Genomic DNA, 55,223 nt, shown 5'->3' with positions numbered 1-55,223 from the left:
GGATGCCGATGGTCAGTGAGTGCGTGTCCTTCCACCCGCCGTCGCACACCGGCATGCACATGACGCAGGGCCCGTGGTTCTTCGAGCGGTTCGCCGGCGGCTGGCGGTTCAAGCCTGCGGACGACGGCGGCACGCTCGTGAGCTGGCGCTACAGCTTCGCGTGCCGGCCGGCCTGGCTGGCGCCGCTCGCGGAGTGGATCGGCACCAAGGTCCTGCAGCGGGAGATCAGGGCCCGCCTGGACGGCTTCGCCGCCGGCTGCGCCGATCCGGCCGTCCTCGACGCGGTCCGGAGCGGCCGGCGGTCCTAGGTCCAGCGAGAGCGCCGGGCCCTGATCCGGTGTGTGCGGACTTCAGCCCTGCTGCCGCGCCGCGGCGAGCTTGCCCGCCTGCGAGACGCCCCAGGTCGTGCAGACCAGGAACGCCATCGTGGTCAGCAGCGGCACCAGGAGCGCGAGCTGCCAACTGCCGGCGCTGACGTGGACCGAGCCGATCACGCTGGGGGCGATCCCGGCGAAGATGTAGCCGATGCCCTGCACCAGGGCGGAGATCCGGGCCGTCTGGGCCTGCGTGGAACCGGCCTTGATGATCGCGGAGAGCACCAGCGTGAAGCCGCCGCCCTGCGCGGCGCCGCCGGTGAACGCCCAGAGCCACCACAGCTGCGGGGCCAGCAGCAGCCCGAGGGGAACCGTGACCCAGAGGGATCCGACGATGAGCGTCCCGGCGATCCCGCCGAGCCGCCGCACCAGGAGCGGCGTGCCGAGCGCGCCGACGATGCCCATGACCTGGAAGATCGAGGACCCGGCGCCGGCCTCCGTGGGGGCGAGCCCGATGGTGTCGTGCAGGTAGCTCGGGAGCCACGCGGTGATGCCGAAGTAGCTCGACGACTGCCCCGCGAAGCCGATCACCAGCGCGATGGTCACCCAGAGCGTGGTTCCCTGCAGCCGCGCCGCGGCCTTCCGTGCCGCCTTGCCCGCGGCTTTCTCCTCGGCGGCGCTCAGCCCTTCCTGTCCTGATCCCGGTCCGGTGATCGCCGCGGGCCGGAGGGCGACGGCCGGGCTCATGGTCCAGATCCAGAAGCCGAGAACCACCAGCGCCACGACGCCGGAGAGCCCCAGCGCCCCCTGCCATCCGAGCCACTGGGCCAGCGGCGCGGTGCCCACCGAGGCGAGGAACGCGCTGAAGTTGAGGGTTCCGGAGTAGACGCCCATGGTGAGGCTCTGCCGCTCCACGGGGAAGTCCCGCCGGACGATCAGCGGCATCACGATGTTGCCGATCGTGATGGCCGCGCCGATCACCGCCGTGCCCGCGAAAAGCGCCCACTCGGGCCCGATCGACCGGATCGCCGCACCCACGACCACTCCGGCCACCGTCAGGGACACCGCCATCTCGGCGCCCACTTTGCGGCCCAGCCAGGAGGCGGCCGGCGAGAAGAACGCGAAGCACAGGACCGGGATGCCGGTCAGGATGCCGAACTGGACTTCAGTGAGTCCCACCTCGTTCCGGAAGACCGGGGCCAGCGGCGCGACCCCGATGAACGGGCCGCGCATGGTCAGCGCGATGCCGATGATCGCCAGGAGCAGGAGCCAGGCAGGCTGTCCGTGCGTGGTGGAATGCGCCGTTCCGGCAGGCTTGGTGGTGGGGGTGCGTGTCATGCTTCCGCTCTATCCGGGCGGTCTCATCGCCCTGTCTCGACCATACCTTTATGGTATACCATTCTGATTCCGAAGCCCCGGCTCCGGCCGCCCGGGGAATAACGGCCCACTCCCCGGGGTTGCACTCTCACGTGAAGATTGAGATCTGGTCCGACGTCGCGTGCCCCTGGTGCTTCATTGGAAAGCGCCGTTTCGAAAAAGCCCTGGAGGCGTTCCCCCACCGTGACGAGGTGGACGTCCACTGGCGAAGCTACCAGCTGGATCCCAGCATTCCCGAACACTACGACGGTACCGAACTCAGCTACCTCAGTGAGCGCAAGGGCATGGCACCCGAACAGGTTCGCACGATGTTCGGTCACGTGACGGAGCAGGCCGCGGGCGAGGGTCTCGCCTACGACTTCGACACCGTGGTGGTGGCCAACAGCTTCACCGCACACCGCCTGATCCACCTGGCCGCGCAGTCCGGGAAGGCTGACGAGGCCAAGGAACGCCTGCTCAGCGACCACTTCGAGCACGGCAAGGACATCGGGAGCCCCGAGTATCTGCGCAGCCTGGGCGCCGAGCTCGGCCTGCCCTCCCAGGACGTGGAGGAGCTCTTCACCACCGACAAGTACTCCGACGCGGTCCGCGAGGACATCGCGGAGGCCCGCGCGATCGGCGTGAGCGGCGTTCCGTTCTTCGTCTTCGACCGGAAGTACGGCGTCTCCGGCGCACAGTCCAGCGAGACCTTCACCCAGGTGCTCGACGAGGTCTGGCAGGAGAGCCACCCGCTGCTGACCCCGGCCGCGGTGGGCGGTGCGACGGTCGGCCGGGCGACGGCGGACGACGCCGAGCTCAACGGTCAGGCCTGCGGCCCCGACGGCTGCTGAGCCGCAGGCCGGGCCGCCTGGGAGAAGGCGTGCTGGAACACACAGTCTTCTCCCAGGCGAAGGCCTCCCTTTTGATGACACAATCCGGTAAAGTGTCTCTATGCCCAAAATCTCCGCGGCCAACAATGTGGCCCAGCGCGCCGAGACCCAGCGGAAGATCCTCACCGCATTCGGCGAACTCCTCTTCACCCAGGGCCTGCCCGGGCTGACCATGACGGATGTGGCGCGTCATGCGGGTATCGGACGCACCGCCGTCTACAACTATTACGCGGACATGGAAGAGCTGCTGATCTCCTACGCGCTCACCGAAACCGAGAAGTTCGTGGCTGAGCTCAAGGCCGGACTGGACTCCCTCGACAACCCGGTCGATCAGCTCGCCCTGTACATCCGGGCCCAGGTCGAGGATCTCACCCGTCGTCACCTGCCCCCGGGACCGGCCATGGCGGCCGTCCTCTCCCCCAAGTCCTTCGCCCGCCTGGCCGATCACGTCGGCGAACTCAACGGGCTGCTCCAGCAGATCCTCCGGCACGGCATGGAGCAGGGCTTCCTGCCGCGCGGCGACGCCGAGTCCCTGGCCCGCCTCATCCTCGGCACCCTCTCCTCCACGGCCTCCCGCGCCAAGTCCCATCAGCCCGGTTCGCCTGAGCTGGAACTGCAGATCGCGGCCACGGTGCGCTTCATCGCCAGTGGCGCCGGAGCGGAGTTCGACGACGCCGGCCGGCCTGTCGTGGTCTCGCCCGCGCTGACCCCGCTGGGCTGACTCTGCTCGGCTGAGCCGGCTGAGCTGAAGCCGCCAGGCTCTCATTCCCCTGGGCCTGAACCCAGGCCGGGCTGGGCCTGACTCAGCTCACTTCGCCGGAGTGCCCGTCGCCGCCGGTTCCCGGGGACAGAGCAGCGGACCCGCGGTCAGGGACACCTTCGCCACGGGCGTCACGTCCGTGAAGCCCTGGAACAGGATGACATCCACCGTCCCGTCGGTGCGGCCGTCCTGGTAGTAATCCGAACCGTGGAACTGACGCTGAACGGACAGCGCCGCGGCATGGCCGTCCTTCCCGGAGACCACCGCCACCGGCGTGTTGAGGGAGAGATCCCGGTTGGTCACCGCGCCCACCACGAATTTCCGGGCCCTGAGCTGCGCGGCCACATTGCCCGCCAGACCCCGCCGGTCCGTGGCATTGAAGACGCTGACCTTCACGGCCGAGTACTTGAGCGGAGTGAACGTCCCCTCCGGACAGACCGAGGTCCGCTGAGGAGTGGACTCCGCCTGCGGGATGCTCAGATAGCCCTTCTGGAGGGCGAACGCCGCCCCCACCGCGGCGGCCAGCAGGAGGAGCAGCACTCCCAGGACCACGCCGTGACGCAAGCGCAGGCGGAAGCGGCGCGAATCGCCGTCGTCGTCCGGATCGCCGGAGAAGGCCGCCTCGAGCTCCTGGCGGGAGACCACATGGCTCCCGTGCAGGCGCTCAGGATCCCGCGCCACCCTGCATCACTCCTCGATGACCAGGACGCGGGCGTGGATGGCGGTCCGCTGGTGCAGGGCGGTGCGCACCGCCCGGTGCAACCCGTCCTCCAGGTACTTCACGCCCTTGTACTCGACCACATGAGGAAACAGGTCACCGAAGAAGGTGGAGTCCTCCGCCAGGAGAGCCTCCAGGTCCAGGGTCCGCTTGGTGGTGACCAGTTCGTCCAGCCGCACGGGACGTGGCGGGAGCGCGGCCCAGTCCTTGGGCGTGTTGTGCCCGTGTTCCGGGTACGGACGTCCTTCACCGACAGCTTTGAAGATCACCCTGCAAGCCTAGGCAAGAATGAGGTTCCGGGGAATCGGCGCGCCGCCTCCGCCGCGAGTCGTAGTGGAACGGTGACCATTTGATGGGTCAGGAACCCGGGTGTTGAATGGTGGGCATGACTGACAGCAGTGCCCCGGCCACTCCCCAGACCCTTTCGCAGGACGGGGCCACCGGTTCCGCGCCGCGGGCGCCCCGCCAGGCGACCATCCCGGTGGAGCCGGGCGACGGGTCCCAGCCTCCGCTGGCACTGCTGCTGGATGTCGACGGGCCCATCGCGAGCCCCGTCACCCGTTCGGTGCCGGACGAGGTGATCGCGGAGCTGCTCTGGCTCGCCTCCGCGGGGGTCCCGGTCATCTTCAACACCGGCCGTTCCGCGGATTTCATCATCCAGCAGGTGGTGCAGCCGATGCTCGCCGCAGGCATCCCGGACGGCCTCGAATTCCTGGCCGTCTGTGAGAAGGGCGCCACCTGGTTCACGTTCGACCGCTCCGGAGCCGGTGAGGTCCAGGTGGACGAGCAGTACAAGGTTCCCGCGAGCTACGCCGCCGCGATCCGCGATCTGGTCCAGCGCAAGTACTCCGACTGGATGTTCTTCGACGAGACCAAACTCGCGATGGTCTCCGTGGAGCAGCACGTGGAGACCCCCAGCGGGGACTACCTCGCCCAGCAGCCCCTCTTCGACGCCGACGCCCTCTCCCTCATGCCCGCACACGCCATGCGCGGCCTCATCCGCTCCACCGCGCCCGAGCAGGCGAACGGCATCAAGGACTCCTCGGCGAGCCATTTCCTGGTGGACCCCACGATCATCTCGACGGACATCGAGCACGCCCGCCTGGGCAAGGACCTGGGCGCCTGGCGCGCGCTCACCTGGCTTCAGGAGCGCGGGCTGGATCCGGAACAGTGGCGCACGGTGGGCGATTCCGGCACGGATTACGCCATGGCCGACTGGCTCCAGGCCCAGGGTCACGCCGTGGCCCATGTGGACGTCCGGCCCGCGGCCGAGCTCCCGGAGAAGCCCTATCACGTGCTGACCTCGGTCCACGTGGGGCTCGGCTCGGACGTGATCAATGACGAGGCCGGCCTGGCCTTCCTCCGCGCCTGGCACGAGCGCCTGGACGGCTGACCTCTCGGTCGGATCAGTCGGACGCCGTCCACGCGGCGGCCACGGTCACTCGCCGAGCGGCGTCATTCCGTGGCGGGTGCCGGTGCCGCGAGCGCAGCCTCGACGGCGGCGATCAGGTCGGCGTCCTCCGGCTCGGTCCGGAAGCCGAAGCGCTCGAGGATCTCGCCGTCGCGGCCGATCAGGAACTTCTCGAAGTTCCACTTGATGAGGCCCGGCAGCAAGGGATGCTTGAAGCGGGTCAGCTCCTGATAGAGCGGGTGCTGTTCCTTGCCGCGCACCTTCGCCTTGGCCGTCAGAGGGAAGCTCACGCCGAAGTTGAGCCGGCAGAATTCGGCGATCTCGGCGTCGTCGCCCGGCTCCTGCCCGGCGAACTGATTGCACGGCACCCCGAGGATCTCCAGGCCCTGGTCCCGGAAGCGTTCGTACAGCCGCTGCAGGCCGTCGTACTGCGGGGTGTAGCCGCACTTGGACGCCACGTTGACCACCAGGACCGCTTTGCCGCGGAACCGTCCGAAGCTCGATTCGGCGCCGTCGTTCATGGTCAGGTCGATGTCATAGAGAGAACTCACCCGCACGAGCCTACGCCGCTCCGGCCGACCTCGCCCACGCCGAGGACGCCGTCACCCTCCCAGGAGGGGCAGGCAGATCGTGATGCCCAGGATGTTGACGACGCACCCAGAATTCTCCGGGGGTTTCGGCGCCGGGGGGATCGGCTGGGGCGCAGGAGGTTTGGGGGCAGGAGGCGGGGCGACCGGCGGAACGGTCGGGGCCGGCGTCGACGGGTTCGCGGGAGTTGACGGCTGAGGCTGCCCGGGCACGACAGGCGCCGGCGACCCGGCACCGCCGTCACCGGGCTGACCACCGGACGGCGTTCCATTCTCACCGGAACCGGGAGCTGGCGCCGTCGGATCGGCGACGCCGGGCTGACCGGTCACCGGAGCGCCGCCACCGGAGGCCCCTTCGCCGGAGGCCCCTTCGCCGGAGATCCCTGCGCCGGACGACTGCGCCGTCAGGTGACCCTGCCCGACGCCGGCACCTGCCGGTCCGTCCACCGGGCGAATCGCCCCGGCACGGGATGCGTCGTTCGCCGGGGCGGACTTCGCCGTCGGCCGGGAGGGGCTTGGCGCCGTGGGGGCCGTGCTGCTCCGGTCGGAGGGCCGGGACAGCGCGACGCCGGGAGCACCGGATGCCGGCGCCTTGCTCTCCGCGCGCGGGACGGCGCTGCTCCCCGCCGCGAGCTGGGGCTGCGGGGTTCCGCCGGACACCAGGGCGGTCGAGACGAGCAGAACGGCACTCAGCGTGGCGAGGGAGACGGCCTGCCGGCTGGCGGGCGTGGCCACGCCCCACGCGGCGAGAGCACCGCTGTCGGCACGGCGTGCTCCGCGGCTCCGGCTCCGGCTCCTGCCCCGCGCCGTGCGGGCCGGCGGCGGAGCGACGCGACGGCCGCTCACCGTCGCCCTTCCCGGGCAGCGTCTGGCTGTGCGGCGACGGCGCCGGAAGCCCAGAACTCAGTCATCACGTGCGAATCCCCCTTGCGCGGCCCTCCCCTGAAAGCCGTCGTCACCGATTCTCTCCCAGTGACACGGGCCACGCCAACCTTGACAGGGTTGTTGCAGGGACAGGGTTGTTGCAGGCGACGGGCCCGGACGGCCGGCCGTGCGATGGTCCCCGGACCGCGCCCGGCCCGGGGCACGGCCAAGGACCGTCCGGATCCCGAGCCGCCGCTCACCGCCTCACAGCGTCTGGATCACGGCCCGTTTCGCGGCCAGGTTCACGGCCCGGTCAGCAGCCCCAGCACTCCCGGAAGCAGCGAGGGGCTCAGCAGGGAGGTGGGGCCCGGCGTTCCGGTCTCCGTCGCTCCCCCGTCCTCCGGGGCAGTCGCGGAACCGCCCTCCGCCGGGGCGCCACTCGGCGAGCCGCCCGAGGGACCCGTGACCGGCGGAACCGTGGGCGCCGGGGTGCCCGTGCCGCTCGGGGTGGGTGCCGGCGTCGTGGGAACCGTCGGCGTCGGAGTGGGCTCGGTGGGAGTCGGGGTGGGGGTCGGCGAACCGCTCGGGCCGGGCGTGGGGTGCGTGGTGGGTCCGGGCGTCGGAGTGCCGGGGTGCGTGGGTTCCGGTCGGGCCGGAGGTGTCTTGGTGCCCGGAGGGATCTTGCCGCCGTCCTTCTCCGCTTCCGGCGTGATGATGCCCTCGGTCCCCGAGGAGCCGCCGGGAAGAGTCCAGGCCGACTTGGCGCCGGACCTCGAGTAGTCGGTGAACGCGATGCGGTCCAGCCGGTCCACCTGCTTGATGGGGTCGAGAGTCCATTGCAGCGGGTTGACGTACTTCCCGTTCTTGATGGTCTCGAAGTGCAGATGGCAGCCCGTGGAGGACCCCGTGGTGCCGACCTTCGCGATCACCTGTCCCACCTCGATGCTCTCGCCCTTGTTGACGGCGATCCCGGACAGGTGGTTGTACGTGGTGACCAGGCCGTTGCCGTGATCGATCTCCACCCGGTTACCGCCACCGTACGGTGACCAGCCAACGTTCCGCACCCGGCCGGCGTCGGCGGCGTACACCAGGGTGCCGCACGCCGCGCCGTAGTCCTGGCCCCAGTGGATCTCACCCACCTCACCGGTGAGCGGATTGATCCTCGGCCCGAACGGCGAGGTGGGGATCAGGACCTCCAGCGGCGAGGACAGATGCCCGGCGGCGGGACGGTGGCGTCCGGACTCGGCCACATTCAGTCGTTCCCGCGCGCCCTTGGGGCGGCTCTGCAGGGTGGTCCGTTCAAAGGAGATGAAGGCCGCGGCTTCCGCCGTCACCGCACCGGCGGCGGGGTGCGCCCCCACCTGGTCGGTCGCCGCCGACGGGACCTGTGGTGCGTCGGAAGCGGTGAACTGCGCTGCTCCGGGAGGCGTCCCCAGAGCCAGCGACAGGAGGACCGCGCCGGCCACGGCCAGGCTCGCCCTCATCGATGTTCCCAACGGCCCCCGGCCGCGATGACGCGGCACGTGGTGGCCCCTCACAGTGCTTCCATCCCCAAGACCTGCACAGCGCTGAACATCCCCTGTTTCGTCTGTGACGACCACCCGACCGGGCGATCACTTCTCAGTGTGCCTCCGCCGCCGTCGCGAATTCAAGGGATTCCCGCGCCCCGTTTCAGCGGCCCTGCGAAAGGAGGGCGCACTCGCCCCTCACGACGGCGAGCCGGTCGCCTCTGAGCACGGAAGACGCTGTGGGGCGCCCCCGGAATCAGGGGGCGCCCCACAGCGTCTGGTCGTCTCATGAGTTCATGTGCATCACGCCCGGCGCAGTGCCGGAGCGCGTCCGAACAGCAGGCCCAGAGCGAGCATGGCGGCGCCGAGTGCGAAGTGGAGGATGTTGTCCGCCATGTTCACGGGGACGAAGTTCCCCGCCGACTCCTCGCCGAAGAAGAGTCCGTAGACGAACAGCACCAGATAGATCACGCCGCCCCACACCAGGAAGTTCCTGGCCCCGGCCGCGCTGCGACCGAGAATCAGCCCGGCGACGCCGAACAGCAGGTGAACCACATTGTGCAGAACGGAGACCTGGAAGATCCCCAGGAGCATGGCGTGCGAATGGTGGCCCGCCGCCTCCATGCCGCCCGTGGTGATCCCCGGGACGAACCCCAGGATCCCCACCAGCAGGAAGACCGCTCCCACCAGGGTCGCGGTCAGACGTACCGGGCTCTTGCCCTGGATGACATTGCTGGACATTTCGTGCTCCTCACCTCGTGCTCCACGGCGCCCGATGCGCCGTCCGGTGACCACGGCCCCCGGCGCGGACTTCCCGCATGATGGATTCGGAGCGGCAGGCCGGGCGGATTGGAAAAGCCCGGGAGAATTTCTCCCGGGCTTTTCTCAGGTGATCTCAGGTGATCGATTCCACGAGGATCGGTTTGGTGGTGGGCTGGGGGGAGCCGCCTTCCGGTTCGAGCGTGACCCCCAGGAAGGAGGCCGAGCCGATCCCTCCGGGCAGCTCGTTCCACGTGGACGCCCCGCCGCCGCTGTTCAGCAGGCCCGCCGGTTTCGCCGCACCCGCCTGGTCGATGAGCCAGAGCTCGTAACTCTTGCCCTGAGGCGCGGCCGCCATCCCGAGGGTCATGACGCCTCCGCGGCCTTCCTTCTCCGAGTGCATGACCAGCATGGTCGCACCCCCGGGGACCGCGAACTGCTTCAGTTTGGCGTCCGGCGCGGCGATGATCCGGTTCATCGCCTCCGCCGGGGAGTCCTGCGCGGCAGCAAGCCGCCGCTCCGCTTCCTCCCGCTGCGACTGCGCCTGGAAGGCCCAGCCTGCCGTTCCCGCGGTGGCCACGGCGAGCACGGTCGCCACGGCGGCCAGCCATCGGGTGGACGACGACGCGCGGCGGGCCGGGAGCGGCACGACCTCCGCGTCGGTGGAGCGGGTGACGGGCGGGGCGATGCGCGCGGAGCCGGCGCCGGCTTCCTCCGCGGCGCGATCGGCGCCGTGGCTCGGAGGAGGCTGCGCCGTCGTCGTATCTTCGGACGCCGACGCCGAGGCCGGCGCCGGGACGGTCCCGGCCGGTTCCTGCACGGCGTCTTCCTGTCCGGCCGGTCCCGTGGCCGCCTCGAACTGGGGCGTGACGGCGATCTGCGCCATGAGCCGGGCCTTCAGGTCCGCGGGCGGCGCCACCGGCGTCGTCCCGGCGGCCAGCAGGGCGGCCACCTGGCTCAGCTCGCGCGCCTCCTCCGCGACCGGGTGGCCAGGGGTGAGTGACTTCTCGAAGTGACGGCGTTCGTCCTCGTCCAGGGCATTGAGCGCGTAGGCGCCGGTCAGCAGATGCAGGTGGTCATCCATGGCCAACTCCTAACGTGTCTCTCAGACGGATCATGCCGTCACGAATTCTGGTTTTCACGGTGCCCAGGGGCAGGTCGAGCGCCTGGGCCACTTCTCCGTAGCTGTACCCGCCGTAGTAGGCGAGTTTGATGGCCTGCCGCTGCACTTCGGTCAGCGACTCCATCGCCTTGTGGACCCGCTCGCTCTCCAGGGCCACCTGGACACGGTGTTCCACGTCGTCGTAACTCTCGCGGTACTCCTTGATGCCCTCCCGCAGGTCCCGCTCCTGGGAGGCCTGCGCGGCCCGGACCCGGTCGACTGCCCGGCGGTGCGCCATCACGGTGATCCACGCCCGCGCCCGTCCACGGTCCGCGTCGAAGCGCTTGGCCTGCTGCCAGACCTCCAGGAAGACCTCCTGGGTCACTTCCTCGCTCTGGGCCGGGTCCCGCAGCACCCGCAGCACCAGGCCGTGGACGTGCGGTGCGAGCGCGTCGTAGAGGCTGCCGAACGCCGACTGGTCGCCTTGCGCCACCAGGGCCATCAGCTCGTCGACGTCGGCGGACGCGGAAGGTCCCGTTCCAGGGGGATGCATGTACATCACTGTCTCATGTCCGCTCATGTTCGACCGCCACCTGCTCGCCGGGACTGGAAGAGCGGCGGGCCTGCCGGCCCGCCGCCCGGGTCTCACCTGGGATCCTGCTGCTCCGGGCTACTTGGCCGGGGGCACGAGGACCGAGTCCACCAGGTAGACGGTCGCGTTGGCCGTCCGGACACCGCCACAGATCACGGAGGCGCCGTTGACCTTCAGATTGTCACCGGAGCCGGAGACGGTGACCTTCTGGCCTTCGACGGTGTCATGCGTGCCCACGATCGACGCCGGCTCGATCTGGCCCGGCACCACGTGGTAGGTCAGGATCTTCTTGAGCGCCGGGGCGTCCTTCTTGAGGCTGTCGATGGTCGCCGCGTCGATCTTGGCGAACGCGCTGTCCACCGGGGCGAACACCGTGAACTGGCTGCCGTTCAGAGTGTCGACCAGGTTCACCTGCGGGTTCAGCTTGCCGGACACCGCCTGGACCAGGGTCTTCAGCAGCGGGTTGTGAGAGGCCGCCACGGCCACCGGGTCGGTGGACATGCCCTGAACGGAACCGGGGCCGCTCGGGTTGGCGGACGCGTACGCCTGGCAGCCGGGGCCCACCAGGTTCGCGGCGGGATCCATGCTGGGGCTGGCGGCCGCGCTGCTGGACGTCATGGCCGGAGAGGGCGCGGACGACGTCGCGGCGCCGCCGCTCATCCCACCGCTGCACGCTGCGAGCCCGAGGGGCACGAGGGCTGCGAGACCGGCCAGGGTGGATACACGCTGGATCTTCTTCATGATGATGCTCCTCTTCAAAGGTGTGCGGTCCGCATCCAGAAGCTGGGCTGACCTGTTGGTGCCAGTACTTCGGAGCGGGGGTCGCAGACGGATTGGAGGAATTTCCGGAAACTTTCCGAGACGCCTCGTGAACGCGGTCCTCGGGGCTCTGCGGGCGGCGTTCCATGCGTCCGGCGAGCGCCGCCCCGGAGGAACGACGACGGCGGGTCGTGGCGGGGTCGTGGCCGGGGCCCGGCGGCGGTCCAATCCCCCGGTCCAATCCGCCGGGGCACGGCGCGCCGAATACCCGGCATGGACACGAACATCATCATCGGCTTCCTGGGCGGTCTGGTGACCGGTATATCGCCCTGCATCCTGCCCGTACTGCCGGTCATCTTCTTCTCGGGAGGCCTGGACAGCGCACGACGCGATCCCGGCGCCGCTCCCGGTGAGGACGACGCGCCCGCCCGGGCCGTCTCCCGGTGGCGGCCCTACCAGGTGATCGCGGGGCTGGTGATCAGTTTCAGTGTCTTCACGCTGCTCGGTTCCCTGCTCCTCGGCCTGCTCGGCCTGCCCCAGGACATCTTCCGCTGGGCCGGCATCGCGGTGCTGGCGGCGGTGGGGCTCGGCATGCTCATCCCGCGCCTGGAGGAGTGGCTGGAACGGCCCTTCTCCTGGATCCCCCGGCGTCAGGTGGACGCCCGGAAGCGCGGCGGCTTCAGCCTGGGCCTCGCACTCGGGGCCGTCTTCGTCCCGTGCGCCGGACCGGTCCTGGCCGCGATCACCGTCTCCGGCGCCACCGGCCGCATCGGCGCCGGGACCCTGGCGCTCACGCTGTCGTTCGCCGTCGGCGTCGCGATCCCTCTGCTGTTCTTCGCCCTGGCCGGCCGCGGGCTCGCCGAACGCCTCAAGGCGTTCCGGCGCCGTCAGAAGGGCATCCGCATCCTGGCGGGCGTGCTCATGATCGCCCTCGCGGCGGGTCTCGCCTTCGACCTTCCCGCCGCCGTCCAGCGCCTCATCCCGGACTACACCGCGTCCTTCCAGGAGAAGCTCACCCCTTCACAGGGCAGCCCCCTGGACCTGGGCGGCGTGGCCACGGAGGAGAACAAGGACCTCTCCAAGTGCACGCAGGGCTCCACGGAACTCCAGGACTGCGGGGCCGCGCCGGAGCTCCGGGGCATCAACGCCTGGCTCGGCTCGGACCCCCTCACGCTCCGGCAGCTCAAGGGCAAGGTGGTCCTGCTCGACTTCTGGGCCTACTCCTGTATCAACTGCCAGCGGTCCCTGCCCCACATCACCGCCCTGGACAAGGCCTACCGTGACGCGGGGCTCCAGGTGATCGGCGTCCACACGCCGGAGTACGCCTTCGAACGGGAGACCCGCAACGTGAGCGCCGGCATCAAGGACCACGGCATCCAGTACCCGGTGGCCCTCGACAACTCCTATGCCACCTGGACCGCATACCGCAACCGTTTCTGGCCTGCGCAGTACCTCATCGACGCTCAGGGGAACGTGCGGCACATCCAGCAGGGCGAGGGCGGCTACGCCCTGACCGAGAAGCTCATCCGTTCGCTGCTCGGTTCCGCGCAGCCCGGCAAGGAGCTGCCCTCCGCCGTCGAGACCGGGTCGGCGGGACAGGAGGACGCCCTGCCGCAGAACACCACGCGGGAGACGTTCCTGGGAGTGGCGAAGCAGGTCAACTACTCCGGCAGGGCCACGTACCGCTCCGGGACGTCCCTCTTCGCCTATCCGGCGTCGCAGGCTCCGGACAGCTTCGCGCTCACCGGCTCCTGGACTCTGGAGTCCCAGCGCATCTCGGTGCCGCAGGGCGCACCCGCACCGGGTTCGGGGGTCCGGCTGAGTTTCCACGCCCGGCAGGTCCAGGTGGTGCTGGGCGGCGCCGGATCCGTGACCGTGAAGGGCCCTGACGGGGAGAAGACCCTCCAGGTCTCCGGGCCGCCGAAGTCCTACGTGGTCCATCAGGGCGACGTCTCCGGGCCCGGCACCCTGGAGCTGCGGCCGACGCCGGGCGTGCAGCTCTACTCGTTCACGTTCGGGTGAGGTGAGGCGATCGTTTCGCGGCGCCGCGCGCTGAGGGCGGACTCGGTGAGTGACGGGGGGATTTGAACCCCCGGTGCCGAAAATACCCGCGGTGAATTCGTTGACAGAAGGGCCGAAAATGTCAACAGCCCCGGAAACTTCGTTGAGTTTCCGGGGCTGTCTCGGCGGAGAATGGGGGATTTGAACCCCCGAGGGCGTTAACCCAACACGCGTTCCAGGCGTGCGCCATAGGCCGCTAGGCGAATTCTCCATTGCCCTAAGGGCAGGTATCAGCTTAGCGGACCTCCAGCGAGAGCGCCAATCAGGGGTGCTTCGGGACCTGGGACCCGGTCGATTTCCCCGTCCGCGTCCCTGCCGCTAAGCTGGTTACCGACTCCTCGCGTGGCGTCATCCTGCCGAACTCCCCCAGGACCGGAAGGTAGCAAGGGTAAGTGGGCTCTGGCGGGTGCGCGAGGGGTCTTCTACGTTAAGGCCCGGCCGGCCCGGAGCCGCGAGACCACGACTTCTTCTGTCAGTCTCGATTGGTAGGGTTTCCCTGTGACCCAAGCCAGCGCTCTCTACCGCAGATACCGCCCCGACACCTTCGCGGACGTGATCGGTCAGGAGCACGTCACGGTCCCCCTGATGACGGCTCTGAAGAAGAACCGCGTCAACCACGCTTACCTGTTCTCCGGCCCGCGCGGCTGCGGCAAGACCACCTCGGCACGCATCCTCGCCCGTTGCCTGAACTGCGAACAGGGCCCCACGGACACCCCCTGCGGCGTCTGCCCCAGTTGCGTCGAACTGGCCCGCGGCGGAGCCGGCTCGCTGGACGTCATCGAGATCGACGCGGCCAGCCACGGCGGCGTCGACGACGCCCGTGACCTCCGCGAGCGCGCCACCTTCGCCCCGGCCCGGGACCGCTACAAGATCTTCATCATCGATGAGGCCCACATGGTCACCTCGGCGGGCTTCAACGCGCTGCTGAAGATCGTGGAGGAGCCGCCGGAGCACATCAAGTTCATCTTCGCCACCACGGAGCCGGACAAGGTGATCGGCACCATCCGTTCACGCACACACCATTACCCCTTCCGCCTGGTCCCGCCGGAGCCGCTGCTGGCCTACCTGGAGCAGCTCTGCGAGCAGGAGAACGTCCCGGTGGCGCCGGGCGTGCTGTCGCTCGTCATCCGCGCGGGCGGCGGCTCGGTGCGTGACTCGCTTTCCGTGCTGGATCAGCTCATGGCGGGCGCCGGGCCCCAGGGTCTCGACTACGAACTGGCCGTGTCGCTGCTGGGGTACACGCACGCGTCACTCCTCGATGACGTGGTGGACGCCGTCGCGGCCCACGACTCCGCCACGGTCTTCCGCGCCGTGGACCGGGTGCTGCAGACCGGCCACGACCCCCGCCGCTTCGTCGAGGATCTGCTCGAACGGTTCCGCGACCTCATCATCGTGCAGGCCATGCCGGACAGCGCCGCCACCATCCTGCGCGGCATGCCGCAGGATCAGATCGCGCGCATGCGCCAGCAGGCGCTGACCCTGGGACCGGCCGAACTGTCCCGCTCCGCGGACGTGACGAACGCCGCGCTGTCCGAGATGACCGGCGCCACCTCGCCCCGGCTGCACCTGGAACTGCTCTGCGCCCGGCTGATGCTCCCCGCATCCGACAGCACCGAACGCGGCGCGGCCGCCCGTCTGGATGCCCTGGAACGCCGTCTCACCCTGGGAGGAGCGCCCACCCAGGTCCCTGCTCAGATCCCTGCGCAGGCCCCTGTTCAGACCCCAGCACAGCTGCCGCTTGCGGCGGCGCCCGCCGCGAGCGCGCCGGCAGTCACCCGGAACGACGACGCCGTCGCCTCCGCCCAGCGGACCGACGCCACCCAGCGGCAGGAGACCGCCCGGCTTGCGGAGTCCGCTCCGCGTCCAGACGGTGCGCCGCGCGTCGACAACGCCGAGGCCGAACGTGGTCCCGTCGGAGGAGCCCCGGCCGGGCCTGCCTCTGCCGAGCGTCGCCCGGAGCCCGGGACCACGCAGCCGCCGTCGAACGCTCCGGTCCCTCCGGCGCGGGAGTCGGCCGCCTCCGCAGCCCCCACGCGGGAAACCGTCTCCGAGTCCATGCCTCGCCCTGGGGAATCCGCGCCGACGCCTCCGGCCTCCCCGGTTCAGACTTCCCCCGCGCAGGCCGCTCCTCAGGCTTCTGCTCCACCGGCTCAGCAGCAGAGCGCCCCGGCGCCCCAGGGCGGCGGGGACGTCGAGGCGCTGCGCCGTGCCTGGCCGCAGATCCTGGACCGTCTGGGCAAGATCAAGCGCAGCACCTGGGCCCTCGTGGCCCCCAACGCCACCGTGGCGCGGCTGGACGGCGACGCCGTGATCCTGTCCTTCTCCACGAGCGGCCTGGCCGGGGCGTTCGGCCGCGGCGACCACAAGACGCACCTCCAGGCGGCGGTCAAGGATGTCCTGGGTTTGGACTGCCGGGTCGAAGCCGTGGCGGGCGACTCCTCCGCTCCCCCGCCGTCGTTCCAGGCCTCGCGGCCGAGCGCTCCGGAGGAGCCGTCCGCGCCGTCTCCTGCCGCCTCCACCTCGATGGAGGAACCCCCGGGCTGGGGCGACAGCCCAAAAGCATCGGCTAGCCGGGAGAATCCCCCTACGGCTAGCGGCCCCGGCAGGACAGCGGCTCAGGCTCAGGCTCAGAGGGACGTTCCCGCCGGGGAATTCCACCCCCTGGACCAGCCCCGCGACGAGGACGAGCCTCCCCTCGACGAGGAACCGCCCTTCGATGACGGCCCGGCCGACTGGGGCCGTCCGCAGGCTCCCGCCGCGCCGTCCACTCCCGCACCCGCGGCACGCCAGGCCGCGGCTCCCGCGGACGGCCCGTCCGGGCCCGCGGTCTCTTCCGCCACGCTCCAGGACGACCCCTGGTCACGGGCCCGCGAGGTCTCACCCGGTCGCTGGACGGTCGGGACCGAGAGCAACGTCAGCGCCGGAAACAGTGGTTCCGCGCCGGCCGCGGCCACCTCAGGCCAGGGATTCCAGGATCCGGAGTTCGAGGACGAGGACGTTCACGAAGAGGACCTCTCCGGCACCGGCCCCGTCAACCCGAGCGGCCCCGCACACCCGGCCGGTCCGGCGGAAGCCACGTCTGCTCCGGACACGGCGCCCCGTTCCGCGGGCAGCGCCGATCAGGGCAGCACCGTTCAGGACAGCACCGTTCAGAGCAATACCGTTCAGGGCGGCGGGGAGGATCCTTGGGGCCTGCCCGCCGAACCGGCGGTCGCCGGCCGTCCGTCGGCGCCCTCGCCGGCAGAGCCGCCCCACGCCTCCCAGGCGGGCCCGCTCGCGGCCGCCCCGGCGTCGCGCACGGCTGAACGCACGGCTGAGCCGGCCGCACCCGCCGGTCGTGGTGAGCCTGACCGCGGCGAGTCCGGCCACGATCCGAACGACGGCGGCCAGAGTCTCTACCAGCGGCTCTCCAACAGCCCGCAGGCGCAGCGCGCCCGGGAGGAGGCGCGCCGGGCCGCCCCGGCGGCGGCTCAGAACCCGGACGGCAGCGTGGCGGGCTACGCGGTGGACGAAATCAGCGCCGATGATGAGACCATCGAAGAATCAAGCACCTTCGGCCGTGCCGCCGTGGAACGCCTGCTGGACGGGACTCTCATCGAGGAGACCACTCTGGACGGCACGCCGATCATCCGCCGCTGACCGCGCCGGAACCGACCGGGACCCCCGGGACCGAACTGCAGTGACAACGTGAGCTGCAGCCGAATGACTGAACCGTACGAAAAGAGGACGCCGTGTACGAGGGCGCTGTTCAAGAGCTGATCGACGAGCTCGGACGCCTGCCGGGGATCGGCCCCAAGTCCGCGCAGCGGCTTGCCTTCCACATCCTCGAGGCGGACGCGGAGGACATGCGCAAGCTGTCCGAGGCCATCACGGCGGTCAAGACCCGGGTGAAGTTCTGCACCATCTGCGGCAACGTCTCCGAGCAGGACACGTGCAGCATCTGCCGTGACCCTCGCCGCGACGCCAGCATCATCTGCGTGGTGGAGGAGTCCAAGGACGTCATGGCCGTCGAGCGGACCCGGAGCTTCCGCGGCCGCTACCACGTGCTGGGTGGCGCCATCAGCCCCATCGACGGGATCGGCCCGGAGAAGCTCCGCGTGCGGGAACTCCTCACCCGGCTCTCCGATGACACGGTCCAGGAGATCATCATCGCCACGGACCCCAACGTGGAGGGCGAGGCCACGGCGACGTACCTCATCCGCACCCTGAAGCCGATCGGCGTCAACGTCAGCCGCCTGGCCTCCGGCCTGCCGGTGGGCGGGGACCTGGAGTACGCGGACGAGGCCACCCTGGGCCGGGCGTTCGCCGGGAGACTCGCGGTCTGACCAGGACCGGATCAGACCACGCCCCGTGACCGGACGCACCTGGCAGGGAATCGCTGAACGTCCGTACTAGATTGGCCTCATGGCCATCTCCGGGACTCCTCTGGGCGCCCAGCCCGCACCGCCCATCACGCCCATCGCCACGGACCGCCTGGTGCTCCGTCCCACCGAGCTCTCCGACGCCCCGGCCCTGGAGAAGATCCGCGGCAGCGAGGAGACCACGCGGTACCTGTCCCACGAACCGCTGGATCCCACGGCGGTGCGCGACCGGATCGCCTCGGACCGAGAGCGCGCCACCGCGTCCACCGCCACCGTCTTCAGGCATGCCTGGGCCCTCGAGCTGCGGGCCACCGGGCAGGTGATCGGCGAGGCGAGCACCTGGACCACCCGGACTCCCCCGGAACCCGGGCACCTCGAACCGGGTCAGGCGGCACTCGGCTACGTCCTGGACCCGGATTATCACCGGCAGGGTTACGGCCGGGAGGCCGCGAAGGCCCTGGTGAACTGGCTGTTCACGGAACGGGACATCCGCACCGCCTTCGCGGGCGTCTTCGAACCGAACCTCGCGTCCCAGGCGCTGCTGAAAAGCCTGGGATTCACCCCGGACCGCTGGTTCACCGCCGAACAGGACCAGAGCGGCAAGGGCCTGCCGTCCATCCGCTTCCGTTTGGACCGCCAGGACCCGGCCTGACGCCGGGTCCAGCATGTGAGTCACATTTTCCGCACTGCGAGACGACGGCGATAAAATGGCTGCACGCGGTCTGCGCCCTGCCCGGGCCGCACGTCACGGACGCAGAGGTCCGCCACCCCCAGAACCTGGTGCCACCCGGCGCCCGACCAGTAAGGGTCCATGCATGAGTCTGCCCACCAGTGAGCTGCCCGCAGCAGAACTGACCACCGAGCCCGGGGCCGGCACGCCCGCCACCGGCACCACCAAGCAGCTCATCGTCCAGAAGTTCGGCGGCTCCTCCGTGGCGGACGCCGACGGCATCAAGCGCGTGGCCGCCCGCGTGGTGGCCGCCCGAAACGCGGGCAACGACGTCGTCGTGGTGGTCTCCGCCATGGGTGACACCACCGATGAGCTGCTGGATCTGGCCGGACAGGTCACGGACGGCGCTCCGGCCCGCGAGATGGACATGCTCCTCTCCGCCGGCGAGCGCATCTCCATGGCCCTGCTCTCGATGGCCATCAACAAGCAGGGCGCCGTGGCTCAGTCCTTCACCGGTTCGCAGGCCGGCATGCTGACGGACGCCATCCACGGCAAGGCCCGCATCATCGACGTGGATCCGCACCGCGTCCGCACCGCTCTGGACAAGGGCCACATCGCGATCGTCGCCGGGTTCCAGGGCATGAGCCAGGACACCAAGGAAGTCACCACGCTGGGCCGTGGCGGCTCGGACACCACGGCCGTGGCGCTCGCCGCCGCCCTGGACGCCGATGTCTGCGAGATCTACACGGACGTGGACGGCATCTTCACCGCGGATCCGCGCGTGGTCGGCTCCGCCCAGAAGATCGCGACCATCTCCAGTGAGGAGATGCTCGAACTGGCCGCGTCCGGCGCGAAGATCCTGCACTTGCGCTGCGTCGAGTACGCCCGCCGCTTCGGCGTGCCGCTGCACGTCCGCTCATCCTTCAGCCAGCACGAGGGCACCTGGGTCCTGCCCAGCCCCGATGACAAGATCACCATCAAAGAGGGAGTTGCCTTGGAGCAGCCAATCATCTCCGGCGTCGCACACGACCGTTCCGAAGCCAAGGTCACCGTGGTGGGTGTCCCGGACATCCCCGGCAAGGCCGCCGCGATCTTCCAGGTCATCGCCAAGGCGCACTCGAACATCGACATGATCGTGCAGAACGTGTCCACCAAGGGCACGGGCCACACTGACATCTCCTTCACCCTCCCGATCGTCGAGGGCGCCGATGCGCTGGAGGCACTTCGCGCCGCGCAGCCGGAGATCGGTTTCGAGAGCATCGATTACAACTCCGAGATCGGCAAGCTGTCCCTGATCGGTGCCGGCATGCGTTCCCACCCGGGCGTCTCCGCCACGTTCTTCAAGGCGCTCTCCGACGCAGGAATCAACATCGACATGATCTCCACCTCGGAGATCCGCATCTCCGTGGTGACCCGCGCGGATCTGCTGGATGACGCGGTGCGCGCCATCCACAAGGCGTTCGAGCTCGACGGCGACGCCACCGCCACCGTGTACGGCGGCACCGGCCGCTGAGGACGGGGGCACCGGCTGCTTAACGCGGACGACGACGGCGGGGAACCGCCSTCGTCGTCCGCGTTAAGGGTGCTGGACCCGGGATGAGTCACTTACGTGTCGCGTAGTGGTGACCCTGGGAATCCGTTTCGATCTCGAAATGGCTGAGGTCCTCTTGCGAGGCTTCCTCGAATTCGTCGTGCCGGTGGACCACCGGTGCCGACTGGTCGCCATGCGACGCGGGGCCGAACAGCTTTGCGGCGTTCTCCGTGAGGTGCATGAATTTCTCGGTCTTCGTGGTCATGCCTGCCACCTCCTGCCCACGCCGGGCAGTCCCTCCGCCCCAGGCGCTTAAGTCCATTTTAAGTCCGCCCGGCGGGAAAAGACCCTGCGCGGTGGGGATTCCCGGAGCCTGCGCTGCTCAGCGGAGGGAATGGTCGTCCGGATTCCGCGAGACCACGTACGTGCTGCCGTCCGGCCGGGTCATGGTCTCCCACTGGAGCGTCTCGGCCTGGCGCTGAGCCAGGAGAACCTTGTTCTCCTCGGTCATCTCATGGTCCAGCGCACTGCGGTTCGCCGGTCCGAAGACCGCCCGGAACTTGCCGGTGGCCCGCATGAAGCGTTGCGTGAAGTTCTCGTCGTTCATCTCTCTCCCTCGGTTCAGGGGCTGGCTCCTCAGAGCATCCTCGACCTGCTCAGCATAGCAATTGTTTAGTACACTAACTAATCGGGGGCGGGGCCTCTCGACAAGGCCTTGACAACCCGGACGATAGGATGGACCCCGTGGAACCGAACGCCGACATAGACCTCTCCCTCGAGAACCAGCTGTGTTTCGCACTCACGGTCGCCTCGCGAACCGTGGTGCAGGCGTACCGTCCGGTGCTCGAACCGCTCGGCCTGACGCACCCCCAGTACCTCGTGATGCTGGCTCTCTGGGACCACAATCCGTTGAGCGTCAAAGAGGTCAGCGCCCAGCTCCTGCACGAGCCGGCCACCATCTCCCCTCTGCTGCGACGCCTGGAGGACATGGGCTACGTCCGGCGCACACCCAACACCCAGGACGCCCGGGCCCTGGACGTGGAACTGACCACGGAAGGCCTGGCGCTCAAGGAGAAGGCCCGCGCCGTCCCGCCCGCCATGATGAAGCGGCTCAAGCTCACGCGCGAGGAAGTCATGGTCCTGAACAAGGCCATGCACAATCTCATCGAAGCGGCCACCGCGGACGCCTGACCTGCCGGGCCCTGCGCGCCTACACTGGGAGCATCGATCCGGAGCAAGGAGCCGCCATGTCCCAGCCCAACCCGTCCAGGACAGCCTCCGGCCTGCGGACCGCCCTCCTGGGACTGGCCACCGCTTCGGCAGCGCTCGCTCTCGCCGCGTGCACACCATCCGCCACGCCGTCCCCCGGGCCGACGACGCCGGGCGGCACCGGCTCGGCGAGCCCCTCCTCGAGTCCCTCGCAGAGTCCGCTGCCCACCGCTCCGCCGTCGACCGACGACCACCCGGCACCGGACGCCTCGGCCACGGCCGACCTGACCATCACCGTGACCGCGAAACCCGGCGCCAAGCCCACCGAGACCAGGCTGATCTGCTCCGGCAAGACCGCCAAGCCGGAATCCACGGTCCCGATCGCCGACGAGGCCTGCGCCCTGGTCGAGGACCATCCGGCGTACCTGTTCCCAGCCGCCAAGAGCACCGCACAGGCATGTACCGAGCAATACGGCGGCCCGGCCACCGCCACCGTCAAGGGAACCGTCCGCGGCAAGACCGTCGGCCTCTCCCTGAGCAGGACCGACGGCTGCAAGATCAGCCAATGGACCACCTTGGGCCCGCTGCTCGGCGAGGCCGGGGCCAACGTCTGACGTCGCCGGCGTCGATCATCCCACCCGACGAGGCGCGATAATGGAGACGTGCCCACCACCGCCCCCGCCGCCGTTCGCGTCCTGACCGAGGACGAATGGCTGCCGTGCGCCCAGGAGCATGCGGACCGCGTGGACCGGTACGCGGCGCCCTTCCTGGAACGGCGGCACACCGGCCGGAAACACCCCGTGGAGGACTTCCTCTTCACCTACTACACGCTGAAGCCCGGACAGCTCCGCCGCTGGCATCCCGGCTCCGGGGTTGTACTGCTCGGACCCGCCGCCCGCGAACGCGAGAACTGGAAGCATTACCGGCCCCTCACCGCCCACGAGCGCGACGCGCTCGGGCTGGCACAGTCCACGGTGGCGGTCACCGTGGACGTGGACGCCTTCCTGGCGGACCGGCGTGAGGCGGTGGACTTCGCCCGCATCATCCTGGGCGGCACGCTGGCCCGCCCGGCACAGTTCGGCTGCTTCGGACTCCATGAATGGGCCATGGTCTACCGGCAGGAGAAGTTCGAGCTGCGCCACGAGTACCTCTCCCTGCGGCTCGGCGGCCAGGCCACAGACCAGGTGGTCGAAGGGCACCGGATCCGCTGCAGCCATTTCGACGCCTTCCGTTTCTACACGCCGGACGCCTCGCCGCTCAACGAGCTCCAGCCCACCCGGGAGACCCAGCGCGACCTGGAGCAGCCCGGCTGCCTGCACGCCAACATGGATGTCTACAAGTGGGCCTACAAGCTCACTCCCCTGCTGCCGAGCGAATTCCTCATGGACTGCTTCGAACTGTCCTACCGGATCCGGGCCATGGACATGAAGGCCTCGCCGTACGACCTCGCCGCGTGGGGTTACGAACCGATCCGCATCGAAACCCCCGAAGGCAAGGCGGAGTACGTGGCGCAGCAGCGGGGCTTCGCCGAGGAGACTCAGGAACTCCGACGCAGGTTCCTGGAACTCCTGGACCAGGCCGTCCCGACCACCTCTCAGGAGACACGATGACCGCGATGGACCTCACCGTCACCCTCGTCCCCGCCCCCGGGGCCGCCGAGGCGACCTTCCGCCTGGTCGGCGGGCCGGACGGTCCCGGCCCCGACTCGACCATGCCTGATCCGCAGGCCGCGTACGACGCCGTCGTGCGGCATGGCGCTCGGCTGCTCCTTCCCGCCCTCCCGCGGAAGGGGGCGGCCGAGTCGGTGGCGCGTCCCGTCTTCGGAGGGGAACAGCACGCCCGCGTCACGGGCACGCTCGACGGTCGCACCGTGGACCGTCGGTTCAGCCGTTCCGACTCCCGGGAGACCGCCCGCTGGGACGCGCTGGCGCCGCTGCTGGGCGGACAGGCCTGATCGGCGCCGCGGAGCGTAGGATCCGAACCATGGAGTGCTTCGCAGCGGGCAGGACCCGGCAGGACTGAACCCCGGTCGCCGTGTGCCGGCCCGGGGTTCCGCCGTGTCCTGTGAACACCGGCCTCCGGGCCCTGGCGAAAGGCCTCCCGTGCATTTCCGCAGCTCCGCACCTCATGATTTCAGCACCCTGCTCGACCTCACCATGAGGGTCTTCGAACCGTTCTACGAGAAATCCTTCCGCCCGCTCCTGGGCGAAACCGTCTACGCCGTGCAGCACGGCGCATGGCGGAGCGACTACCGTCAAGAGCTCCGCTCCCTGCTGGAAACGGCGCCCGGCAACGGTTTCAGCGTCGCCGAGGAGGACGGCGTCCTGCTCGGATACATCGCCTGGCACACGGACCCCGTGCGGGGCCACGGCGAGATCACACTCCTGGCCGTCGACGCCGAACACCGCGGACGCGGGATCGCGCGAGCCCTGTGCGAGCACGCCATGGATCGGATGCGGCGGGACGGAGCCCGGATCGTGGAGATCTCCACGGGCGGCGATGACTTCCATGCACCCGCCCGGGCGTTGTACGAGGAGCTGGGCTGCACCCCGATCCCCGTCGCCGTGTACTTCAAGGAGCTCTGACCCATCCAGGAACCCTGACTCGCACTGGGTTCACCGGCCGGCGTGGGTCGGAGATCTCACACGAGCCGTGCACGTCCGGAGAGAGTGACGCGTCCGGCGGGAAAAACGGCCCGTCAACGACGGAAGGGCCGGCGGGATCATGTCCCACCGGCCCTTCCGCGTCACTCGGCGCTCCGGATCAACCGGCCGCCGGAGCGTCCTCCTGGTTCAGGTCGGGACGCTTCTGCAGTTCCTGCTCCGCCTTGGCGCGGACCCCGGCATCCGGGCTCTCCGCGGCGGGTGCCGCCACCGATGCTCCGGTGCCGGTCACCACGACGTTGACGAAGGTCTGCACCGAGGACCCGGCATAGCTGACGCGCCCGATGTAGGAGCCCGGGGTCAGGCCCTTCCAGGCGAGCGTGACGTCCGCCGTCCTGCCGTTCTTCAGCACGAGCGGGTTCGGCGTCACCGTCGCATTGCCCACCGAGGCTCCGAGCACCGAAGCCTCCAGGCTCGCCTTGACGGACTGGTTGTCCGGGCTCGCGTAGAGGTTGGCCAGCAGGGTGTACTGACCCGGCTCGGGGTTGGTCAGCGACACCGACTCACTCGCCGAGGCCGTGGCCGCCGTGTAGACCTTGCCGTTCGGGCCCAGGACCACCAGATCGAAATCGGCGTTGTCCTGCGAGGACACCACCGCGAACCGGGCGAACGGCGTGCCGGCCGGGACGGTCACGGTCTTGGACGCATTGGAGGCGTCCGGCTGGTCACCTGCCGGACCGGGGACCAGCTGAATCTGGGTGGCGTCGGCCTTGGAGAGGCCGTCCAGCGTCATCCTGGTCGGACGGTCACTTCCGGAGGTCACCGGGAAGGTGGCCTTGTCCGTGCCCTTGGAGCTGGTGAAGGACAGGTTGGTCGCCGCCACAGCCGACTGCGGACGGACCGCGATCGGGGAGGTGACGCTCTTGCCCGCACCCTGCCAGCTCAGCTGGCCCATCGCGAACTGGCCCAGCGACGCGCCGGCGTTCTCGAAGCTGACCTTGAAGGTCTTCTTCTGCCCGGCGGCGTTGAAGTTCAGCACCGACGGGGTGACCTTGACGTTGACACCCGGGACGTTGACCACGGCCCGGTACAGGCCCGGGGTCAGCGCGGTGAGCGTGCGGGTGACCTCGATACGGCCCGTCAGGTTGCCGAGGGCGAAGGACGGGACGTTCATGTCGCGGGTCTTGGTGGCTCCGAGACCCGGGATGCCCAGATCGAAGCCCAGCCCCTGGATGTACCGCAGGTAGTCGTCCTGGCCCGCGTCGTAGACGAGTCCGGGGTTCAGGAACCCGGCGGGGTTGACCTGACCGGCGCCCGTGGCGAAGAGGTCCTTGTCCTTGCTGCCATCGGCCTTCTTCAGATCCGTCGCGGTGGTCATGAGCGCCGACTTGATGGTGGCGGGCGACCACTGCGGGTTCTTCGAGAGAGCCAGGGCGCCGAAGCCCGCGATGTGCGGCGAGGCCATGGAGGTGCCGGACATCATGCCGAACAGCGCGCCGTGCTCCGCGATCGGGGAGACACCGGCCAGCACGGCGACGCCGGGGGCGGCGACATCCGGCTTGAGCAGATCGGAACCGGACGCCAGAAGCGGGCCACGGGAGGAGAACCCGGCCACCTGGGGCTGGGGGTCCACCGGAAGGCCGGTGGTGTCATGGTTCACCAGGCGGGCCTTGATGGCCGGATTCGCGGTGACCTTGTCCTTGATCTGCTGCGTCGCCGGCGGGTTGACGTGGACCGTGGGCACGGCGTGCATGTCCACATCCTCACTCGAGGCGCTCAGGTTCACGAGGACCATGCCGACGCCGCCGGCACGCTTGACCTCGGCGCTCTTGGAGACGCGGTCCACCACGCCACGGTCACAGACGACGATCTTGCCGGTCACCTTGGAGGGGTCCAGGCTGTTGGGGGCGCAGAGGTTCGCATTCCCGGTGCCGGAGGCGGCGTTCCCCGAGAGGACCAGGTTGCTGTACGGGACCTCGGTGGCCATGAGGCTGGCACCGCGGAACTTGCTGCCATCCTCGAACTCGACCGTGCCCTGCAGTTCGCTCGTGAAGGAGCTCGCCGCCACGGTGGTCAGCCACGGGGCGCCGTGGTTGACGGTGCTCGCGGTGGGACCGCTGTTGCCCGCGGAGACGGAGACGAAGACGCCCGCTGAGACGGCGGAGAGGAAGGCCAGGGAGACCGGGTCCGTGGTGCTCGTGGCACTGCCGGAGATGGAGTAGTTCAGAACGTCCACGCCGTCCAGGATGGCCTGATCGATGGCGGCCACGGAGGCGGAGGAGTAGCAGCCGCCGGTGTCCGGGTCGTCGTCCTCCCAGCAGACCTTGTAGATGGAGAGCTTGGCCGCCGGGGCGACACCACTCGTGATGCCCATGTCCCGGTCGCCGAGGTTGGCGCGGACATCGGAGTTGCCGGCCGCGGTGCTGGCGGTGTGGGTGCCGTGACTTCCGACGTCCACCGGGGAGATCAGCTCCTCCGGCGCGCGGTGCTCCGGCGGGACGGTGTTCAGGAAGTCATCGGCGAAGTAACGGGCCGAGAGGACCTTGGAGTTGCACTCGGTGCCTTCGAAGCCGTCGCCCGCCTGGCAGTCACCGACGAACGTCTCGCCGTCCGACTTGAGCATGGCGATCTTGCCATCCTCGTTGCGATACGGGACGCCCACCTTCGGGGTGCCCTGCAGGGGCTTGACCTCATCACCGGCGAAGAAGGGGCTGGACGGGGTGTAACCGGAGTCGATCACGCCCACCACCACGCCCTTGCCGGCGTTCTTCGCGCCACCCAGCTGCTGCTGCCAGAGGCCGGTCTTGCCCGGGAGCTTGAGGTAATCAGTGCTGGAGTAGTCCGGGGCGTACTGCCGGTCCGGGGCCACGGCCAGCACCTTGGGATCCTTGGCCAGCTTGCTCGCCTGCTCGGCGCTGAGCTGGGCGGAGAACGCGTTCAGCGCCGTGGAGAAGCTGCGCTTGATGGAGACGCCCTCCTGGCCGGCCACCTGCTTCTGGACGGACTGGAGGTGCTGACGGTATCGCTGGACGTTCTGGTCACCGGCGTCCAGCTTCCGGCCCGCCTCCGGCTTGGTGGCTGCGAGGCCCGCGGTGCCGCCGTCGTAGCTCGCCGCCGGCTTCTCGGCGAGGACCACGATGTAGCGGCCCGCCTGGAACTGCTGGATGCTGCTCTGACCGGGAACCACGGTGGGCACGGCCTGGGCCGGTGTCATGACGGCCGTGCTCAGGAGCACGGGGATGCTGACACCTGCCGCGAGGGCCTTGGTGAGCGCCCTGCCGCGCAGGAAACTCTTCCCTGTTCTTCTCATGGGTGCGTGAACCTTTCACGAAGGTCCTCCAGTCCCTTGACCGGAGGGGTCATGCCCGACCGGCCGCGTTGTTACGCGGCTCACACTCAGGTTGACTCTTACCCTAATGGAGCAGCACCCAGTTATGACAGGGTTATTTCACAGTTTGTTATCAGCCGGCCGGGTCATACGTGAGGCAGTCCGCGCGTTCGGCGCCGGGGCCGATCTTCACGTCGTGCGCACCGCACATGAGGTGATCGTTGTGCCGGCACTCGCTGCGCTGGCACGCGCCCACGTGAGCCAGGACCTTGGGCAGGCCTCCGAGGGAGCTCGTGTCGATGAACGTGGCGCACTGGGCGTGGTGGTCGCTGCCGCCGATCGTGATGCCGTATGCCGTGCAACCGTCATGGTTGAACGAACAGGCATCCACACTGCAAGCGGACACTTCGGTGACGTGAGTGCTCATCATTCCTCCTGCTGGTTCGTCGCAGCGGGGGTCCCCGCTTCTTCCACGGTACGACCGTCGGCGGCGATTTGACCCGGAGGAAATGCGTATGTGTGTTTTCGCTAATGAGACCAGGAAGGCCTTACCGCACGCGCTCCACTCACCCCACGGCGTCGGCCCTCACTCAACAGCGTCGACGTAGTACCAGCGCCCGCCCTCCCGCACGAAGCGGCTCACCTCTTCCTGCACGCCACGGACGGCCCGGGACGACGACGGCGCCGCGCCGCCGTCGTCGTCCGCCGGCGCGCGGTAATGCGCGCGGAAGGCCACGGTCCCTTCCGTGTCGAAGGGGCCGCCCGCCGCGGTGGCGGTGATGTCGAGCCTGAGCCAGCGGAGGTCCTCGTCCAGTTCCAGGTCCGCCGGACGCGTGTCCGGATGCCAGGTGGCCAGCAGGTACTCCTCGTCCAGCACGGCGAAGGCGCTGTACCGGCTCCGCATGAGCGCCTCGGCCGTGGGAGGCAGGCCCTCCCCCGCGTGGAAGCGTCCGCAGCAGGCGTCGTAGGAGTCCCCGCTCAGGCAGGGACAGGGACCAGGGGCAGGGGTCTTCCGGGCGCTCATCCACATAGCCTAAACACGGCGCGGAGGCCCGGGCACACCCGGTAGAATGGGAGGTGCAAGCTCGCGGAGCGTCGCTGCCACCGTTTTCCCCGCCCCTCATCTCCTCCGGGAGTCCATGCGCGGAAGCGGGAAGCGCGTGAGACGGCAACACTTCCGTGACGGCCCTGGCCTGGGGCGACACCCGGCCCAGGTTCAACGCACGCACGCACACAGGAGTTGCCGGATGCCCCGGATCGTCGTCGACGTCATGCCCAAGCCCGAAATCCTTGACCCGCAGGGCAAGGCCATCGTGGGCGCGCTGCCCCGCCTCGGCTTCACCGATTTCGTGTCGGTCCGCCAGGGCAAGCGCTTTGAGCTCGAGGTCGAGGGTGAGGTGACGGACGAGATCCTGGCCAAGGCCCGCGACGCCGCCGAGACCCTGCTCTCCAACCCGGTCATCGAAGACGTGGTCAGCGTCCAGGTCGTCGAGGCCTGACCATGACCGAAATCCCCCTGATCGGTGAGGTCGCCGCGGCGGCCATCACCCCTCTCGCCGGCGCCCGGATCGGCGTCGTGACCTTCCCCGGCACGCTGGATGACCGTGACGCCGCGCGCGCCGTCCGCCTGGCCGGCGCCGAGGCCGTCGCCCTGTGGCACGCGGACACCGAACTCGCGGAGGTGGACGCCGTGGTGATCCCCGGCGGCTTCTCCTACGGTGATTACCTGCGTGCCGGCGCCATCGCCCGCTTCGCGCCCCTCATGGGCAAGATCGTGGACGCCGCCAACTCGGACGCCAAGCTGCCGGTGCTCGGCATCTGCAACGGCTTCCAGATCCTCACCGAGTCCCACCTGCTGCCGGGCTCCATGATCAAGAACGACCACCTGAAGTTCATCTGCCGCGACCAGGTGCTGCGCGTGGAGAACGCGAACACCGCCTGGACCGCCGACTACACGCAGGGCCAGGAGATCACGGTCCCGCTGAAGAACCAGGACGGCCAGTACATCGCCGATGAGAAGACGCTCGACGCGCTCGAGGCGGAGGGCCGCGTGGTGTTCCGCTACGTCGGCTTCAACCCGAACGGCTCGCGCCGTGACATCGCCGGCATCTCCAACGCCGCGGGCAACGTGGTCGGCCTCATGCCGCACCCTGAGCACGCCGTGGAAGCCGGTTTCGGCCCGGAGCAGGACGGCGGCCACTCGGTGGACGGCCTCGGCTTCTTCACCTCCGTGCTGACCCAGATCGTGGGAGGAAAGTGATGACCCAGGAAACCACTGCCAAGTTCAACATCGACACCGTGGCCAACGCCGCGGGCACCCCCGAGGTCGAACTGCCGTGGGCCGAGCTGGGCCTGAAGCAGAACGAATTCGAGGAGATCGTCAAGCTCCTGGGCCGCCGCCCCACCGGCGCCGAGCTGGCCATGTACTCCGTCATGTGGAGCGAGCACTGCTCCTACAAGTCCTCCAAGAACCACCTGCGCCAGTTCGGCCAGAAGGTCACCGAGGAGATGAAGAAGGACATGCTGGTGGGCATCGGCGAGAACGCCGGTGTCACCAATCTGGGGGACGGCTGGGCCGTGACCTTCAAGATCGAGTCCCACAACTCGCCGTCGTTCGTGGAGCCCTACCAGGGTGCGGCCACCGGCATCGGCGGCATCGTGCGTGACATCATCTCGATGGGCGCCCGCCCCGTGGCCGTCATGGACCCGCTGCGCTTCGGCGAGATCGACCACCCGGACACCGCCCGCGTCATGCACGGCGCCGTGGCGGGCATCGGCGGCTACGGCAATTCGCTGGGTCTGCCGAACATCGGTGGCGAGATGGTCTTCGACGCCGTCTACCAGGGCAACCCGCTGGTGAACGCCCTCGCCGTGGGCGTCATGCGCCACGAGGACATCCGCCTGGCGAACGCCTCCGGCAAGGGCAACAAGGTCGTGCTGTTCGGCGCCCGCACCGGTGGCGACGGCATCGGCGGCGCCTCCGTGCTGGCTTCCGAGTCCTTCGACGACACCAAGCCCTCCAAGCGCCCCGCCGTCCAGGTCGGCGACCCGTTCGCCGAGAAGGTGCTCATCGAGTGCTGCCTCGAACTGTTCAAGCACTCCCTCGTGGAAGGCATCCAGGACCTGGGCGCCGCGGGCATCTCCTGCGCCACTTCGGAACTGGCCTCCAACGGCGACGGCGGCATGCAGGTGGAACTCACCAGCGTCCTGCTGCGTGACCCCACCCTGACCCCGGGCGAGATCCTCATGTCCGAGTCCCAGGAGCGCATGATGGCCGTCGTGACGCCGGAGAACGTCGAGGCGTTCGAGGCCGTCATGGACAAGTGGGCCGTGGAGTACTCCTGGCTGGGTGAGGTCACCGACACCGGCCGCCTCATCATCACCTGGGACGGCGAAGTGATCGTGGACGTGGACCCGAAGACCGTGGCCCATGACGGCCCGGTCTACGACCGCCCCTACGCCCGCCCGTCCTGGCAGGACGCCCTGCAGGCGGACACCTTCACCGGGTCCGTGCAGGACGCCGGCCGTCCCGCCACCTCCGGCGAGCTCGCTGCCGCCGTGACCGAACTGGTCGCGTCGCCGAACATGTGCGACAAGTCCTGGATCACCAAGCAGTACGACCGCTACGTCGGCGGCAACACCGCCATGGCCTTCCCGGATGACGCCGGCGTGGTCCGCGTGGACGAGGAGACCGGCCTTGGCGTCGCGCTCTCCACCGATGCCAACGGCCGCTACACCTACCTGGACCCGTACCAGGGCGCACAGCTGGCGCTGGCCGAGGCCTACCGCAACGTGGCCACCGGCGGCGCCGTGCCCATGGCCGTCTCCGACTGCCTGAACTTCGGCTCCCCCGAGGATCCGGACGTCATGTGGCAGCTCGCCGAGTCCATCCGCGGCCTCTCCGACGCCTGCATGGAGCTGGGTGTCCCGGTCACGGGCGGCAACGTCTCGCTGTACAACCAGACCGGCACCACGCCGATCCACCCCGCCCCCGTGGTCGCGGTGCTCGGCAAGCTCGACGACGTCGCGCGCCGCACCCCGTCCGGCTGGCGTGAGGATGGCCAGGCCATCTACCTGCTGGGCACGACGGCGGCCGAGCTGGACGGCTCCGAGTGGTCCAAGCTGCGTGGTCACCTGGGCGGCCTGCCGCCTCGCGTGGACCTCGCCGCCGAGCGCACGCTGGGTGAGATCCTCATCAACGCCTCCCGTGACGGCATGGTCGACGCCGCGCACGACCTCTCCGAGGGCGGCCTGGCCGCAGCTCTGGTCGAGTCGGCGCTGCGTTACAACGTGGGCGCCCGGATCGGCCTCGGCGAGGTCGCTGAGCGTGACGGCGTGGACCTGTTCACGCTGCTGTTCTCCGAGTCTCAGGCCCGCGCCATCGTGTCGGTGCCGCGTTCCGAAGAGGTCCGCTTCAACGACATGTGCACGGCCCGCGGCTTCGCCCACGCCCGCATCGGCGTCGTGGATTCCGCCTCCGGCACCCTGGAGATCAACGGGGTGGACGCTCTCCCGCTCGACGCTCTCCGCGAGGCCCACGAGGGGACGCTGCCGAAGTACTTCGGCTGACCCCTCCCCTCCCCCTCATCGACTGCTCCATAGGATGTCGTTTTCCGCCCTTTCCGGCGGATTCCGGCATCCTATGGAGCAGTCGATGGTCGTTTAAGCGGCCTTTCGCCAGCCACGGGATACCAGGGCGTCACGGACCTTCCGGATCGCGAGCCGATGGTCGTCCAGCGTGTGCTCTTTCGAGAGCCTCACTTCCAGCCATCCCGTCCGCGCGTACTTCTCCGCTCTCCGGATGTCCCGCCCCACCTGCGCGGCCGCGCTGTGGTGCTCGCCGTCGTATTCCACTCCGACCCGGTACTCAGTGAAGGCCAGATCCGGCTGGAACTCGTCCCCGGACCCGGGCACCGTGACCCGGGGATTCACCGAAGGCTCCGGGAACCCGGCCCGCTCGAACGCCAACCGCAGCAGCGTCTCCTGGGGCGAGTCCGCCCCCACCCTGAGGAGATCAAGGGCTGCCCGCGCGGAGCTGATCCCCCGCTTGCCCCGATGGCCCCGCACGACGCCGCTGAGCTGCTCGAGCGTGGCGTGCGGCTCGGTCCGGGGTTCGAAGTCCGGCCGCGGGATCCGGATGCAGGCATCCCCCACCACCACGAGCTCCTCCAGCGTCACGACGGCGGCGAGATCGAGCCACGTCCGGGCCGGGGTGGTGACCGGAACGCCCTCGAACCAGCACACCTCCCCCGGAAGGAGCCTGGCCCGATGGGCTTCGACGAAAGGCCGTGCGAGGTCGGCGGCGGTGTCGGGCCGGAGGACGTGGATCCGTCGATCGCCCCGGCCCCACACGGCCAGTTCCCAGATCCTGGCAGCTGTCCAGAGCGAGGCCGCCACGCCGCGGTTGGTCTCGAGGAACGGAGCGATCCACTGCGCCAGGGCGGCGCCGCTCAGGCCTTCTGGAACACCATTGACGTCCGCCAAGGACCACGACCAGACCCCCTTGCCGAGACGCTGCGCTTCCAGACGACGGAGCACCCGGGTCGAGTAGCCCGAACTCGCGGCGGACCGCGTTCCAAAGGGACCTGTCAGCTCCGCCCCGGGCAGCGGTCTCTTGATCGTCATGAACCACATCAAACACCGAATCCGCTGATGATGCGTCCGGTTATCCACAGCCCCTATCGACTGCTCCATAGGAGGTCATTCCGCCCCGATATCCCTCAAAAACGACATCCTATGGAGCAGTCGATGGAAGGAGGAGAGGGGCGAGGCGGGGTACGGGTGGGGTGGGGGTACGGCAAGGCCCCCGGACCGTCGTGCGGTGCGGGGGCCTTGATTCGGGGCTTCGGAGAGTCCGGCCGTCGTGCAGTGCCGTGGATTTCGGCTCTAGCGGGACGTGCCCTGGGACACCGAGCCCTGCAGCTGACGCTGGAAGATGATGTAGACCACGAGCACCGGGATCACCGTGATGGTCACGGCCGCGAACAATGCGCCGAAGTCCACCGCGTAGCCCATCTGCTGCGCGAAGGCCGCCAGGGACTGGGACAGCACCTTGGGGCCGGCCGCGTTGATCGTCACCGGGATGAGGAACTGGTTCCACAGACCGAGGAAGTTGAAGATCGCCACGGAAGCCAGGCCCGGCTTCGCCATCGGCAGCATGATCTGGAAGAACGTCCGCCACTCACCGGCGCCGTCGATCGCGGCCGCCTCGGCGATCTCACCCGGCAGATTCTTGAAGAAGCTGTGCAGGAAGAACACCGTGAAGGCCAGAGCGAAGCCCACGTACGTGAGGATCAGGCCGAAGAGGGTGTTGAGCAGGTGCATCCGCTCGAGCATCTTGAACAACGGCACCATGGCCAGGAACACCGGGAAGGTGTTGCCCGCCAGCAGCAGGATGTAGACGAACCGGTTGCCCCAGAACTTGAAGCGTGCCAGCACGTACGCCGACATGGCGCCCAGCAGCATGACGAGGACCAGGGACGCCCCCACCAGGATCAGCGAGTTGCCGAAGGCCTGTCCGATGCCTGCTTCGGTCCAGGCACGCGTGTAGTTGTCGAAACGCCACACGCTCGGCAGGGCGAACGGCGAGGCGAAGATCTCCGCGGAGGACTTGAAGGAGGACATGAACGTCCAGAGCAGAGGGAGGACCACGATGGCCGACCACAGGATCAGCACCACATGGCTGGTCCCTGCGACGACGCGGTCACTCGCCGTCGACTCGGCCTTACGCTCGACGTGCCCTGCGGGAGCCTTCGTCTTGTTGAGAATGCTCATACGAGTTCCTGATCCTTACCACCGGTCAGCCGGTTCACCAGGAAGACGAGTCCTGAGAAGATGAGCGTCGCCACGGCCATGACCACACCCATGGCGGTCGCGGTGCCGAACTGGCCACGCTGGAACGCGGTGAAGAACAGCTGCTGGGACATCACCAGCGTGGTGTTCTCCGGTCCACCGGCGTTCGGGAAGAGGGCCGCCATGTAGACGAAGGCGTCGAGGGCGAGGATGCCCAGGTAGACGTAGGCGGTCTGGATGTTGTCGCGGATCATCGGGATGGTCAGGCTCACCGCGGTGCGGAATCTCCCGGCGCCGTCGATGCGGGCCGCCTCATAGAGTTCCGCGGGAATGCCCTTGATACCGGCGATGAAGAGGACCATGTAGAAGCCCACGAAGCCCCAGATGATCACGAACATGGAGGCGAACATCGCGGTGTTGGAGTTGCCCAGCCAGGCGAAATCCTTGAAGTTCTGAAGGCCCATCGCCCGGAGCAGGCCGTTCAGCAGGCCGCCGCTCGGGTCGTAGATCTGACCCCACATGATGCCGATGGCGATCGCGGGGATCGTGTACGGGAAGAAGGAGACCACGCGGTAGAAGCTGGAGCCCTTGAGTCCCTTGACCTGGCCCTTGCTGCTGCCACCCACGGTGACGACGACGGCGAGTGCCAGGGAGAGGACGATCGTCACGAGCGGCACCACGATGAGCAGCAGGATGTTGTTGCCCAGCGCCTTCAGGAACAGATCGTCCTGGAAGATCTTGACGTAATTCGCGAGTCCGACGAAGTTGAACTTCGGGGAGAAGCCCGACCAGTCCGTCAGGCTGTAGTAGAAGGCTTGAAGAAATGGCCACACCACGAAAAGCCCGTAGATCACGAGGGGAACGCCAAGGAATACCAGCATGAAGCTGACCTTGTCCCAGGTGAGTTGCTTCCGCCGCCGCGGGGCGGCGGCCGGGAGGCCGCCGCCCGTGGTGGTGCCCGGAACAGGCAGGGTCACTTGATTTCAACCTTCTTGATGGACGAATCGGCAGCGACCTTGTCCGAGATCTTCTGCAGTGCATCGGCCAGCTCGTCGGCGGAGCTCTTGCCGTCGAGGAAGGCGTTCCACACGACCAGCTGGTCCTTGTTGGTGCCGTACAGGTCGAAGACCTGCCAGTTGAAGACGTTCTTGCCTGCGGCGTCGAGCATCTTGGTCTGAGAGACCAGAGCCGTGGAACCGAAGCCGTCCGCCGGAACGGTGCCCTTGACGATGGTCGGGGAGAGCTTCGTCTTGGCGAAGTTCGTGGCCGCCTCCTTGGAGAGCATGGCGCGCAGCAGCTCCTTGCCACCGGCGACGCTCTTGCCCTGGGAAGGAACGATGAAGGGTTCGCCGGCGCCGGAGTGCAGCGCCTCGAACGGCATCTTCGATCCGGAGGTGACGGTCGGCACCGGGGTGCCGGTCATCTGGAAGTCCGCCTTGGTCTGGTCCTTCATCTCGTTTTCGATCCAGGAACCGGACGGGTAGAGGAGCGCTTCCTGGGCGTTGGACCACTGGGCCTGGGCGGCGGTGAACTGCGTGCCCGAGCCACCCGGCTTGAAGTGCCCGGCCTTGATGTGCTTCTCCAGGGCCTTGAACACCTTCACGATGGCGTCCTGCTTCCAGGCATCCGGCTTCAGGTTCTCGATGTTCAGACGGACTTCCTGGCCGCCTTCCTTGATGGCGGAGGCGAACGCGAGTTCCTGGTAGTAGGTGGCCGCTTCCTTGCCCCAGAGGAACAGGAACTTGCCCTTGGCCTTGGCCTTCTCGCCGAGCTCGAACGCCTCGTCCCAGGTCTTCGGCACGGTCCAGCCGTTCTCCTTGAAGAGGGAGGCGGAGTACCACAGGCCGTAGACGGTGAGCACGTAGTTGATCGCGGCGACCTTGTCACCGAAGGTGCCGGGAGCCAGCACGCCCTCGTAGAGGGTGTCGGAGATCTTGGTGCCCTCGTAGTTGTTGGCGTCGACGACGGACTTGAGGTCTTCGAGCTGCTCGAGGATGGTCGAGATGCCGATGGACTGCGCACCGGAGTTGTCGATCAGGTCCGGCGGGTTGCCGCCGGCGAAGCGCGGCTGGAGCTCGGCGGAGATGGCCGACGACGCCGCGACCTTGAAGGTGCTCCCGGCGAACTTCTTCTCAGCGGTCTTGGCTGCGAACTCCACGTAGTCCACACCGTAGCCACCCTTGAAGATCACCGCGTCAACGGTGGCCTTGTCCGCCAGACCGAAGGGGTTCTCTGCAGAGACGTTGCCGGTGGCGGCGGGGGTGCCGCTGTCACCGCCGGATGCGCAGGAAGCCAATGCGCCACCCATGGGGATGACCGCAGCCGTGGCGAGCGCCCCCCGGAGGAATCCACGCCGCGCGAACGGCTGGTTCTGCATTTTCATATCGTTACCTTCCGATGACTCTAAGGAGCTGGGCGGGTCATCTGCGACTTCGACCAGCGTGACCTGGATCCAAACAGACCCTCGTCTGTGTGATATGCAACACCATCTTTGAGCGAAACGCAATATTTCCTGGGAGTTTTGATCAACTTCTTTCATTGCGATTTCATAACCGCCAGGGGTCCGCGAGGTTTCGGAGCCCCACTCGGCTGGGGCCCTCACGAGGATCGCCGCAGATCAGCTCCCCATTCCCCCGCCCCGGACTACGATCCGGCCCGGATCATAGGCCGGTCACGGACCGGGCACGGCCCGTGACGCCGTCGAGAATCGAGTAGTCACTACTTGGGGGTGGGCTCTCCACTCGGCGCTAACCTGCACAGTACGCGGCACGGCGGTCTCAGGGGTAGCCCCCCGGAGCGCGTGCTGCGCGCCTGCGGACGGGAATCGGGGGATTCCCTCCGCGGGTGACAGGGCGACTGTTTTAGGAGGCGGTCACCCGGTGCCCGGGACCTGGTCCTGGGAGAAGTGGTGGGGTCCGGCCCAGGGCGTCCCTGTTGCCCGGTCCGGCCCCGCCACCCTGCCCGGTCAGCCCCGTTCGACCAGGCCCTTCCACTCCAGCTGTTCCTGCTGCCGGCGGCTCAGGCCGGACACCACCAGGTCATACGAGTCCTCGATCATGTCGCGGAGCAGCGCGTCGGGAAGCCCTTCGAGGAGCACCCCGTTCCAGTGCTTCTTGTTGAGATGCCATGCCCCGGTGATCTGCGGATAGCCCGCCCGCAGCTGCAGGGCCAGGACGGGCTCGCACTTCAGGCTCACGGACAGCGGTTCGGCGCGCAGGCGTGTCAGCGCGAACATCTTCGCGGGGTGCCGCGCACCCTCGACCTCGGATGCGACCTTGAAGACGGAGATGTCCGGGTCGAACGGGAAATCCTCGATGGCGCCCGGGAACCCCAGGCAGAATTCGCGCAGCTCACGGGCGTCCATGACCGTTCCTCCTCACCAGGCCGCCGTGCGGCTCTCAACCGGGCACGACGACGCGCGCTCACCCGCCGTCGTCGTGTACTGCGTGTGCGGCGCTCAGGCCGTCGGGGCGCCGTCCGTGTCCAGGCGGCGGCCCTGCTGCGCCCACTGATGCAGCACCCGGTCCGGGCACTCGTTCATCACGACGTCCAGCCCGGCGGCCTCGGCTCGTTCGGCCGCGGCCTCATCCACCACCCCGAGCTGCATCCAGACCGCCTTGGCACCGGCCTCAATGGCCTGATCGACCACGGCGCCGACGCGCTCGGAGTTCACGAAACACTCCACCACGTCCACCTGACCCGGAACCTCGGAGAGGAGCGTGTAACCCTTCTCCCCGTGGACGTCCTCGCCCTTGGGATTGATGGGGACGATCTCCATCCCCATGCGGTCGCGCACGGTGAGGGACACGTCGTAGGCGGCGCGCCATTGATTGGTGCTCAGCCCCACCACGGCCCAGCGGCCCTTCGTGGTGATGAGCTTCTCGATGACGGCGGGATCGTTGACGTGTGCCATGCCCCTAGCCTATGCCCAGGGTCCGACAGCCATTCCCACGCGGCTTAGACACACGCCTTCGCTCGTTCCTCGCTGCGGCGTGCGATGCGCCGCTTCCGGGAATGTCTGACGGACCCGCCCGGACACACCGAGGGCCGACGACGCCAAGGCGTCGCCGGCCCTCGGAAGGGTGTTGAGTACTCAGTCCTCGATCAGGTCGTGGACGACGATCGTCTGCTCACGGTCCGGGCCCACGCCGATGGCGGAGAAACGGGTGCCGGAGAGGCGCTCCAGTGCCAGGACGTAGTCGCGGGCGTTCTCCGGGAGATCCTCCAGGGTCTTGGCGCCGCTGATGTCCTCGGTCCAGCCCGGGAAGTACTCGAAGATGGGCTTCGCGTGGTGGAAGTCCGTCTGGGTCATGGGCATCTCATCGTGACGGACGCCGTCGACGTCGTACGCGACGCAGACCGGGATCTGCTCGATGCCCGTGAGGACATCCAGCTTGGTGAGGAAGTAGTCGGTGAAGCCGTTGACGCGGGAGGCGTGGCGGGCCAGAACGGCGTCGTACCAGCCACAGCGGCGCGGACGGCCGGTGTTCACGCCGAACTCACCGCCGGTCTTCTGCAGGTAGAGACCCATGTCATCGAACAGCTCGGTGGGGAACGGCCCGGCGCCCACGCGGGTGGTGTACGCCTTGATGATGCCGATCGACCGGGAGATGCGCGTGGGGCCGATGCCCGAGCCCACGGAGGCGCCGCCCGCCGTCGGGTTCGAGGAGGTCACGAACGGGTAGGTGCCGTGGTCCACATCCAGGAAGGTGGCCTGGCCGCCCTCCATGAGGACCACCTTGCCCTCGTCCAGGGCCTTGTTCAGCTCATAGGTCGAGTCGATCATCAGGGGGCGCAGGCGCTCGGCGAAGGAGAGGAAATACTGGACGATCTCCTCCACCTCGACGGCGCGGCGGTTGTACACCTTCACCAGGAGCTGGTTCTTCTGGTGCAGGGAGCCCTCCACCTTCTGGCGGAGAATCGACTCGTCGAAGACGTCCTGGACGCGCAGGCCGAGGCGGGCGACCTTGTCCATGTAAGCGGGGCCGATGCCGCGGCCCGTGGTGCCGATGGCCCGCTTGCCGAGGAATCGCTCGGTGACCTTGTCCAGCACCTGGTGGTACGGCGCCACGAGGTGGGCGTTGGCGGAGACGCGCAGTCGGGAGGTGTCCGCGCCGCGGGCTTCCAGGCCGTCGATCTCCTGGAACAGTGCTTCGAGGTTCACCACGCAGCCGTTGCCGATCACCGGGATGGCGTTGGGGCTGAGAATGCCGGCGGGAAGGAGCTTGAGCTCGTACTTCTCACCGTTGACGACCACGGTGTGGCCGGCGTTGTTGCCGCCGTTGGGCTTGACCACGTAATCCACGCGCCCGCCCAGGAGGTCGGTGGCCTTTCCCTTGCCTTCATCGCCCCACTGGGCTCCGACGATCACGATTGCTGGCATTAGATCCTCCCCGAGGATTCGGCAGGGGCGTTGACCTACCCAGCTTAGTCGACCGGGGCCGACAGCCCGCATCGGGTTGGTTCACGACGGTCACCCGATATTCGTGCAGGACCCGCCAAGACCGCCCACGAGCCCCGGATTGGCGCGGACCTTGACCGGGACGGAAGGCCAGGTGCCGCTGTTGATGACGATCGCGAGTTCCAGGTCGGTCCCCAGCCCCAGGAGACCGCCGAGAAGGTTGACCGGGACGTTGGTGGTGTACTCGGACGTGGTGCCGGTGGTGTTCGAGGTCATGGAGAAACCCGTCAGAGGAGCCAGCACCGACCCGAGGCCGCTCTGTGATGCGTAGACAGTGGCATCGGTCAGAGTGAATCCGGCCGGTGGCTTCCAATAGATGATGACCTTGGCTCCGAGTCCCGCGATGCCGGCGTTGTACGCGCAGGCCCTGGTCAGCGTTGCCGGGGGCACCGTGTAAGCCCCGATGCCGGCGCCCGCGGTCCATTCGCGGTCACTCCACGCGGCGGACGTGGGCACGGCGGAGACGACGACGGCGCACGCGGCCAGCGCTGCGGCGATCCCGCCCCGCATCCTCACGATGCTCCTCCGTCCTTCTCCTCGTCATGGCCTTCGCCCCGTGTCACCGTTGCGGGACCCCTCCGGAATGCAGCCCACAAGGCGGCTCCGGCCAACAGCGCGCCGCCGCCCAGCAGCGCGAACCGGCTTCCCTCGAAGCCCGTGGAGCCCAGGTGACCTTCACCGGGAGGGGTGGTTCCGGCGTCGTCATCCGATTGCGCCGTGATCCCGAGACCGAGCCGCAGGCTGCCGCGCGGTGCCGCCGGAGTCCCCTGCGGGGCGTCCAGCGAGACCGCCAGATACGAGTCCCGGCCCCGCGGCAGACCTTCCAGGGGCACGCTGGCCTGCGGATCGACCGACTTCAGCGCCAGACCGTCGACACGCAGCACGGGTTGCGTGGGACAGCGGAGCTCCGCATTCACGCCGCTCGCGCCGGTCCAGGGTGCGGAGCACTCGCGCACGGTGATCCGGTAGCCCCCGGTGGCGGCGAGCGGGCCCGTCGCGCTGAGCCGGAGAGCCGTGCCGGCCGGAGTCCCCTCCGCGATCCTCAGCCGGACCTGCCAGCTGTACTGCTGCCCGGCCCGGAGCGCGGGGAAGACCAACGGATACGGCGAGGAGGCCAATTGCAGGTGGCCCGGTGCGCCGGTCTCCGGAACGGAGGTGAAGGTCCCGCCCTGGTCCGCTGCACTTGCCGCACCGGCGGTCCCGCACAGCACGGCGAAGCTCAGGAGCAGCAAAGCAGTGCGGCGTCCGACCGTTCTCATGAGGACTCCTGAGGCCCTGCCTGCTGCCCTCCGCGGTGCCGCGGTTCCCGGTGGGGCCAGAAGGCCCAGGTCACCAGTGCGGCGATCACCAGAGTGGCGGCGCCCAGGAACCAAGGACCACGAGTGGCCATGACCCAGGAACCCAGGACGGGAACCGTGAAGACCACACGCTGCGCCGTGGTCACGTGATACGGCACCGGATCCTGGGAGCTGTTCGCGTCTCCCTTCAGCACCAGGGTCGCCGCACCGTTCCCGGCTCCGGGTTCGGGCGTCACGGAGACCACGCGGTGCGTGACCAGGGTCTTGGTGCCCTGACGCGTCACGGAGGCCACCTCCCCGGGCTTGAGTTGGTCAGCGGGAACCCTGACGGTGAGCGACAAGGCGCCCACCGGATAGCCGGGCTCCATGGAGCCGGTCCGGAACACCACGAATCCTGCGCCGAACAGCAGGGCCGCCAGGACGGACAGCAGACACAGCAGGCCCAGGACGGCCGCGACGCTCAGCAGAACCTCGCGGACCGTCCTGATGCTGCGCGTCAGCACCGATCAGGAACCGACGGTGCTGGTGAAGCGCCAGAGCGGAGTGGTCTTCTTGCCCTGCAAGGAGGGATCCGCGCTGGTGGGAAGCGTGATCGCCAGGCAGACGTCGACGCCGGTCCCTGCCGTTGCAGCGTCCACGCCCGCAGGCAGGCTGATCGGGGTGGCGGACGTTGCGGTCAGCAGCTGGCCGGCGGCGACCAGGACGGCGCCGTTGGCGCCGAAACCGGCCGCATTGCACTGGGCCTTGGTCACGCCGGACTTGGCCGAGTAGGTCAGGGCGGCGTAGAGCGCCGAGTTGTTGGTGGGGTCCACCACGGGCGTGGCCTGCACGCCTTCGGCCAGGGTGGCGGTCAGCGCTTCGGAACCGGCGGCGGCGCGGAGCTGCATCGGCGCGTAGACCGTGCTGCCCGGGACCAGCTTGTCGGCGTTGACGGCGAACGTCAGGGCTCCACCGTTCTTGGCGCTCTGGTCGCTCCAGGCCGCGGCGCCCGCGGTCCCGGTCCAGGTGTTCTGCTCCATCTGGTACGTCTTGGTGCCCGGGCCGCCGGTTCCGGCGTCGTTCTGGCCGAAGACCCATTCATTGTCGGTCCAGGCGGCGAGGGTGAAGACCGCACCCACCCCGAGGACGAGACCTCCGGCCAGGATGGCGCGGACCTTCCGGGAACGGAATGGACGAGTGGTGGATTGATTCTCCATGGTGATGATGCCCTGTCATAGCAGTTGAGTGATGAAATGCACGTGGCCCCCGTAGTGCTGCCATGATGTGCTCATTTCAGTGCACCATCGGCGGCACACCGTGTCAACCAGTGCCGATGCGCGAGAAGCGATGTTGTCAAGTCGCAACCTCCCGGCTGTGGGGACCCCTCGCCATTTGAGCCGTGATCGCCCATACTGACCGGTAACCAAGGCGCCGCGGCCCTGACAGCGCCTGGCACCGGCACGCAGGAGGTCCCGTGTTCAGCAGCCCGTTCCCCGACGTCGACATCCCCGATGTGACAGTGCACGACTACCTCTTCGCGTCGCTGGATGACAAGGACCGGGAGCGGATCGCACTCGTGGACGGCACCACCGGCGCCCAGACCGACTACGGGACGCTCGTGGCACAGATCGACGCGATCGCGGGCTATCTGGCGGCCCACGGCGTACGGCCCGGTGATGTGGTGGGACTGTTCTCCCCCAACATCCCCGCGTTCGCGGCCGTATTCCACGGTATCCTCCGCGCAGGCGCCGCGGCCACCACGGTCAACGCCCTCTACACGGCGGAGGAGGTGGGACACCAGCTCGAGGACGCGGGAGCCGGCTGGCTCTTCACCATCTCCCCGTTCCTGGAGCGCGCCGAGGCCGCAGCGGCCGCGCAGGGCATCCCGGCGGACCGGCTGGTGGTCCTGGACGGCGCCCCGGGCCACCCTTCGCTGAAGGACGTTCTGACGGCGGGCCACCCTGCGCCCGAGGTGCACCTCGATCCCGCCACGCACATCGCGGCGCTCCCCTTCTCCTCCGGCACCAGTGGAAAACCCAAGGGCGTGATGCTCACCCATCGCAACCTGGTGGCCAACGTCCAGCAGAGCCGGGCGCTCCTGGAAGTGAGCCGCGACGATGTCCTGCTGGCGCTCCTCCCGTTCTTCCACATCTACGGGATGACCGTGCTGCTGAACCTGGCACTGGCCGAACGCGCGCGCCTCGTCACCATGCCCAAGTTCGATCTCACGGAATTCCTGCGGATCATCCAGGAGCACCGGGTCAGCTATCTCTTCATCGCCCCGCCCGTGGCCGTGGCCCTGGCGAAGCACCCCCTGGTGGCGGAATACGACCTGTCCAGCGTCCACACCGCGCTCTCGGGCGCCGCTCCCCTGGACGAGGAACTGGGTCACGCCGTGGCCGAACGCCTCGGCTGCACCATGCTGCAGGGCTACGGGATGAGCGAGATGAGCCCCGTCTCCCACCTGATCCCCCGCTCCGCCGAGGGCGTGCCGCTGGGCAGCTGCGGCTACACGGTGCCGAACATGGACATCCGGATCGTGGACCTGGCCACCGGCGAGGACATCGATCCTCCGGCGGAGGGCGTCAGCGAACCGGGGCACCTGCTCTGCCGCGGGCCCAATGTCATGGTGGGGTACCTCAACCTGCCCGAAGCCACCGCCGAGACCCTCGACGCGGACGGTTTCCTCCACACCGGCGACATCGCCACGGTGTCCTCCACCGGCGTGGTCAGCATCGTGGACCGGCTCAAGGAACTCATCAAGTACAAGGGCTACCAGATCCCGCCCGCCGAGCTGGAGGCCCTGCTGCTGACGCATCCGGAGGTGGCCGACGTCGCGGTGGTGGGCGCCTACGACGACGACCACCAGGAGGTCCCCAAGGCCTTCGTGGTGCGGCAGCCCGGGTCGGAGCTGGACGCCGCCGCGGTCATGGACTTCGTGGCGGCCCATGTCGCCCCGCACAAGAAGGTCCGGCAGGTGGAGTTCCTGGACGCCATCCCGAAATCCGCCTCCGGCAAGATCCTGCGCCGCGAGCTGCGGAAAGGCTGAAACCGGAAACGGCGGAGATCATCACACCCGCCGACGGTCACCTTCCGGTGACCGGCCGCCGTCGTCGTTCAGGCGTCGTTCAGGCTCGGCTCAGAGGGCCTCGATGGCCGCCTTCGCCGTGGGGTCCGAGTCGTTCAGGAACTTCTCGATCCGCTCGGGCTCCTCCGGCTCGCCGATGGCCGCGGACGCGCGGCCCAGGGCGTGCAGCGCCCGGAGGAACCCCTGGTTCGGCTCGTGCTCCCACGGGATGGGTCCGGCGCCGCGCCAGCCGTTGCGGCGCAGGGCGTCCAGGCCGCGGTGATAGCCCACCCGGGCGAAGGCGTAGGACTCGACGGTCCGGCCTTCGGCCCAGGCCTGCTCGGCCGCGAGGGCCCAGAGCAGGGATGACGACGGGTACTTCGCCACGAGCTCCTGCGGATGCGCGCCGAGGGCCAGGTGCTGGTACACCTCGGTCTCGGCCGGGAGCTTGGTGGGCTCAGGGCCCAGGAGGTTCGAGCGGAACTCGTCGGACATGCTTACTTGCCGCTCTTGCCGGCGGAACCGAGCTGCTGCGCGGCTTCGACGATGCGGGCCGCCATGCCGGCCTCGGCGGAGGCGCCCCAGACGCGCGGGTCGTAGGCCTTCTTGTTGCCGATCTCGCCGTCGACCTTCAGCACGCCGTCGTAGTTGCTGAACATGTGGCCGGCCACCGGGCGGGTGAACGCGTACTGGGTGTCCGTGTCCACGTTCATCTTGATGACACCGTAGGAGACGGCGTCCGCGATCTCCTGCTCGGAGGAGCCGGAACCGCCGTGGAAGACCAGGTCGAACGGGCTGGCCTTGCCGATCTTGGCGCCGACCTCTTCCTGGATCTTCTTGAGCAGCTCGGGACGCAGCTTCACGCCACCCGGCTTGTACACGCCGTGCACGTTGCCGAAGGTCAGGGCCGTGATGTAGCGGCCGTTCTCGCCGGAACCCAGAGCCTCGATGGTCGCCAGGGCGTCCTCGGTGGTGGTGTAGAGCTTCTCGTTGATCTCGTTCTCCACGCCGTCCTCTTCGCCACCGACGGTGCCGATTTCGACCTCGAGGATCATCTTGGCGGCCGCGGTGCGGTCCAGCAGCTCGCGGGCGATGCGCAGGTTCTCGCCGAGCTCCTCGTGGGAGCCGTCCCACATGTGGGAGTTGAAGAGCGGGTTGCGGCCTGCCTTGACCTCGGCCTCGGAGGCGGCGAGCAGCGGCAGGACGAAGCCGTCCAGCTTGTCCTTGGGGCAGTGGTCGGTGTGGAGGGCGATGTTGATGTCGTAGTTCTTCGCCACCTCACGGGCGAAGGCCGCGAACGCCAGGGAACCGGCCACCATGTCCTTGACGGAGGCGCCGGACCAGTAGGCCGCACCGCCGGTGGAGACCTGGATGATGCCGTCAGAGCCGGCCTCGGCGAAACCACGCAGGGCCGCGTTGAGGGTCTGCGAGGAGGTGACGTTCACGGCCGGGTAGGCGAAGCCGCCTGCCTTGGCACGGTCGATCATGTCGGCGTAGATTTCCGGGGTTGCGATAGGCATGCTGACTCCTGGTGATGCAACGGGATGGGCCGGGCAGCAGGGATGTTGCCGACCGATTCGCGCTATTTCCGCGTGACTGAACCCATCCTAGCCAGCAAGCAGGCGGGCATGGAATGTGGCCCGGATCATGACGCGGCGCAGGCCCGGGCGTGAGCGGCGCGGCCCCGGGATCGATGCCGGGAGGCTCAGGAGACGCGCTGACCGAAGACGTGACGCCGGACCCAGGCGTGCATCGCGATCGCCGCGGCCGAGGCGGCGTTCATGGAGCGGGTGGACCCGAACTGCTCGATCGACAAGGTGGCCTCGGCCGCGCGGTGGACCTCCTCGGACAGCCCCGGACCCTCCTGCCCGAACACGAGGACGCAGTTCTTCGGCAGGTCGTACGTCTCCAGCGGCACCGAGTCCGGGAAGATGTCCACCCCGAGGATCGTGAGTCCCTCGCCCTGCGCCCAGGCCACGAAGTCGTCCACCGTGGGGTGGTGGCGGATGTGCTGGTACTTGTCGGTGACCATGGCCCCGCGCCGATTCCATCGGCGGCGCCCGATGATGTGGACCTCCTTGGCCAGGAACGCATTGGCCGTGCGGACCACGGTGCCGATGTTCAGATCGTGCTGCCAGTTCTCGATCGCCACGTGGAAATCGTGCCGCCGGGTGTCCAGCTCGGCCACGATCGCGTCATGTTTCCAGTATCGGTACTGGTCCAGGACATTGCGACGGTCCCCGTGCTCCAGCAGCTCCGGATCCCAGTGCTCCCCCTCGGGCCTGGGACCCTCCCAGGGGCCGACGCCGACCTCATGCGCCGGGCCGGCCGGCACGGAGTCCGGCTCGACGACGGCGCGGGACCCGCCGTCGTGGTCCGTGTCCTGTGCGGGGGCGGGCAGGCCGGGGTCACCGGAGGTCTGATCAGTCACCCCTCAACTGTAGTGGGACGCGCAGAGCCCGGACCGAAGGCCCGGGCTCTGCGCGGAGTGCCGGTCTCAGACAGGACCGGGCGTGAGGGACGAGCCGCTCAGGGCATGCGCCACTTGTTGATGCGGAACGAGTTGGCCAGCTCCGCCATGAGGCCCGGGTGCTGCTCCCAGTAGCTCTGGTGGCCGCTCACGCCGAGCAGCTGAGGCGTGCCCCACGGAGTGATGGTGAAGAGGTTGACGCCCTGGATGGCGTCGCCCTGGGAGGTCTTGCACTCGAAACCGACCACCACGGCGAGGCCGCGGAGGAAGGACCGGATCTCCGGCTTGGTGGTGCGGAAGTCCGAGGCGCACTTGTGGCTCACCACCACGGAGGCCAGCTGGTCCTGCGACATGCCGCTGAGCTTGGTCTCCAGCTGCTTGATCAGGCTCTTGATCTTCGCCGGATCGGAGCCGTACTTCTGCGACTCGGATTCGGCGAAGAAGGAGAAGGCCACGGACAGGCCATCCGAATCGAGCTGGTTGGTCCCGGCGGCGGCACGCTGCATCTCCTGGCCGCTCTCCGGGTCCTTGGTGATGCCGAGGCTGACGTCCGTGGACCACTCCTTCAGACGGGCGAAGCTGGATTCACCCGTGACGAAGCGGCTGAACTTCGTGTCGCCGTCGACCGGCGCGCCATCCGGGCTCTTGTAGACCTTCCACTCCTCCGGGAGAGGGGTGGCGCCGGCCGGCATCGAGACGGCGGGGGCCGCCGTGTCGGCCGGGGAGGGCTCCTCGGACGGCTGATCCCCGGAGGTCGTCTCCGGGCTCGACTCGGGGCTGCTCTGCTGCGAGGCGGTGTCGACGGCCCGGGGCTCCTTGCTGACCGACATCGCGGGGATCAGCCAGGCGAACACCACCACGAGGACCACGATCAGGCCGGCGGCGATGCTGCCGAGCACGATCGCCAGTGTCTTGCGGTTCCCGGAGTGCGGAGGCGGCGGCACGGGCGGGAGTCCGTTGCGGAGCACCGTGTGGTCCTCTTCCTCCGGGATGTGCACCTGGAAGGACTGCTGCTGGGCGGGCTGCTGGCCGGGCTGCTGCGGGTAGGACTGCGTGGGCGCCTGGCCCGGGTAGGAGGCTCCCGGGTACTGGCCACCCTGCTGGCCCGGGTTCGGGCTCCCCGGGTACTGCTGGCCGGGATTCTGATTCCCCGGGTACTGGTTCCCCGGGTACTGGGGCTGACCGGTCTGGTTCTGCGGCGGGGATCCCCACTGCTGCTGCGGGTTCTGCTGCTGCGGGTTCTGCTGCTGCGGATTCTGGGGCGGCTGGCCGGGGAGGTCCCCGGGGTTCAGGGGACGGGTGCTGCCGGTGGGCGGCTGTTCAGGCTCGGTGTTCGGGTCCATGGGAGGTCTTTTCAGGAGGAGGAGTGACGGATCCATTAAATCAAGTCATTGGATTCAATGGAGGACTATATCCAATTCCGCCACATCCTGGGCTGTCGCGCCAGTCATGACGGGAATTTCATGTTCTGTTCAGACAGAGGGCGGAACGTACAGTGGAGACAGTCCCATCTGAGGAGGAACCATGAGCGACGCCGAACGCAGCCCCTTGCGAAACCACCGGAGCGGTCAGGAGATCGAATGCTGGCTCACCGACATGGACGGCGTGCTGGTTCATGAGAACCACGCCATCCCCGGAGCCGCCGAGCTGATCCAGCGCTGGGTGGACACCTCCAAGCGCTTCCTCGTCCTGACGAACAACTCGATCTTCACGCCCCGGGACCTGGCCGCGCGCCTGGCGTCCTCCGGTCTTGAGGTGCCGGAGGAGAACATCTGGACCTCGGCGCTGGCCACGGCCCAGTTCCTGAAGGAGCAGGTGCGCAGCTCGGACAGCGGCAACCGCGCCTACACGATCGGCGAGGCCGGACTGACGACGGCGCTCCACGAGGCGGGCTTCATCCTCACCGACCAGGACCCCGACTTCGTGGTGCTCGGCGAGACGCGGACCTACTCGTTCGAGGCGATCACCATGGCCATCCGCCTCATCCTGGCCGGGGCCCGCTTCATCGCCACCAACCCGGACGCCACCGGCCCGTCGAAGGAAGGCCCCATGCCGGCCACGGGCGCCATCGCCGCCCTCATCACCAAGGCCACGGGCCGCGAGCCGTACATCGTCGGTAAGCCGAATCCGATGATGTTCCGTTCGGCCATGAACCGGATCGACGCCCACTCCGAGACCACCGCCATGATCGGTGACCGCATGGACACCGACATCGTGGCGGGCATGGAGGCCGGCCTGCACACGGTGCTCGTCCTGTCCGGCATCACCCGGACCGAGGAGATCAGCTCCTACCCGTTCCGGCCCAACCAGGTGCTCTCCAGCGTCGCCGCGCTGGTCGACCAGATCTGAGACCAGATCCGAGCAGCCCTTGGCAGGGGCGAGGCCGAGACGGCTCAGGCCGCCGGCTCAGCCTGGGCCGGCTCAGGCCGCCGGGCCCAGCCGGCCCAGGCCGGTGGCGTAGTCGGTCGCGTACGCGAGCGTGAGGTCACGGCCCGGAGGCAAGAGCGCGGAAGCCGTCTGCGTCATGTAGTCGGCCTCGATATGCACGCTGACATGGCAGGAGCGGTCCGCCGGGATCTCGAAGGTCATGTACCCCCAGAAGACCACGTAGCTGCGGCCATCGATGCTGACCACGGGCCGGAACCGGCCCGAGGCCATCACGTTCTGAGTGGTCACCTGGAGCGTCAGCAGGCGCCGCTCCCCCTGGTGGAAATCGACGTAGGGGATCACACCGTCCGGCAGGGGCTGCCCGGAAACGCTCATACCGTCCTCCTCAGGAATGCGCTCGCGACGGAGCGGAGACGGCGAGCCGGGATCCGGCCCGCCGGAAGATGAGACCGAAGGTCAGACCGCAGGCTCGACCGGCGGCAGCGCGGACCACGGGAAGGTGATCCACTTGTCGGTGCGGCGCCACTCGAAGTCCGGCGCCAGGATGGTGCGGGGCTTGGTGTAGAGGCAGACGGTCTTCACCTCGGCGCCCCAGTCGCCGATCAGCTCCACGACCTTCGCCAGGGTGCGGCCGGAGTCGGAGACGTCATCCACCAGGAGGACCTTCTTGCCGTGCAGGGCGCCCTCGTCCAGCATGGGCGGCAGGACCACGGGCTCGGGCAGCACGGTGCCGATTCCGGTGTAGAACTCCACGTTCAGGGCGCCGCATGCCTTGGCCCCGAGGGCGTAGGCGATGGAGCCGGCCAGGAGCAGGCCGCCACGAGCGATCGCCACCACCACGTCCGGCTGGAACCCGCTGTCCACCACGGTCTGGGCCAGCTCGCGCGAAGCGTCGCCGAAGGTGTCCCAGGTGAGGACTTCACGTTCGGGCTCGGGGAGGACGTCCACCCCGGAATCATCAAGGTTGTTTGCCATGTACCAAAGTTACCGGTGCGCCCGCTTCCGCGGGTAGTCGGCGCCGAACGCGACAGCACGCCACCCAGGGCGGAGTGTTCAGAGTGGGAAGTGCCGGTCCATGATCTGCTCGAGGATCGGGTGGTAGACCTGCGGGCTCCATTGCGGGCTGGCATGGGCGGGAATCGCACCGAGGGTCTCGATGTCGGAGCTGAGCAACCGGGACGGGAACGCGTTCCGCCAGCCCTGGCGCGCCGTGAAGTAGTCCACCGTGCCGTCCCCCGGATTGCCGATGAACACCAGGCTCGTGTACGGCAGCCGCCCGGCCAGGAAGCGCAGATCGAAACCGTACACGTAGGCGGCTTCACTCTGGATGAGGAACGACGACGGCGCCAGCGGGCTCAGCTGCTCGGCCGTCTGTTCCAGAACCTGCCGCCAGGTCCGCTCGTGCTTGTTCACGATCCGCTCGCCCAGCTCGTACCCGCCGCGGACGATCGTGGGGATCGGGACGCCGCGTTCGTAGCTGTACACCACACCGTCGAACGACTCCTGATCCAGCACGTCATAGCGGCTGGCGGGGCTGGAGTCGAGGAGGATGAACCGCACCTGGATCTGGTGCCGCTCCCACAGCAGCACCGCCGTCTCCACCGCGAGCATGCCGCCGAAACTGTGCCCGTAGAGGAACACGTAGCGGATCTTCCGCAGCCGGATCGACGCGGCGATGGCGTCCACCACGTCGTACACGGACAGTCCGAGGTTCGAATACCCCACCGCGGCCATCCGCCCCCAGCGGCCGATCGCCGGTTTGAGGGACGTCAGGATGAACCGGGCCTCATCCCAGCTGGTCTTGAAGCCCGGAAGAAGGAACCAGCCCGCGTCGGCGGGGGCGTCTCCGGGCGAGTCGTCGCCGAGGGTGAGGATCGTGGTGAGCCGCCGCTGTTCGGCGATGGCCCGGGTGTAGGCGAGGTCCGCGGTCAGGATCGCGGAGGCGCCGCCCAGCCAGAGAAAACCGCGGCGCGAGAGCCGGCGCATCCCGTCCGCAGTGCGCAGCAGGGAGGCCAGATCACGACGGCGGGCCGCGCCGCCGTCGTCGTCGTGCCCTGTGCCCGGACCTTCAGGCCCGGGCACAGGGGGCGGGAGATCAGTCGAGTCCGAGTTCATCCTTGGAGAAGGCGAACAGGTAGGGGACGCCCGCCTCGGCCTCGATCTTTTCCTTGGCGCCGGTGTTGCGGTCCACGATCACGGCCACGGCCTTGACGTTGCCGCCCGCGTTGCGGACGCCTTCGATGGCGGTCAGCGCGGAGCCGCCGGTGGTGGAGGTGTCCTCGAGGACCACGACGTCACGGCCGTCCACGCCCGGGCCTTCCACCTGGCGGCCCATGCCGTAGGACTTCTGGGCCTTGCGGACCACGAAGGCGTCGATGGAGCGGCCCGCGTCACCGGCGGCGTGCATGAGCGCGGTGCCCACGGGGTCGGCGCCCATGGTGAGTCCGCCCGCGGTCTCGAACTCGATCCCGGCGTCGTCCAGCAGCTGGAGCATGACCTGGCCGACCAGGCGGGACGCCTCGTGGTGCAGGGTGATGCGGCGCAGATCGACGTAGTAGTCGGCCTCCTTGCCACTGGACAGGGTGACCTTGCCGTGGACCACGGCGAGTTCCTTGATGAGTTCGAGCAGGCGGGCGCGCGCGGCGGAGGCGTCGAGGGCAGTCATACGAGAAGTTTATCGACTGGCGGCCGTCACGCCGCCAGCGGTCTCGGCCGACGGCGGGTTACGGATCCCGACGGCGGACACCAGGCCGCCCACCACCAGCAGGAGCGCCGTGACGATCAGGACGCGGTGGAAGCCGTCGAGGTCCAGGGTGGGCCCGACGATGAGCCCGAGGACGGCCACGCCCACCAGGCCCGCCACCCGGGCCACCGCGTTGTTCACGGCCGAACCGATGCCGGACTGCTCCTCCGACACCGACCCGAGGATCGCGGCCGTGAGCGGCGCCACCGTCACCGAAAGCCCGACGCCGAACAACAGGATCCCCGGCAGGAGCTGGGTCCAGTAGTCGACCGGCGTCGTCGTGGTGACCATGAGCAGATAGCCCGCCCCGCCCAGAATGGGGCCGGACGCCATGAACCACCGTGGCCCGTAGCGTCCCGCGAGAGACCCGAACCAACTGGACAGCACGATGTTCAGGATGCTGATCGGCAGCGTGGCGAGGGCGGCGAGAGTGGCAGGGTATCCCGCCACCTGCTGGAGGAAGAGGACCACGATGAGGCCGCCGATCGACAGCGCCGCGTAGATGAAGGTGGTGGCGATGTTGCCGACACCGAAGTTGCGCACGGTGAACAGGCTCAAGGGCATGAGCGGCTGCTTCGCGGTGGCCTGCCGCCAGAGGAATCCCGCCAGGCAGAGCACCCCGGCCACGAACGGGACCCAGATGCCCGGGTTCCCCCATCCCAGGTTCCCCTGCTCGATCAATGCGTACACCGGACCACCCAGCCCGAGCACGCAGAGGACCGCTCCGGCGTAGTCGATCCGGACGCCCTGGGCCCGGACGTCCCTCATGCCGAGCACCGCCAGCAGGTACAGGGTCACGGCGATGGGCAGGACGTTGATCCAGAACACGGCGCGCCAGCCGACCGTGTCCACCAGGACCCCGCCCAGGATCGGCCCCGCGATGAACGCCACCGTGGTGCCTGCGGTCCATTGGCCGATGGCCTTGGCCCGGGCCGGTCCGCTGAAGTTCGCCGTGATGAGTGCCAGCGAGCTCGGCACCAGCAGCGCCGCCGCGGCGCCCTGGAAACCGCGGCCCACGATCAGGACCTCGGCCGTGGAGGCGAAGGCGCAGACGAGCGACGTCACGCCGAAACCGAACAGGCCGATCCGGAGGATCAGGATCCTGCCGAGGACGTCCGACAGCGAGCCTGCCAGGAGGATGAGCGCGCCGAGGGTGATGAGGTACGCGTCCACCACCCACTGCTGAGTGGCCAGTCCCCCGCCGAACTCGCGGTCGATGGCCGGCAGGGCGACGTTGATGACGCTGCCGTCCAGGAACGAGACGAACGACGCGAGGATGGTGATCCAGAGGATGAGCCGCTGGGCGGCGGGGCCGGTCTTCATACCGAGGTACTCCGGTTCTGCAGAGCATTCCTCCCGCTCAGGGTGGTCACGGGAGGAGGACGGCGGGTGCCGACAGCTCCATTCTGCCCCCGGACGGCGGAACCGTGGGCTACCGGGGCCCGTCCGGGGAACCGCTGCTGCGGGCCGGCGTCGTGCCGCGCTCGTGGCCGCGCTCGTGGCCGCGCCTCGCCCGTGCCCCGGGCGCGCACCCGCAGCCTCCTCCGGCGCACCGCACCGGGTGTAACCCTCGCGAAACGTGGTGCGGGTACCCTGGGCGTATGCGCGCACTTCAGGCCCAGATCATCGAGGAAATGGGCGTCAAGCCCCAGATCGACCCCGCCGCCGAGGTCGCGGCACGCGTGGACTTCCTGGCGTCCTATCTGCGGGCGACACGGACCAACGGCTTCGTGCTGGGGATCTCCGGCGGAGTCGACTCGTCCCTGGCCGGGAAGCTCTGTCAGCTGGCTGTGGAGAAGCTCTCCTCCGAGGGGGTGGAAGCCGACTTCGTCGCGGTCCGCCTGCCCTACCGCGTCCAGCACGATGAGGACGACGCTCAGGCGGCGCTCGCGTTCATCGACGCCCGCACCGAGTGGACGTTCAACGTCGGCCCCGGCGTGGACGGTGTGGAGGAGGAGTTCCTGAAGACCACCGGATCCGAGATCTCCGATTTCAACAAGGGCAATGTGAAGGCCCGTATCCGCATGGTGGCGCAGTATGCCCTGGCCGGAGAGCACAACTACCTGGTGGTGGGCACCGACCATGGAGCCGAGTCCGTGACCGGATTCTTCACCAAGTTCGGCGACGGCGGGGCGGACGTGCTGCCGCTCTTCGGCCTGAACAAGCGCCAGAACCGTCAGCTGCTGGAGCACCTGGGCGCGCCCCGCCAGGTCTGGGAGAAGGTCCCGACGGCCGACCTCCTCGACGGCAAGCCGGGCCGCACCGACGAGGACGAACTGGGCATCAGCTACGACCAGATCGACGACTACCTCGAAGGCCGCGAGGTGCCCGAGGGCGTCGCGGCGGCGATCGAGGAGAAGTACCTGCGCACCCGGCACAAGCGCACCACCCCGGTCACCATCCACGACGAGTGGTGGAAGCAGGGCTGACGCCGTGGCCGTCATCCACCGCGCAACGCTGACGCCCTCCAAGCTGGAACTCCTGGAGCCCTGGCTCGCCCGGCAGCCGTGGGCGGGAACCGGCGGGAACCTGGAGCGCCTCGGGAGCTACCGCTTCGACGACCCCGACGGCGAGGTCGGCATCGAAGGATTCCTGCTCCGCCACGGCACGGAGACGGTCCACGTGCTGCTCACCTACCGCGCGGCTCCCCTGGAGGGCGCGGCGGAGTGGCTCATCGGCACCATGGAGCACTCCGTGCTCGGCACCCGCTGGGTGTACGACGGCGTCGGGGACCCGGTCGGCCGGGACGTGCTGCTCCGCGCGCTGCGGGGCGAGCAGCAGCAGGCGGCACTCGAAGTGCACGACGACGCCGGCGCCGTCGTGCAGCGCCCCGAACCGGACGTGCGGGTGCGGACGGTCGTGGCCGACGACGTTGGAGCCGCGGCTCCTGCGTCGGTCTCCGCCGAAGACGGATTCGCCGTGGCGGGTTCCGGGGAGGACAGACTGCTCGTAGCGCGGATCCCATCCGTCTCAGGCCCGAGCCGACGTCGGCTCGTGGCCACCTGGGCGGACGGCGAGGCCGTCATCGCGGCGCTGGGCTGAACTCGTAACCCCGGGCTGACGTCTTGCCTCCGCGTTGAGATGCGGCGGCCCGGACGGTCAGTGGCACTGCCTCCACCGGCTTGTGTGCTCAGTAAGTGCGAGTCGTGGCCCCGAACACCCGCGACTACTGAGCACACAACACCTCAGAATCTCGCCGTCAGTCCCGGTTGAACTCGGCCGGACGCTTCTCCTGGAACGCGGTCATGCCCTCGACCTGATCCGGGGTGCCGAAGAGAGAATGGAACAGGCGCCTCTCGAAGACCACACCCTGCGCCAGGCCGGTCTCGAAGGCGGCGTTCACGGCTTCCTTGGCCATCATCGCCACGGGCTTGGACTTCTCCGCGATGGTCTCCGCCACCGCGAGCGCCTCCTCCAGGAGGGACTCCGTGGGCACCACGCGGGAGACCAGACCGGAGCGTTCGGCCTCCGCCGCGTCCATCATCCGGCCGGTGAGGACCAGGTCCATGGCCTTCGCCTTCCCCACCGCACGGGTGAGCCGCTGAGAGCCGCCCATGCCCGGGATCACGCCCAGATTGATCTCGGGCTGACCGAACTTCGCGTTCTCCGCGGCGATGAGCAGATCACACATCATCGCCAGCT

General features: G+C 68.8%; 57 protein-coding genes, 1 tRNA gene and 1 other RNA gene (2 of these 59 running past the window's edge). 22 read left to right on the top strand and 37 right to left on the bottom strand.

Features of this window, described 5'->3' with window-relative positions; all coding sequences use genetic code 11:
- Positions 1-308, top strand: partial view of a type II toxin-antitoxin system RatA family toxin gene (locus tag AB4Y75_RS10835; protein WP_441435886.1) — the 3' portion only. The gene continues 178 nt to the left of window position 1, outside the view; 308 of the gene's 486 nt are visible here — the last part of the coding sequence; its start codon lies beyond the left edge, outside the window; its stop codon occupies positions 306-308.
- A 42-nt stretch (positions 309-350) separates the two neighbouring features.
- Here AB4Y75_RS10835 and AB4Y75_RS10830 read toward each other — a convergent pair whose 3' ends face one another.
- The gene (locus tag AB4Y75_RS10830) at positions 351-1,652 is read right to left on the bottom strand and encodes an MFS transporter (RefSeq protein WP_441435885.1); all 1,302 of its coding nucleotides are present in this window, start codon (positions 1,650-1,652) and stop codon (positions 351-353) included.
- Between the two features lie 131 nt (positions 1,653-1,783).
- Between AB4Y75_RS10830 and AB4Y75_RS10825 the strand changes: the two genes are divergently transcribed.
- Entirely contained in the window at positions 1,784-2,521 is a 738-nt protein-coding gene (locus AB4Y75_RS10825) for a DsbA family oxidoreductase (RefSeq protein WP_441435884.1), read from the top strand.
- A 100-nt stretch (positions 2,522-2,621) separates the two neighbouring features.
- Positions 2,622-3,281, top strand: coding sequence for a TetR/AcrR family transcriptional regulator (locus AB4Y75_RS10820; RefSeq protein ID WP_441435883.1), 660 nt, complete (start codon positions 2,622-2,624; stop codon positions 3,279-3,281).
- An 87-nt stretch (positions 3,282-3,368) separates the two neighbouring features.
- Here the strand turns inward: AB4Y75_RS10820 and AB4Y75_RS10815 are convergent, their stop codons facing one another.
- Positions 3,369-4,001: a LytR C-terminal domain-containing protein gene (locus tag AB4Y75_RS10815; RefSeq protein ID WP_441435882.1), complete on the bottom strand. Its 633-nt coding sequence runs from the start codon at positions 3,999-4,001 to the stop codon at positions 3,369-3,371.
- A gap of 6 nt (positions 4,002-4,007) precedes the next feature.
- Positions 4,008-4,307 (bottom strand): type II toxin-antitoxin system VapB family antitoxin, encoded by a 300-nt coding sequence (locus AB4Y75_RS10810; RefSeq protein WP_066214766.1) that lies wholly within the window; start codon positions 4,305-4,307, stop codon positions 4,008-4,010.
- A gap of 116 nt (positions 4,308-4,423) precedes the next feature.
- Here AB4Y75_RS10810 and AB4Y75_RS10805 point away from each other — a divergent pair, with 116 nt between their 5' ends.
- On the top strand, positions 4,424-5,431 hold the full coding sequence (locus AB4Y75_RS10805; RefSeq protein WP_441435881.1) for an HAD family hydrolase: 1,008 nt from the start codon (positions 4,424-4,426) through the stop codon (positions 5,429-5,431).
- Positions 5,432-5,493: 62 nt separating this feature from the next.
- Here AB4Y75_RS10805 and AB4Y75_RS10800 read toward each other — a convergent pair whose 3' ends face one another.
- From AB4Y75_RS10800 to AB4Y75_RS10770, 7 genes are all read right to left on the bottom strand, one after another.
- A complete protein-coding gene (locus AB4Y75_RS10800; RefSeq protein ID WP_441435880.1) occupies positions 5,494-6,000 on the bottom strand; it encodes a glutathione peroxidase in 507 nt (168 codons plus the stop codon).
- Between the two features lie 51 nt (positions 6,001-6,051).
- A complete protein-coding gene (locus AB4Y75_RS10795) occupies positions 6,052-6,882 on the bottom strand; it encodes a hypothetical protein (protein ID WP_441435879.1) in 831 nt (276 codons plus the stop codon).
- A 320-nt stretch (positions 6,883-7,202) separates the two neighbouring features.
- Complete coding sequence (locus AB4Y75_RS10790; RefSeq protein ID WP_441435878.1) at positions 7,203-8,384, bottom strand: M23 family metallopeptidase; 1,182 nt, start codon at positions 8,382-8,384, stop codon at positions 7,203-7,205.
- A 327-nt stretch (positions 8,385-8,711) separates the two neighbouring features.
- Positions 8,712-9,149, bottom strand: coding sequence for a DUF4383 domain-containing protein (locus tag AB4Y75_RS10785; RefSeq protein ID WP_441435877.1), 438 nt, complete (start codon positions 9,147-9,149; stop codon positions 8,712-8,714).
- A 154-nt stretch (positions 9,150-9,303) separates the two neighbouring features.
- Positions 9,304-10,251, bottom strand: coding sequence for an anti-sigma factor domain-containing protein (locus tag AB4Y75_RS10780; protein ID WP_441435876.1), 948 nt, complete (start codon positions 10,249-10,251; stop codon positions 9,304-9,306).
- Positions 10,244-10,822, bottom strand: a complete 579-nt coding sequence (gene sigK / locus AB4Y75_RS10775) for an ECF RNA polymerase sigma factor SigK (RefSeq protein ID WP_441435875.1) — start codon at positions 10,820-10,822, stop codon at positions 10,244-10,246. The genes AB4Y75_RS10780 and sigK overlap by 8 nt, the downstream gene beginning before the upstream one ends.
- Positions 10,823-10,939: 117 nt before the next feature.
- Positions 10,940-11,602: a fasciclin domain-containing protein gene (locus tag AB4Y75_RS10770; protein WP_441435874.1), complete on the bottom strand. Its 663-nt coding sequence runs from the start codon at positions 11,600-11,602 to the stop codon at positions 10,940-10,942.
- A 291-nt stretch (positions 11,603-11,893) separates the two neighbouring features.
- On the opposite strand from AB4Y75_RS10770, the gene AB4Y75_RS10765 reads away from it, so the two are divergent.
- Positions 11,894-13,642, top strand: coding sequence for a cytochrome c biogenesis protein DipZ (locus AB4Y75_RS10765; RefSeq protein ID WP_441435873.1), 1,749 nt, complete (start codon positions 11,894-11,896; stop codon positions 13,640-13,642).
- Positions 13,643-13,807: 165 nt separating this feature from the next.
- Here AB4Y75_RS10765 and AB4Y75_RS10760 read toward each other — a convergent pair.
- A tRNA-Ser gene (locus tag AB4Y75_RS10760) sits at positions 13,808-13,892 on the bottom strand.
- Positions 13,893-14,010: 118 nt separating this feature from the next.
- On the opposite strand from AB4Y75_RS10760, the gene ffs reads away from it, so the two are divergent.
- From ffs to AB4Y75_RS10735, 5 genes are all read left to right on the top strand, one after another.
- Positions 14,011-14,107: signal recognition particle sRNA small type (gene ffs / locus AB4Y75_RS10755), an RNA gene on the top strand.
- A 72-nt stretch (positions 14,108-14,179) separates the two neighbouring features.
- A complete protein-coding gene (locus tag AB4Y75_RS10750) occupies positions 14,180-17,320 on the top strand; it encodes a DNA polymerase III subunit gamma and tau (protein WP_441435872.1) in 3,141 nt (1,046 codons plus the stop codon).
- A gap of 92 nt (positions 17,321-17,412) precedes the next feature.
- On the top strand, positions 17,413-18,006 hold the full coding sequence (gene recR / locus AB4Y75_RS10745; protein ID WP_066214750.1) for a recombination mediator RecR: 594 nt from the start codon (positions 17,413-17,415) through the stop codon (positions 18,004-18,006).
- Between the two features lie 79 nt (positions 18,007-18,085).
- Positions 18,086-18,694: a GNAT family N-acetyltransferase gene (locus AB4Y75_RS10740; RefSeq protein ID WP_441435871.1), complete on the top strand. Its 609-nt coding sequence runs from the start codon at positions 18,086-18,088 to the stop codon at positions 18,692-18,694.
- 163 nt (positions 18,695-18,857) lie between these two features.
- Positions 18,858-20,225, top strand: coding sequence for an aspartate kinase (locus AB4Y75_RS10735; RefSeq protein ID WP_441435870.1), 1,368 nt, complete (start codon positions 18,858-18,860; stop codon positions 20,223-20,225).
- A gap of 88 nt (positions 20,226-20,313) precedes the next feature.
- On the opposite strand, the gene AB4Y75_RS10730 is transcribed toward AB4Y75_RS10735, so the two are convergent.
- Together AB4Y75_RS10730 and AB4Y75_RS10725 are read right to left on the bottom strand one after the other, a co-directional pair.
- On the bottom strand, positions 20,314-20,508 hold the full coding sequence (locus AB4Y75_RS10730) for a hypothetical protein (protein WP_441435869.1): 195 nt from the start codon (positions 20,506-20,508) through the stop codon (positions 20,314-20,316).
- A 117-nt stretch (positions 20,509-20,625) separates the two neighbouring features.
- The gene (locus tag AB4Y75_RS10725; protein WP_441435868.1) at positions 20,626-20,850 is read right to left on the bottom strand and encodes a hypothetical protein; all 225 of its coding nucleotides are present in this window, start codon (positions 20,848-20,850) and stop codon (positions 20,626-20,628) included.
- Between the two features lie 128 nt (positions 20,851-20,978).
- On the opposite strand from AB4Y75_RS10725, the gene AB4Y75_RS10720 reads away from it, so the two are divergent.
- From AB4Y75_RS10720 to AB4Y75_RS10700, 5 genes are all read left to right on the top strand, one after another.
- Positions 20,979-21,434, top strand: coding sequence for a MarR family winged helix-turn-helix transcriptional regulator (locus AB4Y75_RS10720; protein ID WP_441435867.1), 456 nt, complete (start codon positions 20,979-20,981; stop codon positions 21,432-21,434).
- A 56-nt stretch (positions 21,435-21,490) separates the two neighbouring features.
- Positions 21,491-22,066, top strand: coding sequence for a serine protease inhibitor (locus AB4Y75_RS10715; protein ID WP_441435866.1), 576 nt, complete (start codon positions 21,491-21,493; stop codon positions 22,064-22,066).
- A 48-nt stretch (positions 22,067-22,114) separates the two neighbouring features.
- On the top strand, positions 22,115-23,062 hold the full coding sequence (locus AB4Y75_RS10710) for a 3-methyladenine DNA glycosylase (RefSeq protein ID WP_441435865.1): 948 nt from the start codon (positions 22,115-22,117) through the stop codon (positions 23,060-23,062).
- Entirely contained in the window at positions 23,059-23,406 is a 348-nt protein-coding gene (locus AB4Y75_RS10705) for a serine protease inhibitor (protein ID WP_441435864.1), read from the top strand. Before AB4Y75_RS10710 ends, AB4Y75_RS10705 begins: the two co-directional genes overlap by 4 nt.
- 148 nt (positions 23,407-23,554) lie before the next feature.
- Positions 23,555-24,037, top strand: coding sequence for a GNAT family N-acetyltransferase (locus AB4Y75_RS10700; RefSeq protein ID WP_441435863.1), 483 nt, complete (start codon positions 23,555-23,557; stop codon positions 24,035-24,037).
- Between the two features lie 178 nt (positions 24,038-24,215).
- Here AB4Y75_RS10700 and AB4Y75_RS10695 read toward each other — a convergent pair whose 3' ends face one another.
- The 3 genes from AB4Y75_RS10695 to AB4Y75_RS10685 all read right to left on the bottom strand — a co-directional run bounded on the left by AB4Y75_RS10695 (position 24,216) and on the right by AB4Y75_RS10685 (position 28,407).
- On the bottom strand, positions 24,216-27,365 hold the full coding sequence (locus AB4Y75_RS10695; RefSeq protein WP_441435862.1) for a S8 family serine peptidase: 3,150 nt from the start codon (positions 27,363-27,365) through the stop codon (positions 24,216-24,218).
- A gap of 151 nt (positions 27,366-27,516) precedes the next feature.
- Positions 27,517-27,810 (bottom strand): DUF1540 domain-containing protein, encoded by a 294-nt coding sequence (locus AB4Y75_RS10690; protein ID WP_066215003.1) that lies wholly within the window; start codon positions 27,808-27,810, stop codon positions 27,517-27,519.
- Positions 27,811-27,969: 159 nt separating this feature from the next.
- Positions 27,970-28,407 (bottom strand): YchJ family protein, encoded by a 438-nt coding sequence (locus AB4Y75_RS10685; RefSeq protein WP_441435861.1) that lies wholly within the window; start codon positions 28,405-28,407, stop codon positions 27,970-27,972.
- Positions 28,408-28,630: 223 nt separating this feature from the next.
- Between AB4Y75_RS10685 and purS the strand changes: the two genes are divergently transcribed.
- Genes purS through purL form a run of 3 tightly spaced genes read left to right on the top strand, consistent with a single transcriptional unit; the run spans position 28,631 to position 31,952 of the window.
- Complete coding sequence (gene purS, locus AB4Y75_RS10680; protein ID WP_441435860.1) at positions 28,631-28,882, top strand: phosphoribosylformylglycinamidine synthase subunit PurS; 252 nt, start codon at positions 28,631-28,633, stop codon at positions 28,880-28,882.
- A gap of 2 nt (positions 28,883-28,884) precedes the next feature.
- The gene (purQ, locus tag AB4Y75_RS10675; protein ID WP_441435859.1) at positions 28,885-29,643 is read left to right on the top strand and encodes a phosphoribosylformylglycinamidine synthase subunit PurQ; all 759 of its coding nucleotides are present in this window, start codon (positions 28,885-28,887) and stop codon (positions 29,641-29,643) included.
- The gene (gene purL / locus AB4Y75_RS10670; RefSeq protein ID WP_441435858.1) at positions 29,643-31,952 is read left to right on the top strand and encodes a phosphoribosylformylglycinamidine synthase subunit PurL; all 2,310 of its coding nucleotides are present in this window, start codon (positions 29,643-29,645) and stop codon (positions 31,950-31,952) included. Before purQ ends, purL begins: the two co-directional genes overlap by 1 nt.
- 93 nt (positions 31,953-32,045) lie before the next feature.
- Here the strand turns inward: purL and AB4Y75_RS10665 are convergent, their stop codons facing one another.
- From AB4Y75_RS10665 to AB4Y75_RS10615, 11 genes are all read right to left on the bottom strand, one after another.
- Positions 32,046-33,008 (bottom strand): endonuclease domain-containing protein, encoded by a 963-nt coding sequence (locus tag AB4Y75_RS10665; RefSeq protein ID WP_441435857.1) that lies wholly within the window; start codon positions 33,006-33,008, stop codon positions 32,046-32,048.
- Positions 33,009-33,269: 261 nt separating this feature from the next.
- Entirely contained in the window at positions 33,270-34,157 is an 888-nt protein-coding gene (locus AB4Y75_RS10660) for a carbohydrate ABC transporter permease (protein WP_441435856.1), read from the bottom strand.
- On the bottom strand, positions 34,154-35,056 hold the full coding sequence (locus AB4Y75_RS10655; protein ID WP_441436030.1) for a carbohydrate ABC transporter permease: 903 nt from the start codon (positions 35,054-35,056) through the stop codon (positions 34,154-34,156). The genes AB4Y75_RS10660 and AB4Y75_RS10655 overlap by 4 nt, the downstream gene beginning before the upstream one ends.
- Before the next feature lie 92 nt (positions 35,057-35,148).
- A complete protein-coding gene (gene ngcE, locus AB4Y75_RS10650; protein WP_441435855.1) occupies positions 35,149-36,558 on the bottom strand; it encodes an N-acetylglucosamine/diacetylchitobiose ABC transporter substrate-binding protein in 1,410 nt (469 codons plus the stop codon).
- 582 nt (positions 36,559-37,140) lie between these two features.
- A complete protein-coding gene (locus AB4Y75_RS10645; protein ID WP_441435854.1) occupies positions 37,141-37,539 on the bottom strand; it encodes an MmcQ/YjbR family DNA-binding protein in 399 nt (132 codons plus the stop codon).
- Positions 37,540-37,632: 93 nt separating this feature from the next.
- Entirely contained in the window at positions 37,633-38,088 is a 456-nt protein-coding gene (locus AB4Y75_RS10640) for a CoA-binding protein (RefSeq protein ID WP_441435853.1), read from the bottom strand.
- A gap of 180 nt (positions 38,089-38,268) precedes the next feature.
- Positions 38,269-39,558 carry an adenylosuccinate synthase gene (locus AB4Y75_RS10635; RefSeq protein ID WP_066214710.1) on the bottom strand — a complete coding sequence of 430 codons (1,290 nt, stop codon included), beginning with the start codon at positions 39,556-39,558 and terminating at the stop codon, positions 38,269-38,271.
- Positions 39,559-39,648: 90 nt separating this feature from the next.
- Positions 39,649-40,146 carry a SipW-dependent-type signal peptide-containing protein gene (locus tag AB4Y75_RS10630; protein WP_441436029.1) on the bottom strand — a complete coding sequence of 166 codons (498 nt, stop codon included), beginning with the start codon at positions 40,144-40,146 and terminating at the stop codon, positions 39,649-39,651.
- Between the two features lie 2 nt (positions 40,147-40,148).
- Entirely contained in the window at positions 40,149-40,895 is a 747-nt protein-coding gene (locus tag AB4Y75_RS10625; RefSeq protein ID WP_441435852.1) for a hypothetical protein, read from the bottom strand.
- Positions 40,892-41,437, bottom strand: coding sequence for a signal peptidase I (locus AB4Y75_RS10620; RefSeq protein WP_441435851.1), 546 nt, complete (start codon positions 41,435-41,437; stop codon positions 40,892-40,894). The genes AB4Y75_RS10625 and AB4Y75_RS10620 overlap by 4 nt, the downstream gene beginning before the upstream one ends.
- 3 nt (positions 41,438-41,440) lie before the next feature.
- Positions 41,441-42,130 (bottom strand): SipW-dependent-type signal peptide-containing protein, encoded by a 690-nt coding sequence (locus AB4Y75_RS10615; RefSeq protein ID WP_441435850.1) that lies wholly within the window; start codon positions 42,128-42,130, stop codon positions 41,441-41,443.
- Positions 42,131-42,387: 257 nt separating this feature from the next.
- Between AB4Y75_RS10615 and AB4Y75_RS10610 the strand changes: the two genes are divergently transcribed.
- The gene (locus AB4Y75_RS10610; RefSeq protein ID WP_441435849.1) at positions 42,388-43,962 is read left to right on the top strand and encodes an AMP-binding protein; all 1,575 of its coding nucleotides are present in this window, start codon (positions 42,388-42,390) and stop codon (positions 43,960-43,962) included.
- A gap of 90 nt (positions 43,963-44,052) precedes the next feature.
- Here the strand turns inward: AB4Y75_RS10610 and AB4Y75_RS10605 are convergent, their stop codons facing one another.
- The 4 genes from AB4Y75_RS10605 to AB4Y75_RS10590 form a co-directional block, all read right to left on the bottom strand.
- Positions 44,053-44,475: a DUF3151 domain-containing protein gene (locus AB4Y75_RS10605; RefSeq protein ID WP_441435848.1), complete on the bottom strand. Its 423-nt coding sequence runs from the start codon at positions 44,473-44,475 to the stop codon at positions 44,053-44,055.
- Positions 44,476-44,477: 2 nt separating this feature from the next.
- Positions 44,478-45,500, bottom strand: coding sequence for a class II fructose-bisphosphate aldolase (gene fbaA / locus AB4Y75_RS10600; RefSeq protein ID WP_441435847.1), 1,023 nt, complete (start codon positions 45,498-45,500; stop codon positions 44,478-44,480).
- Positions 45,501-45,685: 185 nt separating this feature from the next.
- Entirely contained in the window at positions 45,686-46,315 is a 630-nt protein-coding gene (locus AB4Y75_RS10595; protein ID WP_441436028.1) for a TrmH family RNA methyltransferase, read from the bottom strand.
- 194 nt (positions 46,316-46,509) lie between these two features.
- Positions 46,510-47,793, bottom strand: a complete 1,284-nt coding sequence (locus AB4Y75_RS10590; protein WP_441435846.1) for a hypothetical protein — start codon at positions 47,791-47,793, stop codon at positions 46,510-46,512.
- Between the two features lie 181 nt (positions 47,794-47,974).
- On the opposite strand from AB4Y75_RS10590, the gene AB4Y75_RS10585 reads away from it, so the two are divergent.
- Positions 47,975-48,799: an HAD-IIA family hydrolase gene (locus AB4Y75_RS10585; RefSeq protein ID WP_441435845.1), complete on the top strand. Its 825-nt coding sequence runs from the start codon at positions 47,975-47,977 to the stop codon at positions 48,797-48,799.
- Positions 48,800-48,871: 72 nt separating this feature from the next.
- Here the strand turns inward: AB4Y75_RS10585 and AB4Y75_RS10580 are convergent, their stop codons facing one another.
- From AB4Y75_RS10580 to AB4Y75_RS10560, 5 genes are all read right to left on the bottom strand, one after another.
- Positions 48,872-49,213 carry a hypothetical protein gene (locus tag AB4Y75_RS10580; protein WP_441435844.1) on the bottom strand — a complete coding sequence of 114 codons (342 nt, stop codon included), beginning with the start codon at positions 49,211-49,213 and terminating at the stop codon, positions 48,872-48,874.
- Positions 49,214-49,294: 81 nt separating this feature from the next.
- Positions 49,295-49,813: a phosphoribosyltransferase gene (locus tag AB4Y75_RS10575; protein WP_441435843.1), complete on the bottom strand. Its 519-nt coding sequence runs from the start codon at positions 49,811-49,813 to the stop codon at positions 49,295-49,297.
- A 78-nt stretch (positions 49,814-49,891) separates the two neighbouring features.
- The gene (locus AB4Y75_RS10570; RefSeq protein WP_441435842.1) at positions 49,892-50,920 is read right to left on the bottom strand and encodes a thioesterase domain-containing protein; all 1,029 of its coding nucleotides are present in this window, start codon (positions 50,918-50,920) and stop codon (positions 49,892-49,894) included.
- Positions 50,921-50,933: 13 nt separating this feature from the next.
- Entirely contained in the window at positions 50,934-51,503 is a 570-nt protein-coding gene (gene pyrE / locus AB4Y75_RS10565) for an orotate phosphoribosyltransferase (protein WP_441435841.1), read from the bottom strand.
- 9 nt (positions 51,504-51,512) lie between these two features.
- Positions 51,513-52,904, bottom strand: coding sequence for an MFS transporter (locus AB4Y75_RS10560; protein WP_441435840.1), 1,392 nt, complete (start codon positions 52,902-52,904; stop codon positions 51,513-51,515).
- Positions 52,905-53,182: 278 nt separating this feature from the next.
- On the opposite strand from AB4Y75_RS10560, the gene nadE reads away from it, so the two are divergent.
- Complete coding sequence (nadE, locus tag AB4Y75_RS10555; RefSeq protein WP_441435839.1) at positions 53,183-54,010, top strand: ammonia-dependent NAD(+) synthetase; 828 nt, start codon at positions 53,183-53,185, stop codon at positions 54,008-54,010.
- A 4-nt stretch (positions 54,011-54,014) separates the two neighbouring features.
- Positions 54,015-54,623 (top strand): CG0192-related protein, encoded by a 609-nt coding sequence (locus AB4Y75_RS10550; protein WP_441435838.1) that lies wholly within the window; start codon positions 54,015-54,017, stop codon positions 54,621-54,623.
- Positions 54,624-54,780: 157 nt separating this feature from the next.
- Here AB4Y75_RS10550 and AB4Y75_RS10545 read toward each other — a convergent pair whose 3' ends face one another.
- On the bottom strand, positions 54,781-55,223 hold the 3' portion of the coding sequence (locus AB4Y75_RS10545) for an enoyl-CoA hydratase (RefSeq protein WP_441435837.1). The gene runs 325 nt beyond the window's last position; the window shows 443 of its 768 coding nt (coding positions 326-768); its start codon lies beyond the right edge, outside the window — the gene reads right to left on this strand; its stop codon occupies positions 54,781-54,783.

Source organism: Arthrobacter sp. RAF14 (genome assembly GCF_052114185.1).
Classification (GTDB): Bacteria; Actinomycetota; Actinomycetes; order Actinomycetales; family Micrococcaceae; genus Arthrobacter_E.
Note: the sequence above shows the minus strand (reverse complement) of the source record. Positions and strands in the feature narration are given on the sequence as shown.

Coding starts and splice junctions, on each gene's coding strand:
- AB4Y75_RS10715 (WP_441435866.1), top strand. CDS start 21,491: ATGTCCCAGCCCAACCCGTCCAGGACAGCCTCCGGCCTGCGGACCGCC.
- AB4Y75_RS10705 (WP_441435864.1), top strand. CDS start 23,059: ATGACCGCGATGGACCTCACCGTCACCCTCGTCCCCGCCCCCGGGGCC.
- AB4Y75_RS10615 (WP_441435850.1), bottom strand. CDS start 42,130: ATGGAGAATCAATCCACCACTCGTCCATTCCGTTCCCGGAAGGTCCGC.
- AB4Y75_RS10790 (WP_441435878.1), bottom strand. CDS start 8,384: ATGAGGGCGAGCCTGGCCGTGGCCGGCGCGGTCCTCCTGTCGCTGGCT.
- AB4Y75_RS10785 (WP_441435877.1), bottom strand. CDS start 9,149: ATGTCCAGCAATGTCATCCAGGGCAAGAGCCCGGTACGTCTGACCGCG.
- AB4Y75_RS10605 (WP_441435848.1), bottom strand. CDS start 44,475: ATGTCCGACGAGTTCCGCTCGAACCTCCTGGGCCCTGAGCCCACCAAG.
- sigK (WP_441435875.1), bottom strand. CDS start 10,822: ATGCATCCCCCTGGAACGGGACCTTCCGCGTCCGCCGACGTCGACGAG.
- AB4Y75_RS10685 (WP_441435861.1), bottom strand. CDS start 28,407: ATGAGCGCCCGGAAGACCCCTGCCCCTGGTCCCTGTCCCTGCCTGAGC.
- AB4Y75_RS10655 (WP_441436030.1), bottom strand. CDS start 35,056: ATGCTGGTATTCCTTGGCGTTCCCCTCGTGATCTACGGGCTTTTCGTG.
- AB4Y75_RS10725 (WP_441435868.1), bottom strand. CDS start 20,850: ATGAACGACGAGAACTTCACGCAACGCTTCATGCGGGCCACCGGCAAG.
- nadE (WP_441435839.1), top strand. CDS start 53,183: ATGCGCGCACTTCAGGCCCAGATCATCGAGGAAATGGGCGTCAAGCCC.
- AB4Y75_RS10575 (WP_441435843.1), bottom strand. CDS start 49,813: ATGGCAAACAACCTTGATGATTCCGGGGTGGACGTCCTCCCCGAGCCC.
- AB4Y75_RS10740 (WP_441435871.1), top strand. CDS start 18,086: ATGGCCATCTCCGGGACTCCTCTGGGCGCCCAGCCCGCACCGCCCATC.
- AB4Y75_RS10805 (WP_441435881.1), top strand. CDS start 4,424: ATGACTGACAGCAGTGCCCCGGCCACTCCCCAGACCCTTTCGCAGGAC.
- AB4Y75_RS10690 (WP_066215003.1), bottom strand. CDS start 27,810: ATGAGCACTCACGTCACCGAAGTGTCCGCTTGCAGTGTGGATGCCTGT.
- AB4Y75_RS10645 (WP_441435854.1), bottom strand. CDS start 37,539: ATGGACGCCCGTGAGCTGCGCGAATTCTGCCTGGGGTTCCCGGGCGCC.
- purL (WP_441435858.1), top strand. CDS start 29,643: ATGACCCAGGAAACCACTGCCAAGTTCAACATCGACACCGTGGCCAAC.
- AB4Y75_RS10770 (WP_441435874.1), bottom strand. CDS start 11,602: ATGAAGAAGATCCAGCGTGTATCCACCCTGGCCGGTCTCGCAGCCCTC.
- AB4Y75_RS10820 (WP_441435883.1), top strand. CDS start 2,622: ATGCCCAAAATCTCCGCGGCCAACAATGTGGCCCAGCGCGCCGAGACC.
- AB4Y75_RS10730 (WP_441435869.1), bottom strand. CDS start 20,508: ATGACCACGAAGACCGAGAAATTCATGCACCTCACGGAGAACGCCGCA.
- AB4Y75_RS10695 (WP_441435862.1), bottom strand. CDS start 27,365: ATGAGAAGAACAGGGAAGAGTTTCCTGCGCGGCAGGGCGCTCACCAAG.
- AB4Y75_RS10625 (WP_441435852.1), bottom strand. CDS start 40,895: ATGAGAACGGTCGGACGCCGCACTGCTTTGCTGCTCCTGAGCTTCGCC.
- AB4Y75_RS10665 (WP_441435857.1), bottom strand. CDS start 33,008: ATGACGATCAAGAGACCGCTGCCCGGGGCGGAGCTGACAGGTCCCTTT.
- fbaA (WP_441435847.1), bottom strand. CDS start 45,500: ATGCCTATCGCAACCCCGGAAATCTACGCCGACATGATCGACCGTGCC.
- AB4Y75_RS10660 (WP_441435856.1), bottom strand. CDS start 34,157: ATGAGCATTCTCAACAAGACGAAGGCTCCCGCAGGGCACGTCGAGCGT.
- purS (WP_441435860.1), top strand. CDS start 28,631: ATGCCCCGGATCGTCGTCGACGTCATGCCCAAGCCCGAAATCCTTGAC.
- purQ (WP_441435859.1), top strand. CDS start 28,885: ATGACCGAAATCCCCCTGATCGGTGAGGTCGCCGCGGCGGCCATCACC.
- AB4Y75_RS10780 (WP_441435876.1), bottom strand. CDS start 10,251: ATGGATGACCACCTGCATCTGCTGACCGGCGCCTACGCGCTCAATGCC.
- AB4Y75_RS10830 (WP_441435885.1), bottom strand. CDS start 1,652: ATGACACGCACCCCCACCACCAAGCCTGCCGGAACGGCGCATTCCACC.
- AB4Y75_RS10735 (WP_441435870.1), top strand. CDS start 18,858: ATGAGTCTGCCCACCAGTGAGCTGCCCGCAGCAGAACTGACCACCGAG.
- AB4Y75_RS10580 (WP_441435844.1), bottom strand. CDS start 49,213: ATGAGCGTTTCCGGGCAGCCCCTGCCGGACGGTGTGATCCCCTACGTC.
- AB4Y75_RS10720 (WP_441435867.1), top strand. CDS start 20,979: ATGGACCCCGTGGAACCGAACGCCGACATAGACCTCTCCCTCGAGAAC.
- AB4Y75_RS10560 (WP_441435840.1), bottom strand. CDS start 52,904: ATGAAGACCGGCCCCGCCGCCCAGCGGCTCATCCTCTGGATCACCATC.
- AB4Y75_RS10585 (WP_441435845.1), top strand. CDS start 47,975: ATGAGCGACGCCGAACGCAGCCCCTTGCGAAACCACCGGAGCGGTCAG.
- AB4Y75_RS10635 (WP_066214710.1), bottom strand. CDS start 39,558: ATGCCAGCAATCGTGATCGTCGGAGCCCAGTGGGGCGATGAAGGCAAG.
- pyrE (WP_441435841.1), bottom strand. CDS start 51,503: ATGACTGCCCTCGACGCCTCCGCCGCGCGCGCCCGCCTGCTCGAACTC.
- ngcE (WP_441435855.1), bottom strand. CDS start 36,558: ATGAAAATGCAGAACCAGCCGTTCGCGCGGCGTGGATTCCTCCGGGGG.
- AB4Y75_RS10640 (WP_441435853.1), bottom strand. CDS start 38,088: ATGGCACACGTCAACGATCCCGCCGTCATCGAGAAGCTCATCACCACG.
- AB4Y75_RS10765 (WP_441435873.1), top strand. CDS start 11,894: ATGGACACGAACATCATCATCGGCTTCCTGGGCGGTCTGGTGACCGGT.
- AB4Y75_RS10630 (WP_441436029.1), bottom strand. CDS start 40,146: ATGCGGGGCGGGATCGCCGCAGCGCTGGCCGCGTGCGCCGTCGTCGTC.
- AB4Y75_RS10590 (WP_441435846.1), bottom strand. CDS start 47,793: ATGGACCCGAACACCGAGCCTGAACAGCCGCCCACCGGCAGCACCCGT.